The 43,859-nt window shown below is 38.6% G+C and carries 35 protein-coding genes, 5 pseudogenes and 1 riboswitch; of the genes and pseudogenes, 2 read left to right on the top strand and 38 right to left on the bottom strand.

Going from position 1 to position 43,859, the window contains the following annotated elements; genetic code table 11:
* Positions 1-273: 273 nt before the first annotated feature.
* From ACYQ35_RS01570 to ACYQ35_RS01435, 28 genes and pseudogenes are all read right to left on the bottom strand, one after another.
* The gene (locus ACYQ35_RS01570) at positions 274-3,813 is read right to left on the bottom strand and encodes an exo-alpha-sialidase (RefSeq protein ID WP_459829463.1); all 3,540 of its coding nucleotides are present in this window, start codon (positions 3,811-3,813) and stop codon (positions 274-276) included.
* 181 nt (positions 3,814-3,994) lie between these two features.
* Positions 3,995-4,960 carry a tRNA dihydrouridine synthase DusB gene (dusB, locus tag ACYQ35_RS01565; protein ID WP_459829460.1) on the bottom strand — a complete coding sequence of 322 codons (966 nt, stop codon included), beginning with the start codon at positions 4,958-4,960 and terminating at the stop codon, positions 3,995-3,997.
* A complete protein-coding gene (locus tag ACYQ35_RS01560; RefSeq protein WP_009461717.1) occupies positions 4,957-5,304 on the bottom strand; it encodes a DUF6145 family protein in 348 nt (115 codons plus the stop codon). Before ACYQ35_RS01560 ends, dusB begins: the two co-directional genes overlap by 4 nt.
* Positions 5,291-6,058, bottom strand: a complete 768-nt coding sequence (locus ACYQ35_RS01555; RefSeq protein WP_459829467.1) for a biotin--[acetyl-CoA-carboxylase] ligase — start codon at positions 6,056-6,058, stop codon at positions 5,291-5,293. The genes ACYQ35_RS01560 and ACYQ35_RS01555 overlap by 14 nt, the downstream gene beginning before the upstream one ends.
* 540 nt (positions 6,059-6,598) lie before the next feature.
* Positions 6,599-7,135: pseudogene (locus ACYQ35_RS01550) on the bottom strand (patatin-like phospholipase family protein); the annotation flags it as partial.
* A gap of 102 nt (positions 7,136-7,237) precedes the next feature.
* On the bottom strand, positions 7,238-8,167 hold the full coding sequence (locus ACYQ35_RS01545) for an SPFH domain-containing protein (protein WP_009461720.1): 930 nt from the start codon (positions 8,165-8,167) through the stop codon (positions 7,238-7,240).
* An 87-nt stretch (positions 8,168-8,254) separates the two neighbouring features.
* The gene (locus ACYQ35_RS01540) at positions 8,255-9,574 is read right to left on the bottom strand and encodes a sensor histidine kinase (protein WP_459829455.1); all 1,320 of its coding nucleotides are present in this window, start codon (positions 9,572-9,574) and stop codon (positions 8,255-8,257) included.
* Positions 9,531-10,283 carry a response regulator transcription factor gene (locus tag ACYQ35_RS01535; protein ID WP_459829452.1) on the bottom strand — a complete coding sequence of 251 codons (753 nt, stop codon included), beginning with the start codon at positions 10,281-10,283 and terminating at the stop codon, positions 9,531-9,533. The genes ACYQ35_RS01540 and ACYQ35_RS01535 overlap by 44 nt, the downstream gene beginning before the upstream one ends.
* Before the next feature lies 1 nt (position 10,284).
* Entirely contained in the window at positions 10,285-10,650 is a 366-nt protein-coding gene (locus ACYQ35_RS01530; protein WP_459829448.1) for a hypothetical protein, read from the bottom strand.
* A gap of 192 nt (positions 10,651-10,842) precedes the next feature.
* On the bottom strand, positions 10,843-11,874 hold the full coding sequence (locus tag ACYQ35_RS01525; protein ID WP_459829445.1) for a cell wall hydrolase: 1,032 nt from the start codon (positions 11,872-11,874) through the stop codon (positions 10,843-10,845).
* A 157-nt stretch (positions 11,875-12,031) separates the two neighbouring features.
* Positions 12,032-12,805, bottom strand: a complete 774-nt coding sequence (locus tag ACYQ35_RS01520; RefSeq protein WP_459829442.1) for a TrmH family RNA methyltransferase — start codon at positions 12,803-12,805, stop codon at positions 12,032-12,034.
* Positions 12,806-12,809: 4 nt separating this feature from the next.
* Positions 12,810-13,460: a potassium channel family protein gene (locus tag ACYQ35_RS01515; RefSeq protein ID WP_009461730.1), complete on the bottom strand. Its 651-nt coding sequence runs from the start codon at positions 13,458-13,460 to the stop codon at positions 12,810-12,812.
* Positions 13,461-13,472: 12 nt separating this feature from the next.
* Complete coding sequence (locus tag ACYQ35_RS01510; protein ID WP_459829437.1) at positions 13,473-14,849, bottom strand: TrkH family potassium uptake protein; 1,377 nt, start codon at positions 14,847-14,849, stop codon at positions 13,473-13,475.
* Positions 14,850-14,926: 77 nt separating this feature from the next.
* Positions 14,927-15,616 (bottom strand): response regulator transcription factor, encoded by a 690-nt coding sequence (locus tag ACYQ35_RS01505; protein ID WP_459829434.1) that lies wholly within the window; start codon positions 15,614-15,616, stop codon positions 14,927-14,929.
* Positions 15,609-17,102, bottom strand: a complete 1,494-nt coding sequence (locus ACYQ35_RS01500; RefSeq protein WP_009461733.1) for a sensor histidine kinase — start codon at positions 17,100-17,102, stop codon at positions 15,609-15,611. The genes ACYQ35_RS01505 and ACYQ35_RS01500 overlap by 8 nt, the downstream gene beginning before the upstream one ends.
* A 191-nt stretch (positions 17,103-17,293) precedes the next feature.
* Positions 17,294-18,481, bottom strand: coding sequence for a methionine adenosyltransferase (metK, locus tag ACYQ35_RS01495; RefSeq protein ID WP_009461734.1), 1,188 nt, complete (start codon positions 18,479-18,481; stop codon positions 17,294-17,296).
* Between the two features lie 124 nt (positions 18,482-18,605).
* Positions 18,606-18,708, bottom strand: a riboswitch (SAM riboswitch).
* A gap of 87 nt (positions 18,709-18,795) precedes the next feature.
* Entirely contained in the window at positions 18,796-23,562 is a 4,767-nt protein-coding gene (locus ACYQ35_RS01490) for a discoidin domain-containing protein (protein WP_459829428.1), read from the bottom strand.
* Between the two features lie 33 nt (positions 23,563-23,595).
* Complete coding sequence (locus ACYQ35_RS01485; RefSeq protein WP_459829425.1) at positions 23,596-25,686, bottom strand: transglutaminase domain-containing protein; 2,091 nt, start codon at positions 25,684-25,686, stop codon at positions 23,596-23,598.
* A 134-nt stretch (positions 25,687-25,820) separates the two neighbouring features.
* Positions 25,821-27,113, bottom strand: coding sequence for a UDP-N-acetylglucosamine 1-carboxyvinyltransferase (locus ACYQ35_RS01480; RefSeq protein WP_459829422.1), 1,293 nt, complete (start codon positions 27,111-27,113; stop codon positions 25,821-25,823).
* A gap of 230 nt (positions 27,114-27,343) precedes the next feature.
* Entirely contained in the window at positions 27,344-27,745 is a 402-nt protein-coding gene (locus ACYQ35_RS01475; RefSeq protein WP_459829419.1) for a hypothetical protein, read from the bottom strand.
* A gap of 224 nt (positions 27,746-27,969) precedes the next feature.
* Positions 27,970-29,160, bottom strand: coding sequence for a tyrosine-type recombinase/integrase (locus tag ACYQ35_RS01470; RefSeq protein ID WP_117636801.1), 1,191 nt, complete (start codon positions 29,158-29,160; stop codon positions 27,970-27,972).
* 78 nt (positions 29,161-29,238) lie between these two features.
* Positions 29,239-29,442 carry an excisionase gene (locus ACYQ35_RS01465; RefSeq protein WP_004613735.1) on the bottom strand — a complete coding sequence of 68 codons (204 nt, stop codon included), beginning with the start codon at positions 29,440-29,442 and terminating at the stop codon, positions 29,239-29,241.
* Positions 29,443-29,755: 313 nt separating this feature from the next.
* Entirely contained in the window at positions 29,756-29,989 is a 234-nt protein-coding gene (locus ACYQ35_RS01460; RefSeq protein ID WP_032509628.1) for a helix-turn-helix domain-containing protein, read from the bottom strand.
* Complete coding sequence (locus ACYQ35_RS01455; protein ID WP_231300504.1) at positions 29,974-30,294, bottom strand: sigma-70 family RNA polymerase sigma factor; 321 nt, start codon at positions 30,292-30,294, stop codon at positions 29,974-29,976. Before ACYQ35_RS01455 ends, ACYQ35_RS01460 begins: the two co-directional genes overlap by 16 nt.
* 394 nt (positions 30,295-30,688) lie before the next feature.
* A complete protein-coding gene (locus tag ACYQ35_RS01450; protein WP_021423054.1) occupies positions 30,689-31,324 on the bottom strand; it encodes an ABC transporter ATP-binding protein in 636 nt (211 codons plus the stop codon).
* A 13-nt stretch (positions 31,325-31,337) separates the two neighbouring features.
* Positions 31,338-32,783, bottom strand: a complete 1,446-nt coding sequence (locus tag ACYQ35_RS01445; RefSeq protein WP_021423053.1) for an ABC transporter permease — start codon at positions 32,781-32,783, stop codon at positions 31,338-31,340.
* Between the two features lie 3 nt (positions 32,784-32,786).
* Positions 32,787-34,010: an ABC transporter permease gene (locus ACYQ35_RS01440; protein ID WP_021423052.1), complete on the bottom strand. Its 1,224-nt coding sequence runs from the start codon at positions 34,008-34,010 to the stop codon at positions 32,787-32,789.
* A gap of 11 nt (positions 34,011-34,021) precedes the next feature.
* Entirely contained in the window at positions 34,022-34,516 is a 495-nt protein-coding gene (locus tag ACYQ35_RS01435) for a chitinase (RefSeq protein ID WP_118437789.1), read from the bottom strand.
* Between the two features lie 193 nt (positions 34,517-34,709).
* Here ACYQ35_RS01435 and ACYQ35_RS01430 point away from each other — a divergent pair, with 193 nt between their 5' ends.
* Both ACYQ35_RS01430 and ACYQ35_RS01425 read left to right on the top strand, forming a co-directional pair.
* Complete coding sequence (locus ACYQ35_RS01430; RefSeq protein ID WP_117580019.1) at positions 34,710-35,396, top strand: response regulator transcription factor; 687 nt, start codon at positions 34,710-34,712, stop codon at positions 35,394-35,396.
* Positions 35,390-36,682, top strand: coding sequence for a sensor histidine kinase (locus ACYQ35_RS01425; protein ID WP_074034324.1), 1,293 nt, complete (start codon positions 35,390-35,392; stop codon positions 36,680-36,682). Before ACYQ35_RS01430 ends, ACYQ35_RS01425 begins: the two co-directional genes overlap by 7 nt.
* 45 nt (positions 36,683-36,727) lie before the next feature.
* Here ACYQ35_RS01425 and ACYQ35_RS01420 read toward each other — a convergent pair whose 3' ends face one another.
* The 10 genes and pseudogenes from ACYQ35_RS01420 to ACYQ35_RS01375 form a co-directional block, all read right to left on the bottom strand.
* A complete protein-coding gene (locus ACYQ35_RS01420; protein ID WP_117636799.1) occupies positions 36,728-36,952 on the bottom strand; it encodes a hypothetical protein in 225 nt (74 codons plus the stop codon).
* A complete protein-coding gene (locus ACYQ35_RS01415) occupies positions 36,949-38,316 on the bottom strand; it encodes an MATE family efflux transporter (RefSeq protein ID WP_117636798.1) in 1,368 nt (455 codons plus the stop codon). Before ACYQ35_RS01415 ends, ACYQ35_RS01420 begins: the two co-directional genes overlap by 4 nt.
* The gene (locus ACYQ35_RS01410; protein ID WP_009264279.1) at positions 38,309-39,166 is read right to left on the bottom strand and encodes a GNAT family N-acetyltransferase; all 858 of its coding nucleotides are present in this window, start codon (positions 39,164-39,166) and stop codon (positions 38,309-38,311) included. The genes ACYQ35_RS01415 and ACYQ35_RS01410 overlap by 8 nt, the downstream gene beginning before the upstream one ends.
* Positions 39,167-39,344: 178 nt before the next feature.
* Positions 39,345-40,256 carry a conjugal transfer protein gene (locus ACYQ35_RS01405; RefSeq protein WP_118437790.1) on the bottom strand — a complete coding sequence of 304 codons (912 nt, stop codon included), beginning with the start codon at positions 40,254-40,256 and terminating at the stop codon, positions 39,345-39,347.
* A gap of 16 nt (positions 40,257-40,272) precedes the next feature.
* Positions 40,273-40,518: pseudogene (locus tag ACYQ35_RS01400) on the bottom strand (C40 family peptidase); the annotation flags it as partial.
* A 314-nt stretch (positions 40,519-40,832) separates the two neighbouring features.
* Entirely contained in the window at positions 40,833-41,489 is a 657-nt protein-coding gene (locus ACYQ35_RS01395) for an ABC-2 transporter permease (RefSeq protein WP_117636864.1), read from the bottom strand.
* Positions 41,489-42,352 (bottom strand): annotated as a pseudogene (locus ACYQ35_RS01390) (ABC transporter ATP-binding protein). The gene ACYQ35_RS01395 and the pseudogene ACYQ35_RS01390 overlap by 1 nt, the downstream one beginning before the upstream one ends.
* Position 42,353: 1 nt before the next feature.
* Positions 42,354-42,731 (bottom strand): GntR family transcriptional regulator, encoded by a 378-nt coding sequence (locus tag ACYQ35_RS01385; RefSeq protein WP_117636866.1) that lies wholly within the window; start codon positions 42,729-42,731, stop codon positions 42,354-42,356.
* Between the two features lie 285 nt (positions 42,732-43,016).
* Positions 43,017-43,142: pseudogene (locus ACYQ35_RS01380) on the bottom strand (YdcP family protein); the annotation flags it as partial.
* Positions 43,132-43,859: pseudogene (locus tag ACYQ35_RS01375) on the bottom strand (MSCRAMM family protein); the annotation flags it as partial. The pseudogenes ACYQ35_RS01375 and ACYQ35_RS01380, both read right to left, overlap by 11 nt.

Here is a 43,859-nt window from a genome sequence, read left to right as displayed (position 1 = left end):
TGAACCCCTTTCAAAAAATTTTGACCTCCAGCCTTTGAAGGAAAAACCACGAAAGCGGAATCTACCATCGCCAAAGCACCCATGGAGAATGTCTACTTTTCTTCAGTTCAAAAATCATAAGATAACAGAAACTATGCTTATATGCTAAAATATGCACCGGGAAATCGGTGCATATCGTACAAAAAATTTAGGACATAATCAAAAATGGTTGACAGGTTGTTCATACTCTGTAAACCGTATAAAATAGGGGATACCTAAGTATCCCCCAGATTTTTATTTTCCTGATTTTCTGCGAAGAATTGCAATGATTGCACCGAGGCAGCCTGCCATTCCCAAAGCAGTTGTAAGCGGATCTGCCATATCGCCTGTTTTTACCGGTTTCTGATTCTGATTTCCGCTGTTTCCTGAGTTGCCGCTGTTATCATGATTTCCACTGTTACCCGCAGTTCCACCATTATTTTGATTTCCTGTATCTCCGCCGTTGTTATTATTTTCTCCGGTTGCAGGAAGTACCTTTGTCTGTCTCGCTTTACAGCGTTCGCACACTCTCTCTTCGTATCCGTCCTCTGTTGCTGTAGGTTCTTCTACTACTTCCCAGTCACTAAACTTATGACCGAGTGCTTTTGTCTGTCTTGTCTCTGTCGCATGACATTTTGTACAGGTCTTTGTTTCTTCGCCGCCCTCTGTACAGGTTGCTTCTTTGATTACTTCCCAGTCTCCCCATGTATGTTTGCATGTGACAGGATCCTGCTCAACTGTAATCTTATATGTTGTTCCTTCCGTAACTAAAGTTACTTTTCCGGCCTTTTCTCCTGTGACAACATTACCCACGGACGCTTTATAGAAACTCCATGCGTTGTCATCACCTGTGTAAGCGGCCACTTTGTTGTTCGCGCCTTCCCAGTTGTTTAAATAATATCCGTTGCGGGAAACTGCAAATCCACCCTGACTTCTCTTTGATATTGTGAGTGTCTGCGGCGTATCTTTTAATGTCACATTCTGGTTATCAATATTTACATATTTGCCGTTGACATCTTTCATCGTATAACCATTCTCTGACTTTTCGATTGTCCAAAGAGATTCGTTGTACTCTCCTACATTGAAATTTGCCGCCTGCATTGCCAACCCTGTAGGATTATCTTTGCTACTTGGTGTATTTAACAGAATGTGAGTTCCGCTTCCAAACAAGTATGTTCCTTCTTTCAGTTCCGTAATCGCTTTATAAGGAGGCATGTCGTTGCGCTCTACCTTCGAGATGCTGTCTGTCTCTCCTTTTGCCTGTACGATTTTTCCCGGTATATTTACCGTTTCTCCTACTTTTAAATTCACTTCTTTTACATCATTTTTTACAATGATATAATATGTGGTTTTTCCGATGGTTACTTCTGTTTCGCCTTCCGCTTTTCCCTTAATGGTTATGTCTGTTTTTGCCGGTGTAGGCTGTCCTTCGTACATTTTCCCGGTTACTTTTGCAACATAACTATATTTATCTGTTTCCTGCGAAGGATTAAGCAGATAGTTTCTTCCGTCCGCTGCTTTTGAAGCAATTACATACTGTCCGTTATCTGTAATTTCTGATAAATCCTTTACTTTTATATATCCCGGAATTTCGCTGTCTTTTGCGTTTTCTACGGCTTTGTAAATATCAAATTTACAGTTATTATGCATTGTTCCGTTTCTGTCAAAGTACAATTTACCTGCTTCTTTATGGAAATATAAAATTCCTCCTGCTCCGCCGGCTGCCTCTTGTGTGAAACTAAATGTTCCGTCCTCTCCTTTTGCCACGGTGATATCCGCACTTGTTTTTGTGAGCGGTGTATTTGCCGTTGCAGCTGTCTTTGGAGTGAGATATACTTTCTTGCCTTTTGCCGTCGTTGCAGAAATGGCGTATTTTCCGTTATCCTTTTTATCAAACGTAAACAGACTGCTGCTGATTTTCTTCTTCTCTCCATCAAACTGTGCGTTCGTTCCCAACTGAATTTCTGCTTCCGGTTTGATTTCCTCGTCTTTTGCGTCTTCCCCTTCAAGTATCACTTCAGCAATATCTTTGTCTAACCCTTCCAGTTTATTATCACTGTAATTTCCGGTTTTATCCGTATATGTTTTTGTATCTCCTACACGAAGATTTACAATCTCATACTTTTCGCTGTCCGTTACATTTACGTGGAGTTCTGTGTCTGCCTCCCCGCATTTTACAGTTACAACCGCCTGTTTCAATCCTGTTACTTTTGAGGAAGTCAATTTTAATTTGCCATTTTCGTATGTCGCTTCTACTGCAGACTCATTATCTGACTCTACGGTTACTTCCGCATTTTCTTTTAATCCGTTTACCGTAAGCGTTTTTGTTTCATCTGATTTCATTGTAACTGTCGATACCGTTTTCCCCGCATCGTCCGTACACCAAATGTTTCCGATTGCTGCACCTTTCGCAATATCTTTTATATCCAAGCCGATATATTTGATTTCTGTTGCGCCATTTTCATATAATAAGCCTACTGTTCCGTCAGGCAATACGGTCAGACACGAATATGCATAATAATCCGAACCGTTAATGCTGTAATCATATGTCCACTTTAATGTACCGTCTTCCTGAACTAAGCCTACGAAAATTTTTCCTGCTGCACGTGTTGTTGTATTAGATGGTGCAGCAAAAAGAATTGCTGTCTTCCCGTCAATTTTCTCCGGATAAGTTACTGCTGTCAACTGGCAGCCTAAGTTGTAATTTATCCCCATATCTTTTCGTCCGGACCATGTTTCTCCCCAATCATTTGACACATAGTATCCTCCGTGGCGGGTAAACATATATAATTTTCCGTCCGCTTCCGTTACAACCGCTTCAGAACTAAGACCGGATACAGACTTTCCTCTCTTCCACGTTCTTCCTCCGTCGTCAGAGTAGATTGCCACACTGTTTTTATCTCCGTTCGTAAATTCATATGCGGTAAATACAATTCTGCCCTCTGAAGTTACCATTCCGCACCCCGGTCCAACGAGAAGCGACTGTTCACTGTCTCTTCTTAAATTTAAGATGGAAGGAACAGACCATGTTCTTCCTCCGTCCTCCGACGTCGTCAGATAAAGGTAGTCTGTCGGCCATACCTGAAATGGAGAATCGGCTTCAAAAAGATTGGCATTCACGTTTTCGCCTTTTACATTGAAATAAGCATCAACCGTATAGCCTTCCATAATTTTTCCGTTTGCATCTTGAATAGAGTATGTAGGCCTTCCGTCTTCACCTTCATTCTTTATTAAACGGTATGTATAATTCGCAGCGTTTGTACGTTCACTTCCCCAAACGTCATTCCAATTTCTCGCATCTGCCAAAAGGATATTTCCCTTATCATCATGGCTCTTTCCCGGAACAGGCTGTTTCTTCGCTCCGTTCAACGCGTATCCTGCCGGATACAAATCGGCAATCATGTACACTCTCTCACCGTCCGTTGCCATTGCAGGATCAATAAATGCTGTAGAATTGACATTATGTTCATTTCCGTTATCTCCAAGATAGTTGGCAAATGTATAGCGCCATGTCTGTCCCTTATCTTTAGAGTAGGACACAATCGTATCCAATCCGCCGCCGTCCATATGGGTTGTCCATCTGGCATCGCAGCCCGCTACAAGGGTTCCGTCATCTAGTGATACCAAACATGGAATACGAAACTTATCACTCTCCCCTGTTCCCGACCAAAATGGCTGTTCTTTTGTCGTACTGTCCTGAGGTTTTGTTCCCTCTTTTGCCAAAACTGCAGGCATACTGCTGAGTGTCAAAGTAGTCGCAAGCAGTAATGCCAAAATTCTTCTTCTCTTTTTCATTCTTTTTCCTCCCTGTTTATGGCAAAATCCTTTTATGCAAAATATCCGGTCTTCTATTGTTTCGCCTTATTTTTTATTATAATGCTTGCAGGAAAATTTATCCATAATAAAAGTTATACAAAAAATATCCTGTGAATAAAGTGTTTCACTCTATTCACAGGATATTTTTTATGCACTTTCACTAATCTGTTAATCTTTCGTCCAATAACGTTTCCAGTTCCTCAAAACTTTCCACCCGGTTGATATCGTCTCTTAACTTCGCAGAATTTTTCATTCCGGTAGTGTACCATGCGATATGTTTCCGCATTTCACGGATTCCTAAATAGTCACCTTTATACTGCATCTGCAGTTTTGCATGTCTTAGCATTGTCTTTTTCACTTCATGCACATCGGGACGCTCGGGCATCTCACCGTGTTTTTCGTAGTAAAGCAGTTCAGAGAAAATCCACGGATTCCCCTGCGCTCCTCTCCCGATCATAATCCCGTCACAGTTCGTCTGCTTTTGAATATCTATCGCGTCCCGTCCGCAAGTCACATCTCCGTTTGCAATGACCGGAATGGAAACCGCCTCTTTCACCTGACGGATAATGTCCCAATCCGCTTTGCCGGAATAATACTGTTCCCTTGTTCTTCCGTGAACGGCAACGGCTGCACCGCCGCTCGCTTCAATGATTTTTGCAATTTCCACCGCATTGACAGATTCATCATTAAACCCTTTGCGAATCTTCACCGTCACCGGCTTTTGAATGGCTCCCGATACTTTCTTCACTATCTGTTCCACCAGTTTCGGATTCTGCATAAGAGCAGAACCTTCCCCATTCTTTACAATTTTCGGAACGGGACAGCCCATGTTAATATCTAAAATCGCAAACGGTAACTCTTCAATACTCTTTGCCACTTCACTCATCACGTCGGGATCTGAGCCGAATAACTGAAGGGAAACCGGACGCTCTTCCGGGTGAATTTTCAAAAGCGCCTGCGTATTTTTGTTTTTATACTGAATCGCCTTCGCACTGACCATCTCCATACAGAGAAGCCCTGCTCCCTGTTCTTTACATAATAAGCGGAATGGCAAATCAGTGACGCCTGCCATCGGAGCTAAAATATACCGATTTTCCAGTTCTACATTTCCTATTTTCAGTATCATTCCCCGATTTCCTCTCCCAAGAAGAACACTCTATAGTACAGTTCCAAAGAACGAAGCATGTCTTCTTTTGTTCTCTGTAATTCTTTAATCTTTAATCTGCTTCCGATATCATCGTAGAGAAAATCATTTTCCTCTGAGGACACTTCAAACACAAGTGTTCCGTCCTCCTCGAATTCCAACGCAAGAATACCGCCGATTTCTTCCGTATACAGTACGCACATGATTTTCAGTTCGTCCTTAATACTGTCTGGCAGCGCATCAAAGTCAGGGTTAAAATAATATTTCTTTTCATATGCGTTTGACGCACACAGCACTGTTCTTTCTTCTTTGTTATACATATTCATACATTCCTCTCACTGAAACTTCTCCCGCAAAAACTCTCTCGATTTCTCCGGTTTCTTTCTCCACAAGCAGTTCGCCTTCTTCATTAATGCCGAGCGCCACCGCCTCATATTCATTGTGCGGTTCTAAAATCCGCACCTGTTTTCCACAGTTTACTAATATCTCATTGTATTCTTCCTGTATGAAAGACAAATCTTCCACTTCAGAAAAATAATTATAGTTTTGTTCAAAGGATTCCATTATCTTCGCAATCAAATCGGTACAGCAAAACTCTCTTCCCGCCTCTCTTCTGAGCGAAGTCGCCTTATCCCGAAGTTCTCTCGGAAAACTTTCCACATTTACATTGATTCCCACACCGATTATCACCGAAGAAATCTTGTTTTCCTCCATTTTCATCTCGGTGAGAATTCCGCAAATTTTCTTTTTCCCGATGACCAAATCATTTGGCCATTTAATTATCACGTCCAAATTTTCCTGTTCCCGCAATACTTTTGCCACGCTGTACGCCATTACAAGCGTAAGCATCGGCGCTTTCCCGGCAGAAAACTCCGGCCGAAGTAAAAGGGACATATAAATATTTTCCTCATCTTCGGATTCCCATGTTCTGCCTCTCCGCCCCCGTCCGGCATACTGTTTTTTTGCAACCACAAGAGTGCCGTGGCTTTCTCCTGCTTTTGCCAGACGCAAAGCCTCCGCATTGGTGGAATCTATCTCCTCATATGAATAGACGGTGCCGCCCACCCATCTCGTATTCATTTCCATTAAATCCGTCACGTAATCCCTTCCTATTCTCACAAGCAACGAAACAAATCCCGGAAATTTTTCCTTCTCTTTTGCCCGTTCATACCGCCTGCAGATTTGTGTGTACAACTCCTGTTCCGTATATATTTTATACTTTTGTATATGGAGTAATTTTGCACAGGCTTCCAACATCGTCAAATAGAGTTCTTCTTCCGTGTAACCTACTGCCATTCTAAGTTCAAACGCAGTTTCTATGCGTTCCTTCTCTGACAGACGTGAAATCCTCGTCTTATAATAGCACTCTTCCTCTGTTTGTTCAATATAGTAAATCCGCCCTTTTAACCCGTAAAGCATTCTCCGTGCATCGTAATATCCAATCCGCATATTTTGTCTGCTTCTTCTCTGATGAAATTCGATAATGCTTCCCAGTTTTACATGCGGCGCAATTCTGTACACATTCATCTCGTCCGTAATGCGCACTTTCGGTTCTCTCCCCGGCCCGAAAATGCGAATCTGAATAATATTTTCATATCCTCTGTCCACAAGTGCACCCATTGGCACATTGTTGATGACACCGCCATCAATATATGTTTTACCGTGGAGTTTTTCATTTTTAAATCCGACAAGATAGGCACTCGCCAGCAGAAAATCTTCCAACATTCCCTCCGGAATATCCTCCATGCTTAAGTCCAGTTCCTTCATGTCCGACACAGAGAATGTCATAATGCAAAACTCTATCCCCGAATCGCGTATCTTTTTCTCGTCGACATTTTCATGAATGAGTTTCCGAAGAGGCGTCACGTCAACCCCTCCGTCCGCCAGTGTCTTCCACAGTTCTCTCAACACTTCCGTCAGCGGGGTTTCTTTTCTGAATAATTTTTCCATTCATGTGTCGTCCACGTCCATCACTTTGGAAAATGCAATTTCGCTCCACACTTTCTCCGCTTTCTCAACATCGTCCATGCAGATAAATGCTCCGTTCAACGCTCCCACAGATGTTCCTGCCACCGCATTGATTTTCACACCCGCTTCCTTTAACGCCTTCCACGCTCCAATCTGATAAGCGCCTCTTGCACCTCCGCCGTCCAGCATAATTGCGTATTCTTTTTCCAAGTCAATTACCGGTCTCATTTCACACCTCCTCATATACATGGCAAAAGGGATATGTCAGACATACCCCTTCTCTTTATATGATTATTTATCTGCTCCGATTTCCGTTACGGATTTTACCAATCCCGCAACACTTTGGATTTCTGACGGAATAATAATTTTCGTCGCTTTTCCGTCCGCTGCTTTTGCAAATGCTTCCAGACTCTTCATTGTCAATACCGCTTCATCTGCTCCCGCTTCTTTCAGGAACCGGATACCGTCTGCATTCGCCTGCTGTACTTTCAGAATAGCCTCTGCCTGACCTTCCGCCTCTTTAATCATCTTCTCTTTCTGTGCTTCAGCTCTCAAGATCGCTGCCTGTTTCTCCGCCTCGGCATCGAGGATTGCTGATTCCTTATTACCTTCGGCAACGAGAATGGTTGATTTCTTCTCACCTTCCGCGCGAAGAATCGATTCACGTCTCTCACGTTCCGCTTTCATCTGTTTCTCCATCGCGTCCTGAATAGCTGCCGGAGGAATGATATTCTTCAACTCTACCCTGTTTACTTTAATTCCCCACGGATCAGTTGCCACATCGAGGGAAGAACGCATCTTCGCATTAATCGTCTCTCTTGAAGTAAGTGTTTCGTCCAACTCCAAATCACCGATAATATTACGGAGTGTTGTGGCCGTAAGGTTTTCAATTGCCATAAGCGGATTCGCTACACCATAGCAGAAAAGTTTCGGATCCGTAATCTGATAGAATACAACCGTATCAATTCTCATTGTAACATTATCCTTTGTAATAACAGGCTGTGGCGGGAAATCAGCCACCTGCTCTTTTAAGTCTACTTTTCTTGCCACACGTTCAATAATCGGTATTTTGAAATGTAAACCTACGCCCCATGTTGCCTGATATGCTCCCAATCTCTCCACAACAAGCGCCTGTGCCTGCGTAACAATCTTGATGCAGGAGATTAAAATGAGAATAATCAAAACCAACAGTGCAATTCCTAGTATCGCTCCAATACTCATACGAGAATCCCTCCTTGTTTTCTGAAAATATTGTTATTGTTTATTCATTTTACTATATCTTATTTTCTTTTTCAAGAAAAATCATAACTATTTCTTCGTACATACAGGAAAAGCAAATCTTACGGAAAATGTGTTTTCATTCTCGCAGACTTCAAACGTCCCCTTATGTTTTTCCATAATCGCCTCACAATTATGCAAGCCAATTTTTGCCGACTCCCTTTTGTCCGGCATCTGCGCCTTTGCATTTTGCATGGAGAGTACAAGATGATTATTTTCCAGAGCATAATGGATAAATATCGGTTTAGATAAATCCCCATACTTATTTAGATTAGAAAACAGATTATGAAACAGTCTGTGTACCATGTTTACATTCACTTCCAAAACAGAGGTAATATCATTTATGTCACGCCGTATATCCACTCCCTGCATTTCTAAATCAAATAAGTTTTCCTCCAGCATCTGCATAATCAATTCATTTCCATTTACCCTGTCAAAAATAACTTCCTGCATTCCTCCGTGCAGAAGAAAATGTTCGAACAGTTCATTTGTCAGTTCCTTCAAATGGTTTGCCTTATCCAGCGAAATCCCTATATATTTTTCCAACTCCGCACATTCTCTTCCCTTGCTTTTCGCCAACTCCAAATAAGCAATCATAACCGTCAGAGGAGTTTTTATGTCATGGGACAGAGATGTAATCAGGCGGTGATTTGCCTCATAAGCCATCTTTTCTTTTTCCATTTTATCTTTCACCGACAACCGCAATGATTCTATCCCTTTTGCCACATCGGTAATCTCGTCATTTCCCTGAAGCGTAATGGAAGAATTCAAGTCTTCCGACAGCATATGCAGTTCCCTTTGCAGAGTGACAAGATATTTCATTTTCTTTCGCACACCCGCTATCATACTGATAAAGAACACAAGAAAAGAAATCAGCAGTGAAACATACCGTCCATAGTTTTCCGCTGCAAAATCATAACAGAACAGGATTGCCTCCGCCTTGTCCTCTCCCAAATTCAGTTCATAACTGTTCATCTCCAAAAAATGTTCTCTGTTTTCCGATGAACCGACAACATTATCTGTCGCTCCATACATTGCATCATAAACAAGATTTCCATTTATAAAAATTTTGAGAAAGACATCGTCCCTGTTGAAAACCCACTCATCAACTTCCCCGATATTTTTGACGGTAATTCCCTCTTTTGTAATATACCCCTGCAATTCTTTTGCATATCTTTTTTCTAACTTTTCAATGTGTTCTTCGGTGTTATAATATCTTGTAATGAGATATGTGGAAGAAACAGATAGAACAAAATATACAAGCAGAGCAATTCCGAAAGATACCAGACTTAAAATGAACAGTTCTCTATTCAGATAATTTTTTCTCATTCGTTTCATCGACAATCGCATAACCCTTTCCCCAAACATTTTTAATATATCTTGATGCCTGTGATGTATCATTTAGTTTACGCCGCAAATTTCGGATATGTACCATAACAGTTGCATTTACGGAAAAGTGATACGGCTCGCCCCATATCTTTTCATATAACTCTTCCAGTGTAAAAACTCTATTTGGATTTTTCGCCATAAAAACTAAAATGTCATACTCTGTATTTGTTAAGACAATTTCTTTATCGCCCTGAAAAACACGGGAAACATTCCTGTCAATTTTCAAATCCTTAATACAGATATATTTTTCCTTTGGCCCACTTCCTTTCCCCTGATAAACATGGTATCGTCTTAACATTGCCGAAACTCTGGTCAAAACCTCCATTTTTGAAAAAGGCTTTGTCAGATAGTCATCTCCTCCGCTTAAAAATCCCATGTATTTATCATTTTCCGTTGTTTTTGCAGTGAGAAATAAAATGGGAAACGTGTATTTTTCCCTCACTTCCCGACAGGTGCTGAGTCCGTCTTTCTCCGGCATCATAATATCTAAAATCATTAAGTCAACCGTTTCGTCCAGCAATTCCAATGCCATTTCCCCATTGTCTGCTTCTGACACCTCATAGTTTTCCGTTTCCAGCAACACCCTTAATGCCTGACGGATGTCTGCATCATCGTCTACAACCATGATTTTACTTCCCTGCATATGCTCCCCTTCTTTCGCTTTTTTCATATTATACCATACTTCTCCTCTTTCTCTGATAAAAATATGCAATCGGAAAAGAACATAGAATAATGATAAATGCAATAAAATATTCACCCTCCGTATTCGGTTTTAAAAGACTGTCGCTTTTTAGAAAAATGATTTGTAATACCCCTATAATAAGATAATTATATAAAATTTTCAGCAACACCCAAACACCGAAAATTGCTTTCTGTTTTAAATTTTTCGGAACTTCTAAAAATAATTGCTCTCTATCATTTTCTTTCGACTTCCAATATTCACGCTCTATCATAGCAGAAACGAATAAAGCTAATCCCACCAAAACGTAATCCGTTTTTGTTGACGGTTGTAATAGTGAATCCCCCTCACCCAGCATGACGTCTGCTGCTGCAAAACAAAGATAGCGTCTTAAAATGTTGAGAAAAAAATGAAATAGTTATACATAGTTATTTACCCCTATATTTTATTATACATTCATCTTACAATACTTTTTCTGAAAGAAGATAAGTAAAATTCTAAAGAAATCTAAAGAACAGGAGGTCAGTNNGACCTCCTGTTCTTTAAATCTCTAGTGGAAGTAATGACTTCCAATCTTATATCCTGTGTTTCCGTTTCCAAAGAACAAACGGTTTCCAATTGGGTTTTCCCCTGCTAACGCTGCATCTGCTGCTTTATAACATTCTGCCGTCGCTTTTCCCGATGCGAGTACACGTCCCAATTTTCCTGTTATTGCAGGACCAAACTGTCCTTTCTGGTAGATAACTCCTGAAATTGTGTTTGGGAATCTTGAACTTCTTACACGATTCATAATAACTGCGCCAACCGCAACTTTTCCCTGATATGGCTCTGCACCTGCTTCGCAGTAGATAATTGCCGCCATCAAATCTCTGTCACTTGCCGATACGGACATCGGAGCATTTCTTGTCTGTGAAGAGGCTGCCGCGGCTTTTTTCTTTGCTTCTTCCGCTTTCTTTCTTGCTTCCTCTTCTGCCTTCTTTTTTGCTTCCTCTTCCGCAATCTGCTTCATTGTCTTTCCGTTCTGTGTGTTTCTTGTCACTTTTACATCGGCTGCTGCCACAGTAATCTGCTCATTGTCCGCCCCTTTTAACGTCAACTGTTTTCCGTTTGTATCCACAACAGTATATTCTTTTCCATTTACCGTTGTCTTTGCAGGACAAACTGTTTTTGCTCTCTCTACCGCTTTTGTTCCAAGCACAAGATTATCATTTTTTATATATCCTACTACATCTCCTGAAGAAACTTTAGACCACATCTCCCCTGTTTCTTCAATATGCACAACTGTGTTGCGATATACCTTTCCGGCAACCTCGCTATTTTCATCGGCTGCTGCATAGATTGACATTTCTCCGTCCGTGTTTACCAATGCTTTCTGATGAAATTCCTGTGTCTCTACCGCAACAGATGCCGCTGCCGGTAAATTCGCAGTAATATCATTTAACACCGGTTCATCTCCCAATAGTTCTACAATCCCCTGAGTTTCTGATTGTGCGTCTGCCGCTTCACTTGTAAATACCGCCGGTATTGTAAGACAGGTTGTAAGTAAAAGGCATACAGCCACTTTCATAATCTCTCGTTTCATATATAACCTCCTGAGTCATTATCTGGTTTGATTTGTTAATATTATTATACCCAAATAATGCGTTTTGATTACAACTTGTTACAAATTTGTTACAAAGTTGTCTTGGAGCATACTAACACTAAAAGATTTTCTTGTCAACCCCTATGCCTAAAAAAAATTATCGCCTCTGTCTGCAGACTTCAAACATCAGTATTGATGAGGCGATTGCCGCATTCAAAGATTCCACCTCTCCGTGCATCTTGATTTTCACCCAAATATCAGCCTTTTCGGCGATTTCATCACGCAGTCCGTTGCCTTCATTTCCAATCAAAAAAGCACAGCCTGTCTTATAGTTTTCTTCGTCATAATTATTTTTTCCCTGAAGGTGTGCCGCATACACTTTAATGTCCTGTTTTTTCACTTCTTCAATTGTGTTTTCCAAATCTTCCACATACAAAAACGGCATTCGATAAATTGAACCCATTGTGGAACGAATTGTTTTCGGATTGTAAATATCGACACAATCTTTGCTCAAAATAATTCCGCTCACCCCGGCCCCTTCGGCTGTTCTGACAATTGTTCCCAAGTTGCCCGGATCTTGCAAATTATCCAAAATCATCAAATGTTCCGGCTTTTGTGCGAAAATTTCTTCCAATTTTGTCTTTTTTTGTCTCATAATACACAAAATTCCTTGAGGAGTTTTCGTATCCGACACATGGGAAAATACCTTATCCGACAAAATTTCTACCTTTAATCCGTCCAAATTTAATTCCTGTTTCTTCCTATTAAATAGTGTTTCAGATATAAACACTTTTTCAATGCGATTTCGCGGCGCTTCAAGAAACATTTTTATGCCTTCCACAAGGAAAATATTTCTCTCATTTCTCACCTTACTTTTCTTCTGCAGTTGTAACAATTCTTTTACCTGCGCATTGCCTGTACTTGTTATCATCTTCTTACTCCTCTTTCAATTTCTGCAATACTTTATTTGAACCAATCAAAATAATAATGCCGTCTTCCGGAAGAGGTTCTGTCGGCTCAAAAGAAAGATTTACGTTGCCGTCCTGAATAATTCCCACAACATTGATTCCTTTTCTCTCTCTGATGCGCAATTCCAATAAAGTTTTTCCTGCCCATTTTCCCGGTATTTTCCACTCTACTAAACTGTATTCCGGTGACAAATCGATCCATTCCGCAAAATTTGTCGCTACAATTCCTCTGGCAATACGGATTCCCATCTCTTTTTCCGGGTAAACGATAACGTCTGCACCGACTTTTTTCAGAATTCTTCCCTGCAGTTCCGTCTGCGCTTTCGCAATTACATATGGAATACCCATTTCTTTCGCCATGATGGTTGCCACAATACTCGCCTCAAGATTTTCAGACAATGCCACAATCGCCCCGTCTAAATTTCTCGCCCCAATTGTCTCCATCACTTCCGCTTCCTCGATGTCTGCGCGCATCGCATATGACACTTCATCAGAAATTTCCTGAATCTTTTCCATTGATTTGTCTACGACAAGAACTTCGCAGCCCAGTCTTTCCAAAGAAAGCGCCACGCTTTTTCCAAAATTTCCTAATCCAAATACCGCATATTGTCTTCCCATTTTTCTTATCTCCTATCCTACCAGAATACGTTTCTCCGGCAATTCTCTTACCCTATCTTTTGTATGACCTTTTCCAAAAATCAACGCCATTGTCACCGGCCCGATTCGTCCGATATACATTAACGTCATAATGACATATTTACTTGCTGTTTCCAGTTCAGGTGTTAAATTAGCGCTTAAACCTACCGTTCCCATCGCTGATGTTGTTTCATATAAAATGTTCATAAATTCTACATCAGGCTCTAACACGGAAACAACTACCGTTCCCATAATCAAAAATCCCATGGAAAGGAAAATAACCGCAAGCCCTGTGCGAATATTGTCTTCCACAATCTTTCTTCCAAAGCATTCCGTATCTTTTCCCCCTTTAATTACAGAACGGCACGTCAGCACAAGCATGGCGACTGTTGTCGTCTTCACACCACCTGCCGTACCCGCAGGAGAACCTCCCACAAACATTAAAAGGCATGTAATCAGTTTTGAACCGTTCGTAAGCCCCGCCTGAGGTACGGTGGCAAATCCGGCTGTTCTCGTTGACACCGAATGAAATCCCGATGCCATCAACTTTTCCTCAAATGTCATATTACCGAAAGTTTCGGGATTTGCATATTCCATGACAAAGAAACTTACCGTACCTACCAAAATCAATGCTATCGTCATGCTAATGGCAATTTTAGAATGCAGCGTTAATTTTGTAAATGCCTTTCTAACGGAATATCCTTCTTTTCCAATCCCATGAAATACATTTTTAAGCATATCTCCCCAAACGGTAAACCCGATACCACCTATAACAATCAGTGACATCGTCGTAAAATTAATCAGCGGATTCGTCGCATACTTTATAAAACTGGAATCGCCCAAAATATCAATTCCCGCATTACAAAAAGCAGAGACGGCATGAAAAATGGAGTAACATATCCCTTCCACAACTCCATACTCCGGCACAAATTGAAAGGCGAACAATATTGCTCCCACTCCCTCCACTATAAAAGTGCCTTTAATGATTTTAATCAAAAACTTTACGAGACCGCTCAGCGTGTCCATATTATAAGTTTCCTGAATAATAATTCGCTCTCTCAACGTAATCTTCTTCTTCAAAATCAAAAAGAAAGAAAACGTACAGGCGATAACCCCAAGTCCCCCAATCTGAATGAGTACAAGCAGAATTCCTTTCCCCAACACCGTAAACTGCGTTGCCGGGACAATCGACACAAGCCCCGTCACGCATACGGCCGAAGTCGCCGTAAACAAAGCGTCTGTAAATCGAATTGGTTCCGTATTACACATCGGTAAATGCAATAAGACACCACCTAAAATGATGGTGCCTAAAAAACCGGCGGCAATTAACTGCATTGTAGTAAATCTTATACTTTTCTTTCGTTCCTTCACAAGTCCATTCCCCGCATTCTAACAAATTTCTACATAGGCAAAGCAAATACGATATCGTATTTGCTCTGATTAGTATACTACACTTTGAAGCGATAGCCAACACCCCAAATTGTTTCTATATATTGCGGTTTTGATGTATCGAATTCTATTTTCTCCCTTATCTTTTTAATATGGACTGTTACAGTCGCAATATCCCCTATGGATTCCATATCCCATATCTCACTGAACAACTGATCTTTCGTATAGACATGGTTCGGGTGGCTGGCAAGAAAAGTAAGCAAATCGAACTCTTTCGTCGTAAATGTTTTCTCTTCTCCATTTACCCACACACGTCTCGCTGTTGTATCAATCTTAAGTCCTCTTATTTCAATAACCTTATTCTCTTCTATTGTACTTCCAATCAATCTCTCATATCGCGCAAGGTGTGCTTTTACCCTCGCAACAAGTTCACTCGGACTAAACGGTTTTGTCATATAATCATCTGCCCCCAGTCCAAGACCTCTGATTTTATCAATATCATCTTTTTTTGCAGAAATCATAATAATCGGTGTGTTCTTTTCATCACGAACTCTTCGACAAATCTCAAATCCGTCCACCCCCGGAAGCATCAAATCCAAAATAATCAGATTGTAGTCCTCGCCAAGCGCTTTCAACAATCCCATCTCACCGTCATTTGCCACTTCCACTTCAAATCCGCTTAACTCCAGATAATCTTTCTCCAAATCAGCAATCGCTTCCTCATCTTCCACAATTAAAATTTTATTCATTTATCGGCACCTCCTGATATTTTCTAATAACAAAATACATTACTGTTCCTGTTCCTTCTTTACTTGTCGCCCAAATCTTGCCACCGTGTTCCTCAACAATTTTCTTTACAATGGAAAGACCGATTCCGCTTCCTCCTTTGGAAGAGTTTCGTGAGGCGTCTGTCCGGTAAAACCTGTCAAAAATATTTGGCAAATCTTTGGACGAAATTCCTTTTCCATTGTCTTCAAGTTCTACCTGAATAAAATCTCCAACGTCTTTTATCCGAAGATTAATGCGTCCCTGTTCTTTATCCATATATTTTATCGAGTTTGTCACGATATTGTTGATAACTCTCTTCAACTGTTCCGCATCGGCGATAATCTTCTGCTCGCCCTCCACATAATTAGAATACCCGAAAACAATTCCTTTTGATTCTAATTCCAACGATAAATCTTCCGCACAATCATCAAAATAATCATTTACCGAAATTGTGCTGAAATTATACGGTATGCGGTTTGTATCTATTTTAGAGTAAAATGTCAGTTCATTAATCAGTCTGTCCATCTCGTTCGCTTTATTATAAATCGTGCGGATATATTTTTCCATCTTCTCAGGCGTATCTGCAACACCGTCCATAATTCCTTCCGCATATCCCTTAATCGCCGTAACCGGAGTCTTCAAATCATGAGAAATGTTACTGATCAACTCTTTCCCTTCTTTATCGTACTGGAGTTTCTCCTCCGCATTTGTCTTCAGACGCTTTCTCATATCCTCAAAATCCTGACAAAGCTGTCCCAATTCATCATCGGCCTCTGCCTCCAACCGGAATTCAAGATTTCCTTCTTTGATGTTCTTTGCCGCCTTCTGCATTTTCCCAAGAGGCCCTGTCACCCCTTTATATATCCAGAAAATAAGAAGCGCTGCCGTCACAACAAGAATAATGATAATTGCCAGCAATGCGTCCGTAATCAACTGACGCACTTCAGGAATCACATTGCTTACGTCTGTCACAAGAAAAGCACTCCCCTGAGTGCCGTCCGCCTGACGAAAATCAATTTGCTTAACTAAAGATTGTGCATTTCCATAATACACTCCATTCTTAGACGTTGAATCGTGCTCCCCGTATTCCGGAAGTTGATAAATCATCTGCTTCGCCTGCTCGGCATCTCCGCCAATATAAATAATTTTCTTATTATTTCTGACAATGAGATAGGAATTTTTAGAGAGAAGTTTCTCATTTATCTCCTCCAAATAAGTGATATCTGCAAGTTTACTCGGATTTTCAGAGGCAACCTGCTTCAGTTCGTGGTACGGCTGCTCCGTCAGACTGTTCATCACCTGTACGGAATTTGAAAAATTCTTATACGTTGTTCCCGTAATCCCATAATTTTCTTCTATCGCATTAATCTGATACTGACTCAGTCCGAAAATAATAATTGCCGTCAATAAAATCGGTAAAACACTGACCGTTACAAATGCTGTAATTAATCTCGTTTTTAACTTCAAACGGACACTCCCTTTCGTTTTACTTACCTTGACATCAAGGCTTGCGTGTACATTATAGCATGGTATTTTCCGTTCTACACCAAAACACTTATAAACATTTATAAAATTCTTATAAACAAGTGAACAAACTGTGAAAGGGGACGTAGTATTCTACAAGTTTACTACGTCCCCTTTCACAGTTTCGACACATTTTATAAATATTTCTTTAAATCTTCTACTTTATCCAGTTTTTCCCAAGGTAAATCCAAGTCGTTGCGGCCGAAGTGTCCGTACGCCGCTGTCTGTTTGTAAATCGGACGGCGTAAATCTAACATTTTGATAATTCCCGCCGGTCTTAAATCAAAGTTTTCTCTGATGATTTCTACTAATTTTTCTTCAGACAGTTTTCCTGTTCCGAATGTGTCTACCATGATTGACGTAGGCTGTGCAACTCCGATTGCGTATGATAACTGGATTTCACATTTATCTGCAATTCCGGCTGCAACAATGTTTTTCGCTACATAACGTGCTGCGTACGCTGCTGAGCGGTCTACTTTTGTACAGTCTTTTCCTGAGAATGCTCCGCCGCCGTGACGAGCCATTCCGCCGTAAGTATCTACGATGATTTTACGCCCTGTCACACCACTGTCTCCGTGCGGTCCGCCAATTACAAAACGTCCTGTCGGGTTGATGAAGAATTTTGTGTTTTCATCAATCATTTCTTTTGGAAGGATTACATCAAACACGTGTTTTTTGATGTCTTCATGAATCTGTTCCTGTGTTACGTCAGGATCATGCTGTGTAGAAAGTACAACCGCATCTAATCTTTCCGGTTTTCCTTCTTCATTATATTCTACGGAAACCTGTGTTTTTCCGTCCGGACGTAAATAAGTAAGTGTTCCGTCTTTACGGATTTTTGTCAACTGCAATGCCATTTTGTGCGCCAGTGAGATTGGGTATGGCATAAGTTCTTCTGTCTCATTTGATGCGTACCCGAACATCATTCCCTGGTCGCCCGCACCGATTGCTTCGATTTCTTCGTCTGACATTTTATTTTCTTTTGCTTCTAATGCTTTGTCTACTCCCATCGCAATGTCTGATGACTGTTCGTCAATGGCTGTGATAACTCCGCAGGTATAAGCGTCAAATCCGTATTTTCCACGGTTATATCCGATTTCGTTGATTGTCTCTCTTACGATTTTCTGAATATCCACGTAAGCATTTGTTGTGATTTCACCCATAACTAAAACAAGTCCTGTTGTGATTGCCGTCTCACATGCTACACGGCTGTTTGGATCCTGCTCCATTAATGCGTCTAAAACAGCATCTGAAATCTGGTCACAAATCTTATCCGGGTGTCCTTCTGTTACCGATTCTGATGTAAATAATAATCTTTCCATGTCCATTTCCTTTCTTTTCTTACTTTCTCTTTTCGGGATTTCTTCACAGAGTACCGTATTTTTCACGGTTTTCCGCAAAAAACAGCCCACAAAAGTGGACTGTTTATATTTTCATAAATCAATCCTCTTATTGTTCGATTACTCGCTCAGGTTGGCACCTTCCTGTCCGTGACAAGGGGTTGCCGTGGCTTCATCAGTCCTTTTACCTCCACCACTCTGAATAAGAGAAAGTTTCTATATAATACATATGTTTGTTACGCTGACTATCATAACACTAGTTACAGGTTACGTCAACCTGTATTTTGAGAAGAATGTTAATCTTCTTTTTTCTTTCTTCTGCTAATTACAACAGCGCCTGCTGCCGCCATAAGTCCCAAATACCATACCGGTGACTGTGTATCTCCTGTTTTAACAGGCTTCTGTTCATCCGGTTTCACTGTCGGTTTCTCTCCTGAAGGTTTATTTTGGTCTGGTTTGACCGGTTTTTCCGCATCCGGCTTATTTGGGGTTTCCAGATCTGGCTTATCTGGATTTTCCTGATCTGGCTTATCTGGATTTTCTGGATCAGTTGGTTCAGATTTTTTTTCAAATACTGCATACACTGTCATATTTTCTCCGGCAACCGTGTCTGCCGTCACTTCTACCCCTGTACCGTCTTTTTCCGTATTCCAGCCTTTGAATGTAAATCCTTCTTTTACTGGATTTTCCGGCAAATTGTCACCTAACACCTTACCTTTTTCCAGTTCTACTGATGTTTCTTCTCCATCGACATCAAATGTAACTGTTACTTTTTCTTCTTTTTCAGGAATATTTGTCAAAGCATCTGCCAATAATTCTTCTGCTGCCTTTACATTTTCTTGTTCTGCAAGAGCATTTTTATATAAAGATTTTCCTTCCGCATATGCCTCAACCAAAGCATCATAGCCTTTTCTGTCAGCAAATGTCACACCAAGTTCTGCGAGTTTTTTCTCTGCATCCTTTACCAGTTTGCCCAACTCTATTTTGTCTACAGACTCATATGCCTCAAACTCTCTTAACTTAAATGTTTCATTATTACGAAGACTTACTCCCTGCATCTTCAGATAACGTGTGTTTAACGGCATTTCAAATACAATTGTATTTACACTCTCTCCTGTAAGCATCTTCACATCTGTCCACGTTGTTCCGTCTATTGATGTTTGAATCTTGAAACTCTGAGGTGCTCTGTCCCATTGCAATACAAGTTTACTTATCTGTTGTTCTTTTAACATATCCACTGCAAAAGAACTATCTGCATAAGCACCTTCAAAATAAGAATCTTTTTCACTAACTGTTGTATCATGCTTCCCGTCTAATGTATTTCCATCACCGTCAATCGCTTTCCAACCCACACGTAGTTTTTTCCAGTCTACGTCTTGGTTTGTATCTCCTTTATGCTGTGCTGTTCCTGCAGCTACTGTTGCCTGCGATACGTTTAATTCTTTTACTATATTTCCTTTAGAAATCTCATCAATCTTCTCAGGTGACAATGCTTTGTTATACACTTTAATATCTGCAATTTTACCATTTAGTCCTTCCCCGATTGTAGAAAGAGGGAATACAAATGTAGAAAGAAGATGTTCATAATCTGTTTCCGAGTTGGAAGTTCTCAGTAACGCCTTAGAAAACTTTCCATTTACATATAACTTCGTTACCTGTTGTGTGCCTACAACCGTCAACTGTACATCTTCCCCTTTTGGAAGTTTAAATCCAAAGTCCTGATTGAAGTAAGAACGATTTAATCCTAAATTTCCATTTTCTTTTACAGTCAGGCGTCCATCTCTTCCATCAAAAAGACAAATATCCTTTTGATCTGCTGCATCTTTCGGAAGTTTCAAATCAAACTGCACTGTATACGGATAATCTACCGAACGCAATCCTGTTTCTACTTTTCCCCTTCCATCTAATTTTAACCATGTTTTTCCGTCTTCTTTTTCTACTTTTGCTCCTGTAATTTTCCCATTATAAGCATTTCCACTGACATCATACACTTTTCCGTCTTTTACATTCTCGAAATCATAGTCTAAAACAAGTCCTGTTTCGCTCTTTATATCTCCCCCTAAAGACACACCCGGTCCCTGTTGTAATCTTTCATATTTAAAACTATAATCTTCAAATGTTTGTGTTACATCTGTTCCACCCCACGTTTTTTCACTGAGTATGGCTGCCTGACGTAAAATACGTTCAAAATTATCTCTTTCCGTAACCCCCATATCACTAATGTCTGCCCAAAGAGCAGTTTTGGCACCGAGAAGATTTGGTTCAGATTTTTTTACGTCATTACTTCCCGTCATGATGGTTGGATTCCAATTGTTAAAAATATGTTCTACATTAACCACATCTCTTTTATCTCGACCCGGATTTCCGTATAAGTGGAAAGAGTCTACATTTACAACTTTGTATCCTTGTTTAATTCGATTCTGTGCATTTTCCCAAGAGTTTGACCAAAAATCAATTTCAATATCGTTATATTCCTTTGCTTTATCTTCTTGATTTGCAAAAAATTGTTTTGTTGAACCCCACATACGCACTTTTTTGTTATGCTTTTTAACATTGTCCGCTGTCTGTCGGATATATTCCTGTACACCCTTTCTTTCTTCATTCGTAACGTTCCAGTATTCATCCGCACCGATATTTACTGTATCTCCTAAAAATACATTTTCATCTAAATATTCATCAAACAATGCATCCATAAATGCAAATGCAGAATCCTTTTTCGGACCTGTCATCGCCAAAAGTTCCCAGTCTTTATCTGCATTAATGTTTGTTGTAATTCCCGGAACCTTTTTCTTGAGTTCATCCAAATTGTTCTTCACATATTTTGTAAAAAGGAGTGAATGTCCCGGTGCATCAATCTCGGAAATCGGGTTAATCCCATAATCCATAGCCATTTTCTGCAGATTTTTATATTCCTCTTTTGAATATTGTGGAGCGCCTCCATACACTTCATTATAATACTCATCTTTTTTCGGAGTTGTTTCTAACCCTGGAAATGTATCACTTTCCAGACGGAACATACCCTCCACATCTTTCCAATGCTCATATTTATCCCTATCTTTATCTCCCGGCACATGACGGTTATCATTCAAGTGGAATTGCACTTCATTAATTTTATAGAATGACAATGCTTTTACAATATCTTCCAACGCATCCATACGGTATGGTGTTCTAGCAATATCAATCATAACACCACGCACTTCATATTTTGAAAAATCTCTCGCCACACCTTTCGGGAAAATAAATTCGCCTTTTTGTGTGTAGAATACCTGTTCCAACGTCATCGCACCGTACAGACAACCGTTATATCCGTTTGCAGTAATATGAATTCCCTTGTCATCTGCCTGCAATAAATACCCTTCGTCTCCGAGAGAATATATGTCTTTTTTCAGTGATTCAATGACAATATCATTTGCGTCCCCGCTCTGTCCGCTGACAATCTCCAGTTCCATTCCCGTGATTTCTTTCATATCTTTTTGGAACTGTTTTGCAACTTTTTCTGCATTTACATTTCCGTTATCTTTTACAATAATGCGGGAATCTTTTCCTAATTTTACATCACCATTATAGCCGTACCATTCCTGAATACTCGGAATGACTTTCGGCTCTGCATTCGGTCTTTCTACCTGCGGGAAAAGGTCCGTATGTTTCTGTGTCTTTTTCGGCACGGATACCTGAAATGTTTTCTGTGCCTTATCGTTTTCGTCTTCTTTATTTACAACCTCCAACATGATTTCCATATTGTTATAATCGTAAATGTTATAATCCGTAATCTTTCCTTCATCAGTGATAACCTGTGGAAATTCACTTCCCACTACACGAATTTCATATCCCTCCGGCACTGACGGAAGAGGCACTTCTGCCATGTCTGCCGTAATCTTATCCAGACCTTTTACGGAATCCATAACTTCCTGTGCGGATTCAGGTTCGTAAGGCACCTGCACCTGCGTTCCGTTGATTTCAATTTCACGCACAGAAACGCTGTTTCCGCCTGCATTTGTATTTACTTTATTAAATTCAAAACGCACATATTTCTTCAGATTTTTTACATCTGTAATGCTTACCTTTTTATTCTCATCTTTTGCATCACTTGAAGGGTCACATTTAAACGTTGCGACAGGCTCTCCCCAAGCATCATTTTTATTCTCTTTTGTCTTAATCACAAAATCTGTTGCAAATACTTTTTTAAAGAACGTTAAATCAATACTTGTAATATCTGTCACTTCATTTCCAAGGTTAATTTCAAACCATTGCATTGTCTGATTTTGGTTCGCAGTTGTTCCATTTTTCATTTTCGGTGCAGACCACCTTGATGTATCTGTTGTTTTATCTCCATCTACAGCCAATTCCGGTTTAAACTGTGGCGCTTCTGCCTCTACACCTGATGCAGTTACTTTTTTCCCTCTGGCAATATTTCCCGTCACTGTATTCGGTTTATCAGGACTATCTAATTCTCCATGCACTTCACATTCATAAACACCGATACTTCTTTTCGCCGCATTCTGATTAGCAGAAGTAAAACGAAGACGAATATATCTTGAAACTTCTGTAGGCTGTCCATTTTTCGTCAAATCTACTTTTCTTGTAATATTTGCATCGTTACCTGAAGGAATATCTAACTTTCCAACTTCTGTCCACTTCGCATTACTTCCATTATTGTCTGAAGTTTCAATAACAAAACTTCCATATAATTTTGCAAAAAATTTCACTGTCACATCGGATACTTTTGCCGAATTTCCTAAATCCACTTCTATCCACTGTTCTGTAAATGTATCATCATCTCCACTCTGCCAGCGGCTATTCAATCCATCGGTTGTTGTATTATCTCCTTTTCCGTCAAATGCAAGATTCGGTAATCTTGCAGGATTTCCATCTGTCGCCTCTAAATACTTTGATGCTCTTGCGGGACGGTTTAGTGCAAGGTTTGTTTCTACTCCTCGTTTTTCTGCAACTTCCTGTACTTGTGTAACTTCTTCACTCGCTGCCTGCACCATGCTAATAGATGATAGATTTCCCATTGTCAGCGTGGCTGCAAGCAATAATGCCATAACTCTTTTCTTTTTCATTTTCTTTCCCCACTTTCAAACATATCCTTTTGGTTATTTCCTTCTTCTCTCCAAAAATGCAATAACCGCCATACTAAGCATTGCTCCTAAACCTGCCATTACCGGTGTTGATACATCTGATGTCTTTGGCACTTCCGAGTTGTTTGGTTTCACTGTTTCTTCTTTAGAAGGATGATTTGGATGATTTGGACTATTTGGTTCTTCAGGATTTTCAGGTTTATTCGATTCTTCCTGTTTTTTCATCCCCAAAATAACAGAATTCAAATTACCCATTGCCTCTTCCAACTCTTCCACTGTCACATTATCTTTTGCAAGCAATTCTTCCAAACTGTGCACTGCTCTGCGAAGTTCTTTCACGCTCGCCTCTGTGTATATTTCCGGATTATCATATGCTTTTGCTTTCACAACCAATTCTTTTGCCTCTTTCTTCTTGGCAATTACCGCTTCAGGAACAACCGGTTCTTCCGGCTCTTCTTTTATCTTCTCCATGTTTGTGATAGCACTGTTCAGATTTTCAATTGCCTTATTCAACTGTTCAACCGTCACATCACTCTGTTCTACTATCTGTTCCGCTACATTAATCGCATCACGAAGTACTTTTATACTTTTTTCTGTATATACGGAAGAGTCGTCATATTCTTTTGCTTTCTGAATTAACTCTTTTGTTTCTTCTATCTTAATTTCAATTTCTCTGACATCTATAAATCGAATTTGATGTTCCTTCGCAAATTTTTCTGCTGCGCTTCCTTTCTCACCGAGAATTGTAAGTCCTCCCATATTTACTCCTGTAAAAGAGTCCTGCATAATCTCTTCTACAGATTTCGGGATATAAATTTTAGTAAGACTACCACAACCATTCAATGCATACGAAGGAATATTTGTAATACCATCTTCTAACACAATTTCTTTTAAATTTTTCTTTCCATTCAAAGCAATATTATCCAGTTTTACTGTCCCTGCCACATAAATTTTTTCTTTTCCTTCCGGAACTGTAAACAGTATAGTTTGATCCGTATTATAAACTGCTCCATCATAAGAAGAAAATTTTGTATTTCCTTCTTCCACCAAAAGTTCCTTTACATATGGATTTTGAAAAGTTTCTTTCTCATCATAGTGCTGCACTTCTTTTGGAATAACAAAACTTATATCCTCTTTCTGATATGGATAAATTAAAATTTTAGACAAATCTTTTGTAAATAACACTCCGTCTTTAGATGTATAGTTTTGATTTTCCTTAGCCACAGTTATACTTTTCAATGTCGTTGACTGATTTACATCTTCTATATTATTTACTTTTTCTGTTACAACAAGATGTTCCATTCCATATTTGCTTGAGAATACTGACTCAGAGACAGAGGTCACATCCATTCCATTGAACTTCTCCGGAACAGTAATCGTCTTCTCTCCTCCTGTTATCCCCAAAACTGCAAGTCCTTTATGAAATCCTAAAATAACTCCATTCTCATCAACAGCAGATACTCCTTGTAAATCAACGGATGTATGGCTTTTAGAAAATTCTTCTAACCCATAATCAAAGTTTTTGGGATCGGAAGTTCCCCATGTACTATCTGAGAAAAACCATTTTCCGTCAGTATAGACCATATTCCACGCATGCGCTCCCGATGTTGTATCTCCTGTAACTAAGATTGCCGGAATTCCCGCAAGGTTCAGCATCGCTTTATAAAGGTTTGAGTACCCTCCGCAGACAGCCACTTTATACTGAAACACTTCATATGGTCGCAATCCTACATTTTGATCCTGCGGTCTTGCATAGCGAATATTTTTCATAATCCATTCATAAATTTTCTTTGCTTTCCGGTAATCGTCTTTCTCATCTTTGATAACTGTTGTTTCCAAAAATGTTTTGATTTCAGCCGCCTCTTTCTCCGTCATCTCGCCAAGTGACTGATCCCAAGTTTGAAAATCTTCAGGTTTTAATGAAGTAACAAAGTCTAATGCAATTGTATTATATTCCTTTGCAGAGACTTTTTGAGTTTCTTTCTTCTGTGCATATACATATTCTGTCTTTGCCTGCACCTGTTTTTGATAAGGTACAGTTGAAATCGAAATGCTTATTATCGATACTAAAACACCTAATTTGAGCCAAATTTTTTTTCTTTTCATTATTTTTCTCACTTTCGCAATATTTTCTTCATTATAGCATATATTCGATAAAAAAACCAATTTTATTTTATACTCCGCATATTTTTTGTGCATAATAACAAAAGGAAGATACTATGAAGTATCTCCCTAACTTTCTAACCTACTTTAAATTTGAATTTTTGAATTTCTTTTTCACTTGCAACTCTTTCAATTACACCGCCAAGACTTCTTAATTTCTCCTCAAATCTTTCATATCCTCTTTGAATGTAAACAATATCGTCTACAATTGTAATTCCTTCCGCTGCAAGTCCTGCTATACAAAGCGCCGCTCCCGCTCTTAAATCCGGTGCACTCACTCTTGCTCCCGAGAATTTCTCTACACCTTCAATTGTCGCCGAATTACCTTCTACTTTAATATTTGCGCCCATTCTCGCAAGTTCATCTAAATATTTAAAACGATTTTCAAAAATGCTCTCTGTAATCGTACTTGTCCCTGAACATAATGCCAATGTCACACCCATCTGTGGCTGCATATCTGTAGGAAATCCCGGATATGGCAACGTCTTCACCTGTGTATGTGTCAATCTTCCCTTAGAGACAACACGAACGGCATCATCAAACTCTTCCACTTCACAGCCAATCTCAACTAATTTCGCCGTAGTCGCCTCCAAATGTTTCGGAATAACGTTCATAACCGTGACATCACCCTGTGTTGCTGCCGCCGCCATCATAAATGTACCCGCTTCAATCTGATCCGGAATAATGGAATATTCTGTCTTATGAAGTTTCGGAACTCCTTTGATTTTAATTACATCTGTTCCCGCACCTCTGATATTCGCACCCATGCTGTTCAGGAAGTTTGCAACATCTACTACGTGAGGCTCTTTCGCCACATTTTCCATAATTGTTGTTCCCTCAGCCATCGCTGCCGCCATCATCACATTGATTGTCGCTCCTACGCTTACAACGTCAAAGTAGAGATGTGTTCCCTTTAACTGTTCCGCTTCAGCAATAATCTTACCATGTTCGATAACAACCTCTGCTCCAATTGCCTTAAATCCTTTCAAATGCTGATCTATCGGTCTGCTTCCAATATTACAGCCGCCCGGAAGGGCTACTTCCGCCTTATTATATTTGCCAAGTAACGCGCCTAAAAGATAATAGGACGCACGAATTTTCTTAATATAATCATATTCAATGCTGAAATCTCTTACACCGCTTCCATTGATTTTCACCGTATGACGGTCAACTCTTTGGATTGCAGCGCCGATTCCCGACATTGCCTCCAACAATACGTTAATATCGTTTACATCAGGTAAATTATCTATTGTTACTGTCTCATCTGTCATTATTGCAGCCGCAAGTATTGCAAGCGCTGCATTCTTAGCACCACCGATTTGTACCTCCCCAACCAGCGGTGTTCCTCCCTTTATAATATACTGCTCCATATTGCACCTCGATTATTGGTTATTTATTCCTGTTTCTATGTTAATTTTCTTCTCATCTAGTTCTGTTCTAATTTTAAGCATAGTATGTTTTTATTATAACACAAAATCTTTATTTGTAAAATATTTTTCAAGATGAAAGAAAAAAGAAATTCGACAGTAATCTCCATAACTCCCCCTCGATCACTGTCTTTCTTTGTTTATTCTATCACACTGTATATTAATCGTCCATATTAATAAAATCTTCTTCGTCTTCTTCTATGTTCATTTCTTCTTTTCATCAACTCATTTAAAAGCAAAACTTCCACTATATCTCTGATATCCCTTCTGTTGTTCCATCTGTTCTGCTGCATTTCCAATTCATCTTCGATATCGTCCCTTCTATCCATTGCCTCCACCCGCTCACAAATTCTGTTGCACATCAGGCGGATTCCAAGCATATCAGGATACTCGTCATAAATCATACTTCCTTCATATTCCATTCTCTCACATTCATCTTCCACAAACGGAAGTATTCTTTTTACCGCATTCGGATATAAACTTTTCATGTATTCCATATCCTGTCTTTCTTTTCTTTCATCATCATATTCAAAAGGCATTGGGTATGCCATATAATAAGGTAATTTATAATCCATTATTCTTCTTCCCTTCACACTTTATCTACTGTATTATATGTTTATCTAAAAAAACTTACTAAATTTCTGATTATCTTTTCATAAGTTGGTAAATGCCGATATATCCCGTATTTTAGGGCTTTATCGGTATTTTCTTTTTGGAAGATACCTTGCATAAGCTGGCATTTACCAGCATGAAAATGCAACCAAAAGTAGTAAATGAGTAGTAAATATAAGCTCCGATATTAACAAGCCAGTCTTTCCAGTTCTTCTTTTGCAGATTGAAATGTACCGTGTGCGTAATAACCAAGTGTCATAGTTATGTTAGCGTGTCCCATGAGATATTGCAGGGTGTTTGGGTTCATTCCTCTATTTGCCATATTCGTACAATAAGTATGTCTGAATGAATGTGGTGTGATGTTCGGTAACTTATCCGTGTGATACTTGTTATACTTTTTAATTAGTCCTCGCACCATGCCCTCATAGTTTCCTGCAACTTTAGGCAAGCCCTCACGGTTTAAGAATAGAAAATTGCTGTAACCACCTACAATCAGCGGTTGTGCTTTTCCTCTGTTCTTTAGTATTCTTTGGATTGCTTGATAAGCCCGTTCTGTCAATGGAAGTTCCCGTTTTCCGTTTTTGGTCTTTGGTGTTTCAATATAGTAGCCCATTTCGCTATCTTTCAATAGCTGGTGGTCTATATTGAGTATTCTGTTCTGCATATCAATATGCGTCGTCAATCCGCAGAATTCAGAAATACGAAGTCCCGTTTCCAGCAGAAGCACAACCTCATCATAATACTTGCTGTAAATCTTGTCCTTTTCCATAAAGGCAAGCAGGCGTTCTTCCTGCTCTGGTGTAAGGATAACTTTCTGCTCCGTATCATCTTCCAGAACATCACTTAGCTTAAAGTCAAATGGGTTCTTTCTGATACAGTCGTCTTGTATCGCCATGTAAAATGAAGCTTTCAAGGAACGCTTATAGTTATCAATCGTTTTATAGGAATATCCTTTTTCACTCATTCTGATAGCCCATTCTTTAGCGTCCGACTGCTTAACAGTATCAATCGCCCTCATACCCAATGGGTCATTTTTCAGAGCGTTCATAAGATACTGTCGTCCTTTTTCAGTAGCCCTCTTGATGTTCTTTCTTTGGCTGTTCTTCTTGTCGTAGAGCTGGCAGACTGTCATTTTACCGCCGACTGTGTCGATACCGTCGTTAAGGTCTTTTTTTATCTGTGCTTCTTTTTCCCTCAATGAAATATCATCACGCTTTCCAGCAGGTGTCTTGTCTGTCGGTACAAGTTTCCAAGAATAGATAAATTGTGGCTTTCCGTATATATCGGTATATTTATAAACGTATCTTCCGTCTTTTCGCTGGCTCTCTCCATTACGCAAATTGCGATTTTTACTGTCTTTTCGTTTTACATTAGACATAGTGTAAAGCTCCTTTCCGTCATGGAATGAGCCGTGATACGCTATACCTTATTATACCATATCTACGGCTCAATGACATTAGATTTCGTCCAATGTATCTATGATTTTTTCAAATTGTTTTCGCTTAATCTGAATACGATTACCGTTCACGATAACCCAGCCAGCGTCAATATTTTCTTCGGCTAATTTACGCAATTTCTTTTCGCCAATGCGGAAGTATTTAGACGCTTCTTCAATCGTCAGAGTATATTTTTCCCAGATAGGCACATCAGTATTGTTCATAATCTATGCACCCCCTTTACTGTGTGTCATTTTTTACAAGCAGGCAGACGGCTTTGGAAAGCTCCGTTGGTATCTCAACCATTCCCATTCCTGTGGGCAGAACCGCACCATGCGGACGTATCATTATTCTGTGAGGATAGGTCGTGGCAAAGCGACTTTTCCAACGGTCGCTCTCGGATCACTGCATGGGTCGCTCGCTTTCTTTTGGAAAGGTCATGGCGTACAGTCCCCGTGGCTTGCTATCTCACAAACGTATCTGTCTGCTTTATTCAGTTGTCAAAGACCAGACGGGCATAATCAATCCCGATATGAATTAGAAGCGTTTAATATCAAAGTTTAAGATTTTACGAATAATCGCTTCTTTGATAAAACCTTTCATTTCCAAATCTACCGCAAGACGCAAGTTGTTGTTATCATCGTAAAACGGACGCATACAGCACTGATTGATAAATGGGTCGTAAAACTCCAAGATTTTTGAAATAGCTGTTTCGTCGCCGTCGCATGCTTTGGAAATAACCGTGAAAGTCGGTGTCAGCTCTTTTGGCATTTCTCTTTTTCCTCCTCAATCAGTTGCTTTAGCTTGTCGAGTGCTTGTATTCTGCATTTTGTTACATTAGCTCTGGAACAGTCAAGCATTTTTCCAATATAAGTGTCCGTGTCCCCAATGAAAAAATACTGTAAAACGATATTACGCTTTCGTTCTTCAATAGCTTTCAATGCACGAGCCAGTTGTTCATCTTCGATTGACACTTTTTCGCCACAGACTTCAAATACTGCAACATAATCCGTAGAATATGTATCTTCTGTGCCTATGGAATTTAAGAGGTCGTCCATAATTTCGGCGAATGGCATTTCTTTTTTCTCTGAACGACGTATCGCTCGATAGAAGTCAATCGCTCTATGACGTATAACTGTTTTAATAGCACAATCGAATTGATGACAGGTTTTTTCTTGTAGTTCTGACGGTTTTATTTTCCTCACCTCCTTTCGCTAGTCGAAAAGAGGTGTCTGCCCCTTTTCATATATACCGCGTTGAAAGTGGGGTACAGCGTAACCAAAATCAAAAAAAACTTAAAAAATTTTTTTCTGGCATGAAAAAAGCCCGCACAAAACATATAGTCTGTACGAGCCTTTGAAACTGTATTGTATTTAGTTCTTATAACAATGCCGTTAGGGTCAAATTGATTGTGTCGAGGTATATCTAAAATATTCCATAATGACAGCTCCTTTACGGCACTATTCTTGTTTATTCAGACAGAAAAGAAATTGCACCGTTTTTAATTTCTAAGATTTCGTCGGCTTCTTCTGCCAAATGCTTACTGTGTGTAACCACAACAACACATTTTCCTAATTCATGTGCAGTCTTTTTCAGCAAAGCAATGATTTCATCAGCGGTAGTTTCATCAAGATTTCCCGTCGGTTCATCTGCCAAAAGTACATGAGCGTCGCTGGCTAATGCTCTTGCAATCGCTACACGCTGTTGCTGTCCGCCAGATAGTTGCAATACATTTCTCTGCCAGTATTCTTTTCCAATACCGACTTCTTCCAATAATTTTTCAGCATTTCCACTACCACCTAATTTGACATTTTCAACCGTTGTCAAATAATCAATCAGATTATAATTTTGAAATACCAATGAGATATTATGCTTTCTGTGGTAATTCAGCCCTTTTTTTGTAATATCCTCGCCATTGCAAAGGACAGTCCCTTTTACTGCTGTATCTAAGCCTGCTAACAACGATAAGAGTGTTGTTTTTCCTGCACCACTCGGACCGATAATGGTATAAAAGATACCCTCCTCGAAAGTAGCAGATACATTATTCAAAATGGTTTTATCTTTTTTTGTTTTGTAAGCATAGCTTACATTCTTTACTTCTAACATTTTCGTCGTCCTCCTAACTCATTTCCGATAAAATATCTTTCGGGTTTCTCTTTAGTATTACAATTCCAGATACCAGAACAGAAGCCGTTATCAACACAAGAACACTTACACCGTCCAACAGATACATTTCTGGTGTAACCTCTACGCTGATACTCTGCACGTCCTGCTTTGGTGCAACGTATTCTGTGGATACTTTTCCCTCATTATTCTTTTCTTCCTCTTGCATTTGCTGAACCTGCTGTGATACCAGATAATTTGCCGTTACTTTGGAAACAGCAGGAGCGACAGCAAAGGATAACATAAGGGAAAGAACAGTAATCATAATCGCTTCGCTCCAAATTTGTCCGATAATTCTAAATTTCGGAACACCGAGAGATAAGAAAATACCGACTTCCTGCACTCGATTTTTCAGCCAGAACAGAAATACTAAAACAAGGATAACAAAACTTGCAACAGAGATTACCAATATCATCATTTCGCTTACTTTTGCTAAATCATTGAAGTTTGAGGACATGGTTTCGGAATTTCCGTTATTGTCAATCAAATCATATTGCTCCCAATTGATGTCTACTTTTTGCAGATTTTCTTTTACTTCGTCGTAAGCTTCCACATCTTCCACTTTGAAATAGGCTCTTTCATATAATGGACTTGTTTCACCCTCTGCCTTTTCTGGAAATCTCAAATCTGTAAATATTACATTTTCCGAACGGTAAGTATCTCCCTGCATAAGTGGGGACATCTTTTGATCCACTTGATAAATTCCAACAATCTCAGCTTCTGATACCTTTGAATTTTCAGTATCGTGGTAATCATTAAAAGAAATCTTATCGCCGATTTTCAGATTATTTTGCTTTGCCAGTTCCTCTGAAATGACACACATATCTTTATCCTCTGGGGTTATCATTCGTCCCTCTTTGATATGCAGGTTTCCAGATAAAACATTTCTGTCTAGTTTCATATCTTTGTTTCCAATTAAACTTACACCGCCAACATCTGCATTCTGGTCTACATCTTTATCTTCAATCCTTTTGAAATTTACAGGGTTTACGGGAGTTGTTACTGTTGTAATATTGTAATCAGCAATTCCTTTTGCTTTTGCCAATTTCTCAATGTCTTTTATATCTAAGCTTTCAAATTCATTTGTTGTCCAGCCTGTCCAAGTCTCCACACCATTGATAATCTCTTTTTCCTGATGGTAGCCACCAAAACTACCTTCCTTATCATTACCAATCTTTTCTGAGTATTCACGAACTCGCTTTGTTCGGTACTCTGCATTTCTTTCTAAAAGAAAGCCTGCACCTATGGCTTGTCTGGTTTTGTCCTGCACCTCAATACTGGCATTTTTGCTCGCCACACCTGCAAGAAGCAAGGTACTGATTGCAAAAACAATCAACAATAAGAGAATACTTTTTACGGGCTTTCTGAACACAGAACGCCTTGCCAATCCAAAAAAATTCATGTACTATCCCTCCATTTTTGCTAATATATCTTTTGGGTTTGCTCGTAATATCGGAAGAATGGAACAGCACAATGCCACCAAAATAACTGCACCGCCTAAAAGGAACAACATTCCAATATCTTGTATCTGCAAAACCACTTTCAGATTTTCTGTTACTGTTTCTGAACCGGTAATGACGTTTTGCAAAACGCCCGAGAACAATTTACCAATGGCTGTTGCTCCTAAAACCGAAAGTGTAAATACACTGCCTGCTTCTAATAAAGTTTGCAGGAAAATTTCACTTTTTGTCTTGCCGAGGCTCATAAAGATTGCCACCTCTTTTTGCCTTGTCCGCATCCACATACATAACAGCAGGGAAACAACAACAGTACCAGTTACCAATGTAAGTACCAGCATAAGATTTGCCACCTTACTGATTTGCTCTAATGGAGCAGACATCTGTTGATAAAGGGTATCAGACGTGCTAAGTGCTACATCATTTCCGAATATTTTTTGCAGGCTGGTTTCCAGCACATCTAATTTTTCTGGTCTTTTTGAGTAAATGCAGATTTTTTCAAATTCAGCTTCTTTGAACAATTCTTTATAAGTACTGTTGTCAATAAAGATTTGATTTTCTATTCGATTGACTGCGGTAGTTTCTGACGGCTGGTCTTTTTCCGCATTTCCTGCGGACATGAAAATTCCAATAATCTGAACAGATACTTTTGTTCCGTTTTCTGTACTTAATTCAATCGTATCTCCAACTTTTAGCTCATTTTGATTTGCAAGGTTCGCATTGATAACAGCACCCTTTTTCTCACGCTTGATATAATCGCCAGAAGCTAAGCGGTACTGCATTTCTGAAAAAGGGCTGTCCTTTTCCAAATCATCATAGGAAAGCAGTGCTATTTTCAAATTTTCCTCATTCGTAGAAGTATTGAGCGTAACGGGAGCAAAATTATTCGGAAATACCTCTTGTCTACCAATGCGGTTGATAGACGAAACATCTTCTAGCGTTTCAATCTTGTTTACTTCATTCTCTGTTATCTTGCTGTCCTTACTTGTAATTTCAACCACAATCTTAGAGTTTGTCTTTTCCTGCATGGCTTGTTTGGACTCATTTGTAGTCCTTAAAATCATGCTTGTACCTAAAATCATACTGTTTACAAGTATCAAAACAATCAACAGAAGAATGGTTTTCCCTTTTTTTCGCTGTAAATAGCGAAAACCAAGTTGATAAAACTTCATACTTCACACCTCTATTCCCAATGGGCTATGACAACCTTTGTTGCATTGAAATGATTTGTGTCTGCAAACTCTCCATAGAGATATACATTTGATTGTTTCTTTACATCGGAGATAGAACCCGTCGTTACATTCGTAACACCAGAGTGGGCACTTACTGTGGCAATGACAAATTCACAATCTGGGTTATAGGTTACAGAAACAGCATTGTCTTTATTTTCCAGTCCCGGTGCTTCTGATTTTATCCCTGCTCCCCCCTCAATTTCTTTTGCTTGACTTACGGAACAACCATTGTCTGTAAATTCCAAAACACTTCCTATCAAATTAGCAGACTCTAATATGTCGTTTTCTTTATTTTCTGAAGAGCCATTTGCATTTTCTTCATTCGTATTAGAATTGACAATAGGATTAGACATATCTGGCTTCTCATCTGGACTTGCACCACACCCCGTCAATGCACAGATACATAATCCAACTGCTACAAATTTACTGATGTTTGTTTTTTTCATTTTGTATTCCACCTTTCTTATTCGATATGCCACTATTGTAAAAGCAAACCATTCTAAAAATCCTGTAAAAAAGCAAGAAAATCATCATCATTTTTTAGAGGATTTTTACAGACTTTTCTGTTATACTGTCTATAATTAAAGCTTCTTGGACTGCTAATGTCCAAGATGATATATAGAAAAGGATTGATACATTATGAAAATACTTCTTCTGGAAGATGATTTAGAGTTATGTAAAAATATAAAAATTTCGCTGGAAAAAGAAAACTATATGGTTGATTGTTGCAATGACGGGGAAACTGCTATGCTGTATGCCTTAAATACAGACTATGCTTATGACCTTGCCATTGTAGACCGTATGTTACCGATTATTGACGGTTTAACAATCATAAAATCTATGCGTAAAAAAGGAATATCTATCCCTATCCTTATCATTACTGCCATGAGTACCCTTGATAATCGGGTTGAGGGTTTAGACGGTGGTGCTGATGATTACTTAGTAAAACCATTTCATATCAAAGAATTGCTTGCAAGGGTTCGGGCGTTGACAAGGCGACCTGCCAATATCCAATTATCTCCCAAATTACAATATGGAGATTTAACTTTCGATAAAGACAGCAGAACCTTATCCACACCAAATAACTCTCTTTTATTAACTTCAAAAGAAACCGAGTTGACTTTTGTATTTATGCAGAACCCAGAAACACTATTTTCCCGTGAACAGCTAATCCTTAAAATCTGGGGTAGTTCTTCCGAAGTAGAAACTGGCAATGTAGACAGCTACATTTCTTTTCTGCGAAAACGTCTAAAGGAGTTAAAAAGTTCCTGTAAAATAACAACGGTCTACGGTGCAGGGTACAAACTGGAGAAAGAAACATGTTAAATAACTTATACCGAAAACTTCATATTCTGTTTGCAAGTTCTGTTATGCTGATTATTACCCTTGTGATTTTCTTTGTTGTTGCGAATACGGTTTATACGGAGAAAATCAACGAAAGTACCTTGTTTCAAAGATTAACAACCTTGCTGATTTATCAAGTGGAAAGTGCTTCTTCGGATATGGATAAAGCACTCAAAGCCTACGAAGAAAGTTATCATATTTTTTCCTTGATTAGCGATACAAAAGGGAATACCATTTATCAAAGTGATTTTCCATTTCCAACTTCTGCGGACAAGCTGTTGCATGATGTAGAAAAACAGATTTCTACACAGCTATTATCACAAACAGAAAGCACCACAACTTCACAAGGCGGTTTTCTGGAAATAAAAGGAAAACATCACGATACTTATTTTGTTATTCCTGCTACAATTATGACAGCAAATGATACCGTATATCATGGGACTTTTTTTTATCAGACAGCCAACTTAACGGATATTTTACAAAAGACATTACCGATATATCTTCTTATCTGGCTTTTGGCTTGTATCGTTGTTATCATACTAACCCGTTATCTGCTGAAAAAGTCTTTTGCCCCAACAGAACGAATATTGCAAAGCCAAAAAGATTTTGTTGCAACAGCTTCCCATGAATTAAAATCTCCACTAGCTGTTATGATTTCCAACACGGATATGCTTCTTGATGATGTTTCCTTAAACGAGCAGGCAAAGCAAGCCTTACAGACCATAGATTTTGAATGTATGCGGTTATCCCGTTTAGTCAAAGATATGTTGCTTCTGGCTTCTTCCGACGCTAAAACATGGACATTGCATAAAAGTACAATCAATGTAGATACCTTGCTCATTACGTTATATGAAACATACGAACCCGTCTGCATGAAGCAGAATTTAGAACTAAAACTGCATTTATCCGAGGAAAGTTATCCTGCCATGCTTACCGACAAAGACCGATTATTTCAAATCTTGTGTATCTTTATGGATAATGCCATTCAACATTCCAAGAATAATTCTTTGATAGAGATAGAAGTAATCGCCACCGAAAAGAATATTGCTTTTTCTGTGGTAGACCACGGGCAAGGCATTTCTGATGAAGATAAGCAGTATATCTTTGACCGATTTTATAGTGGCGACAAGTCCCATGCTAACAAAGCGAATTTTGGACTGGGACTAAGTATCGCCAAAGAATTAACCCAAATGCTGAACGGTACTATCACTATTAATGATACTGTTGGTGGCGGTGCTACCTTTACTGTTAAATTTCCTCTGAAATAGATTAAGGCTTGCAGATCATACAAAATGTATGGAGCAAGCCTTTTTTCAAATCTTTGTCTTTTTGGTAATCTTGTAAATATATTCTTCTGGGGTAGGGCGTTTATTACCAAAATATTTTTTGAAATTTGCCTGCACCTCTGGGTCTGGGCTGTTCATGGCTTCATCAATCGTTGCTTCAATATTTGCCCGAACATCAGCCAATGACATACCACCCGCCCTTGCACCAGCTTTCAATGCTTTTTTTATATCTCGTTTTTTAAGTCCTATCATAATAACCTTTCTGTATTTTTTTCATAGCTGTTATTCTGATTATTCCACGAAAGCCAAAGACGAAAATTCAAATATAATGAAATACATAGTGTTAATATTTCGGCAATGGGAACAGCCAACCATACACCTGTTATTCCAATAAACTGTGGCATTATTAACAAGCCTATCATTATAAAGCCAAATGTTCTTAAAAAAGAAATCAAAGCAGATAGCTTACCATTAGATAATGCAGTAAAAATTGCTGATGAAAATATATTGAAACCCGAAAAAAGAAAACTAAATACAAATATCATAAACCCGTTTATTGCAATTTTATATACCGCTTCATTTGTCCCAGTAAATAAACGTACCAAAGTATTTCCATTTATAAAGGATAACGCAAAAATAAATAATGAACCTACAAAAATGAAAGAAATACAGATTTTATATATTTTCTTTAATCCATAATAATTGTTTGCTCCAAAATTATAGCTAATGACTGGGGCAACCCCCATTGAAAAACCAATAAATAATGTTGTAAGCAAAAATTGTGTATATATAATTATAGTAATAGAAGCCACACCATTTACACCTAATAAATTCATCATTGTGCGATTGAAAAAGAATGTAGTAATTGCCGTTGAAAGCTGACTAACCATTTCTGATGAACCATTTATACAACTTTCTCCAAGTACTTTAATGTCTATAATAGGTTTTACAAAAGACAATGTTCCCGATTTTTTACAAAAGACAATTAGCCCCGTAATTGCGGGTATCAAATAACCAATTCCAGTTCCAAATCCTGCACCAGCAATCCCCATGTCAAATATAACCATAAAAAGATAATCAAATACGATATTCATTACACCAGCACTTACAGAAAGAACAAGTCCTAAAGTTGGTTTTCCTGCTGTTACAAATAAATTTTGAAATAGTACCTGCAACATACTTGCAGGTGTAAACAGTAAAATAATAGTTAAATAGTCTTTACAATATGGAAATAAAACCTTATCAGCTCCAAGAGCATATATAATTTCATCAATAAAGATAATTCCTAGAATGAAAATTACTACTCCCAAAATAAAACCAAATAAAATAAGTAGTGTAAAATCTTGTTTTGCTCGTTTGGGTTCTCCTGCCCCCATTTTTCTTGCAACTATGGCACTACCACCCGTAGCTATCATTGTTCCCAATCCTACTATTAAATTGATAACAGGACAAACAATATTGATTGCTGATAAAGCATTTGTATTGACAAATCGTGATACAAATATGGTATCTACAATTGTGTAAAGCCCCATAAATAACATCATGGATATGGTCGGGAAAGCAAATTTTAATAAAGACCCAGTATTAAAATCTTTTGCGAGAGGATTACTATTCATTTGTACTACCCCCATTTTTTGAAAATAATACTAATTTTTGTGTAGGATAACCAAATTCAACTAATAATTCTGCTTCTGCAAAGCCTAATTCTTTGTAAGTCTTACGATACCCCGTATCAGCTTTGTCGCCCTCACGAAATGTTGTTACAGAAATGTCTTTATCAACTAAAAGTTCATTCATAACCTTATCTAAAAATAATTTTGCAATACCACATTTACGATATAACGGGTGTACTCCAAAGAAATCAATACTTCCCGTATGATAGTTAATAGACATCAAAGCAATAGCAATAGTATTATCAGTTAAAATCAACACTCTTTGCTCTAAAATACCTCTTTCTAATTCTGTTAAGTATTCATTCTCGTTCAAATTTGGAAAACCGTCTATTACTAAATAAGCTAGTTCTAGGCAGGCAGGTATATCTGTTGTTGTAGCAAATCTGATATTTTCTTCCATTTCTTGTTGTGATAATTTTTGTTTAACTGTCTGTATCAAATCAAATCTAAGCTGTAACGGATAAAATTCTTCGTTCATTCGATATTCGTTAGGCGTTTTCTTATACATCTGCTTAAAAATATTTGTAAATGCCTGCTGACTTTCATAACCAGCAATAAGCGAAATTTCAAGAATAGATTTATCAGAAAACACTAAAAGTTTTGCAGACTCTGTTAATTGTCTGCGTTGTACATAGTCATGTATAGACAATCCAACAGTTTCGACAAACATTCTATGCAAATGATATTTTGAATAACCAACACCCATCGCAATAGAGGATAAGTTCAGTTTTTCTGTGAGATTGTTTTCTATGTAATTGATAACCGTTATAATGTTTTCAACCTTATTGACCATTACAGCACCCTCCTTTCAGCTTAGATTATAATAAATAGTTTTCTTCAAGTTTTAATATATATTGCGGTTTTTGCGTGAATTACTATTTTAGCGTATTCAGAACTATTTGTGAACATAATTCGATGAAAATGTAGTTTGCAAATCATATTTCTATGACATGCAAACTACTTCTTGTGATTTATCCTACAATTTTCCAGTTACTATCCTTATGTAGTACAAGCTCATACTGTGATACCTGCGTAGCCTTTGTCTGATTATCAAGGAATTTCACAGCTACTTTAACTTTTACATTGTCCCCGTCCTTTGTAAAGATAGAGTTTACCAGTTCAGAATAAAGATAGTCCCTGCCGATAGGTTCAATCACATTTCCAGATACATAATAGGCAAGTTCTTTTTCTGTGGCTGTTGGATAGAGCTTAAAGAATGTTTCCAGAAAAGCGGTAGCGTCATTGACAGTATCAGCGTCTACGCTTGTGTCTGCTTCTGGTGTCTTAGGCTCATAGTCTGATTTTTCGATTGCTGGTGCAAGGGTAGGGTTCTGAACAATTACCATATCCCCGTCAGCGTCCACATGGACTTTTACCGTATAGGTTGCCTTGACCGCTGTTGTCTGTTCTCCCTCTTTTATCTGCTGATCTACTTCGTAGGTAGCAGAAAAAGTGTCCGTTCCCGACTGTTCAATACTCCATACAATCACATCTGTAACTGTGGAGCTGGTCGGTATATCGGTTCTAATGGTATCTATATTCAAGTCCTGCAATTCCTTTGTCAGATAACCGCTGATTGCCTGCGTCCTTGCTTCAATCGCTTCTTTGCTGTTATTCCATGTGTAATAGGACTTTGCAAAATTCTTCACGAAATTTTCAATCCCGTTGGTGTCATGCAAGCGAAGCTCTATGATTTCTTTTTCATGGGTCGTGTGCTGGTCGATAGCGGTAAAATTCTTATACACCCCAAAGCTCACGCTTGCGATAAGCACCACCCACAACGCAATCACGGTTTTCTTATGTGTGCCTACCTTGACAGTACGCACCTTTTTTTCTTTTGGTTCTTTGATAGTTTCTGTCTGTTTCTTATTCTTCTTAAACATATTTTTCAAGTCCTTTCTATTGTTTTACTCGTCCTGCACCGATTAAGTGCTGTTGCCAATAACTACTATTTAAGTCTGCATATCCTATCGGATTGCCTGCATGGTACATCTGGTTATTTCCCACATAGATACCGACGTGGGTTACATACGAACCAGCGTTATAGGTAGAATGGAAAAAGACCAAGTCCCCAGCTTTTGCCTGCGAAAGTGGCAAATGTTGGGTTGCGTCATACTGGGCTTGTGCCGTTCTCGGTAAGGAGATGAGCTGTTTGATATTCAGTAGCAAAAAAACCGCCACAAATACAAACAGAAGCGTCCCTATGGAAAAATGATAGACAAGGTGCTTGTCGCTGGCTCTGATACGGTGTCCTTTGTTCCAAATCTTACGCATAAAGCAATCACTCCTTTCCGAATACGAAAAAAGCTCACACAAAATATATAGTTTGTATGAGCTAAGACATAAGATATTTATAAAAGTAACACGTATTTTATTATTAAATAATTCTTTGATTTAATTAAATTATTCTACATCCAATATCCCTTAAAAGTATTCTCCTCAATCAAAAGAAAGTCTATTCAAAATTCTTTTGAAGAAAAAATAAATGCCGATAATAAATAGGAGCATACATACGAAATGCTGGTAATAATCGCAATTACAATTAAACTTATATAATATGTTGTATCAGACACATTTCCAGCAATAAATGTATTTATTAAAAGACTTATTCCAACAATAACAGCAACAGAAACAACCAAACTTATGATTGCAGTAATTTCAATTTTTTCCACGCCCAAAAAATAATGGAGTGGATAAAAAAATGAACCAATAAAAATCGCCAAGATACCACCGCCTAAAATAAGTGTAACCGCATCTCGAAAGCCATAATAAAAATACTGATTGCCGTGTATGATGACTGTAAGAAACATGAAGAATGTAACGATTGCCATTCCACCTATACACCAACACAAGTGAATGATATAGTAACTTTTAACAATATCGTTTCTCCTAACTGGCAATGAAATCTTGTATTTATCCCATTTGGATAAAGTTTCTTTTCTCATACATAAAACAACCAATAACAAAAGTATCGGTGTAATAGATAGAGAATAAATACTTAATAAGGAAGCACTACCCGTGATTGAAACAATAATTCCCAATATAATAGCAAGAGGGAATAAAAGTTTTAGATTTTCAATTACCCCTATAAAATTGTTTTTCAAAAGTCCTTTCATCAATTTTCCCCCTTTACTAACAACAACATAATTTCATCAATCGTTGTATGGTCAATAATAATTTTTGGATATTTTCTTCTAGCTTTTTCAATATCAGAAACCAAAACATCTATCTGATAATCTCTTTTACGATAAACCAGTATATCTTCTGTATCCAAAGATAAAAAATTCTTATCAGAACATCTCTAAATTGCATAATTGTAAATGAGCTTATCTTTTGTTTCAGTAAGAATAATCTTGCCTTTATGGATAAAAGTAATATAATCAGCAATTCTCTCTAAGTCGCTAGTAATATGAGAAGATAAAAGTATTGAATGATTTTCATTTTCTACAAACTCTAAAAAAATGTCTAATATTTCCTCACGCATTACAGGGTCTAATCCGCTGGTTGCTTCGTCAAGAATAAGCAAGTTCGGGTGGTGAGATAATGCAACAGCGATTGCTAGTTTCATTGTCATACCTTTAGAGTATTTTGAAATTTTTTGATTACTATTTAAGGAAAATTTTTCTAAATATTTATTAAACAAAGTAATATCCCATTGTTTATAAATTCCTGCCATAATATTTGATAGTTGTTTTGCCGACAGATAATTCGGAAAATTATCGCCGTCATATACTACACCTATATTTTCTCGGATATGTATATCATTGTCATTCATTTCTTTTCCAAAAATCTCTATCGACCCTTTGTCTTTTTTGAGAGTATTTAAAATACATCCGATTGTTGTTGTTTTCCCTGCACCATTTTCTCCCACAAAGCCCATAACTGTACCAGTTGGCAAATCAAATGTAACATTATCTAAAGCAAACTCTGAACTGTCATATTCTTTACAGACATTTGATAATTTTAAAGCATACTCCATATTATTCATCCTCCATGTAAAAAAGTGTTAGTAATTCTTGTAGTTTAGAAAGTGAAATATTGTTTGTACGTCCGATTTCTGCGGCAATTTGCAAATGTTCTTCTGCTATGCGTTGTTGTTCTTCTTGATAAAATTCTTTGTTTTGAGCAGATACAAAACTGCCTCTGCCTATTGTAGTTTCAATAAAACCATCACGCTGTAAATCTTCATAAGCCTTTTGAACTGTGATTACACTTACATGAAGCGACTTTGCCAAAGCTCTCATTGAGGGAAGACTATCTCCGGCTGTCAATTCTTCGCTCATTATCATTGCCTTAATTTGAGAAGTTATCTGTTCATATATAGGCTTATTAGCATTATTGCTAATAATAATTTCCATATCTCACCTCATTTTAAAATGTACTTTTTGTATAAGTACATTTTAAACACTTTTACAGATTTGTCAAGAAGAATTTATACTTCTCAAATTTGTGCTAACATTCTTATTTGATATTTTAGCGTGTAAATCTTAATTGAAATACACGCTTTATCATCATTTATCTAACAATTTTCCAATTACCACCCTAATATATTACAAACTCATACTAGAAGAAATATATTGCTTACATATTAGACTCCATAAAGTAAAATTCAATTTTCCTTACAAAAACATAAAAAAATGGTGTTACTTTTTCGGTTGTCCCTGCGGTGTATGGTTCTGTGGACTGCCTGCGTTCTGGTTGCCTTTATTCTTCAACACAATATCCTCTGCCTTTACATACCAGTCCACATCTGCACCCGTATAAGCCTTTTATCTGTTCGGACTTATCGCCAGCCTGCATATATGCACCGTCTAACAAGTAGCCGTTTGGAGCTTTTGTTTCTTCAACGGTTAGCGTTCCAAGTGGAAGAACGGCTTTTCCGTCTTGCATATAGAAGCTGTCGCCAGATACTTTGTATGTGTCCGCTAATTTTGTGATGTAATGAGTTGTTCCGTCGCTGTTTGTTTCAGCGATTGTCTTTGTAACCCATGTACGAGTAGCTTCGGCAGGGAGATTGTCTTTATTATAGAAGCCAGCATAATACTTCCACGTAAATTCTGCACCTGCTAGAGAAGCGTTTCCCTGCGGATTGTCTTTCTGTGTTTCCATATCAATCTTGAAAAGCTCAATCAACGTGTCCGTTACTTTTGGCGTATCTGATACTTTCAAGGTTGCTGTTTCGCCAGCTTTGATTGTCAATGGATAAACTGTTTTATCCACTTTATATCCTGCTGGTGCAGAAAGTTCCTTGATATAGACTGTGCCAGCTTTTACTTCTGCAACGTCTGTATTTCCATTTTCATCAGTCGTAAGGGTGGCAAGCTGTTTCGTGCAGTCCTTATCAGAAAAGACACCATAGGTCGCACCTGCAATAGAGTAATTCCCGTTACCGTCTGTAATGCTGGTATTATTGGAAGTCTTTTGCAGTTTTGCATTTCCGACATTCAGTTTCGCCCAGAATTGTCCTAATTCCTGCCCCTCGCCAG

This window comes from Faecalimonas hominis (assembly GCF_054660755.1).
Note: the sequence above shows the minus strand (reverse complement) of the source record. Positions and strands in the feature narration are given on the sequence as shown.

Coding starts and splice junctions, on each gene's coding strand:
- ACYQ35_RS01435 (WP_118437789.1), bottom strand. CDS start 34,516: ATGAAAAAAACAAACATCAGTAAATTTGTAGCAGTTGGATTATGTATC.
- ACYQ35_RS01560 (WP_009461717.1), bottom strand. CDS start 5,304: ATGAATATGTATAACAAAGAAGAAAGAACAGTGCTGTGTGCGTCAAAC.
- ACYQ35_RS01515 (WP_009461730.1), bottom strand. CDS start 13,460: ATGGGAAGACAATATGCGGTATTTGGATTAGGAAATTTTGGAAAAAGC.
- ACYQ35_RS01440 (WP_021423052.1), bottom strand. CDS start 34,010: ATGAAGTTTTATCAACTTGGTTTTCGCTATTTACAGCGAAAAAAAGGG.
- ACYQ35_RS01490 (WP_459829428.1), bottom strand. CDS start 23,562: ATGAAAAAGAAAAGAGTTATGGCATTATTGCTTGCAGCCACGCTGACA.
- ACYQ35_RS01470 (WP_117636801.1), bottom strand. CDS start 29,160: ATGTCTAATGTAAAACGAAAAGACAGTAAAAATCGCAATTTGCGTAAT.
- ACYQ35_RS01530 (WP_459829448.1), bottom strand. CDS start 10,650: ATGCTGGGTGAGGGGGATTCACTATTACAACCGTCAACAAAAACGGAT.
- ACYQ35_RS01420 (WP_117636799.1), bottom strand. CDS start 36,952: ATGATAGGACTTAAAAAACGAGATATAAAAAAAGCATTGAAAGCTGGT.
- ACYQ35_RS01450 (WP_021423054.1), bottom strand. CDS start 31,324: ATGTTAGAAGTAAAGAATGTAAGCTATGCTTACAAAACAAAAAAAGAT.
- ACYQ35_RS01410 (WP_009264279.1), bottom strand. CDS start 39,166: ATGGTCAATAAGGTTGAAAACATTATAACGGTTATCAATTACATAGAA.
- ACYQ35_RS01505 (WP_459829434.1), bottom strand. CDS start 15,616: ATGAATAAAATTTTAATTGTGGAAGATGAGGAAGCGATTGCTGATTTG.
- metK (WP_009461734.1), bottom strand. CDS start 18,481: ATGGAAAGATTATTATTTACATCAGAATCGGTAACAGAAGGACACCCG.
- ACYQ35_RS01475 (WP_459829419.1), bottom strand. CDS start 27,745: ATGGATTATAAATTACCTTATTATATGGCATACCCAATGCCTTTTGAA.
- ACYQ35_RS01395 (WP_117636864.1), bottom strand. CDS start 41,489: ATGAAAGGACTTTTGAAAAACAATTTTATAGGGGTAATTGAAAATCTA.
- ACYQ35_RS01405 (WP_118437790.1), bottom strand. CDS start 40,256: ATGTTTAAGAAGAATAAGAAACAGACAGAAACTATCAAAGAACCAAAA.
- ACYQ35_RS01430 (WP_117580019.1), top strand. CDS start 34,710: ATGAAAATACTTCTTCTGGAAGATGATTTAGAGTTATGTAAAAATATA.
- ACYQ35_RS01540 (WP_459829455.1), bottom strand. CDS start 9,574: ATGCGATTGTCGATGAAACGAATGAGAAAAAATTATCTGAATAGAGAA.
- ACYQ35_RS01570 (WP_459829463.1), bottom strand. CDS start 3,813: ATGAAAAAGAGAAGAAGAATTTTGGCATTACTGCTTGCGACTACTTTG.
- ACYQ35_RS01445 (WP_021423053.1), bottom strand. CDS start 32,783: ATGAATTTTTTTGGATTGGCAAGGCGTTCTGTGTTCAGAAAGCCCGTA.
- ACYQ35_RS01465 (WP_004613735.1), bottom strand. CDS start 29,442: ATGAACAATACTGATGTGCCTATCTGGGAAAAATATACTCTGACGATT.
- ACYQ35_RS01480 (WP_459829422.1), bottom strand. CDS start 27,113: ATGGAGCAGTATATTATAAAGGGAGGAACACCGCTGGTTGGGGAGGTA.
- ACYQ35_RS01385 (WP_117636866.1), bottom strand. CDS start 42,731: ATGGAAATTATTATTAGCAATAATGCTAATAAGCCTATATATGAACAG.
- ACYQ35_RS01545 (WP_009461720.1), bottom strand. CDS start 8,167: ATGAGTATTGGAGCGATACTAGGAATTGCACTGTTGGTTTTGATTATT.
- dusB (WP_459829460.1), bottom strand. CDS start 4,960: ATGATACTGAAAATAGGAAATGTAGAACTGGAAAATCGGTATATTTTA.
- ACYQ35_RS01525 (WP_459829445.1), bottom strand. CDS start 11,874: ATGAAACGAGAGATTATGAAAGTGGCTGTATGCCTTTTACTTACAACC.
- ACYQ35_RS01460 (WP_032509628.1), bottom strand. CDS start 29,989: ATGCCAAAAGAGCTGACACCGACTTTCACGGTTATTTCCAAAGCATGC.
- ACYQ35_RS01455 (WP_231300504.1), bottom strand. CDS start 30,294: ATGCCATTCGCCGAAATTATGGACGACCTCTTAAATTCCATAGGCACA.
- ACYQ35_RS01555 (WP_459829467.1), bottom strand. CDS start 6,058: ATGAATACGAGATGGGTGGGCGGCACCGTCTATTCATATGAGGAGATA.
- ACYQ35_RS01485 (WP_459829425.1), bottom strand. CDS start 25,686: ATGAAAAGAAAAAAAATTTGGCTCAAATTAGGTGTTTTAGTATCGATA.
- ACYQ35_RS01425 (WP_074034324.1), top strand. CDS start 35,390: ATGTTAAATAACTTATACCGAAAACTTCATATTCTGTTTGCAAGTTCT.
- ACYQ35_RS01520 (WP_459829442.1), bottom strand. CDS start 12,805: ATGATAACAAGTACAGGCAATGCGCAGGTAAAAGAATTGTTACAACTG.
- ACYQ35_RS01415 (WP_117636798.1), bottom strand. CDS start 38,316: ATGAATAGTAATCCTCTCGCAAAAGATTTTAATACTGGGTCTTTATTA.
- ACYQ35_RS01535 (WP_459829452.1), bottom strand. CDS start 10,283: ATGAAAAAAGCGAAAGAAGGGGAGCATATGCAGGGAAGTAAAATCATG.